Source organism: Citrobacter sp. L55 (assembly GCF_002850715.1).
Taxonomy (GTDB): Bacteria; Pseudomonadota; Gammaproteobacteria; order Enterobacterales; family Enterobacteriaceae; genus Citrobacter; species Citrobacter braakii.
Map to the genome: position 1 here is coordinate 1 of NZ_KZ559410.1, position 56,090 is coordinate 56,090.

At 51.7% G+C, this 56,090-nt stretch carries 62 protein-coding genes, 3 pseudogenes and 1 other annotated feature (1 of these 66 running past the window's edge); of the genes and pseudogenes, 49 read left to right on the forward strand and 16 right to left on the reverse strand.

The genetic code is table 11. From position 1 onward, the window contains the following. The 26 genes and pseudogenes from B9P82_RS28690 to B9P82_RS28300 form a co-directional block, all read left to right on the forward strand. Positions 1–192, forward strand: a pseudogene (locus B9P82_RS28690) (hypothetical protein); the annotation flags it as partial. A 448-nt stretch (positions 193–640) separates the two neighbouring features. After that, positions 641–961, forward strand: coding sequence for a phage holin, lambda family (locus B9P82_RS19955; RefSeq protein ID WP_048220920.1), 321 nt, complete (start codon positions 641–643; stop codon positions 959–961). Further along, positions 948–1,427, forward strand: a complete 480-nt coding sequence (locus B9P82_RS19960; RefSeq protein ID WP_101700855.1) for a glycoside hydrolase family 24 protein — start codon at positions 948–950, stop codon at positions 1,425–1,427. Before B9P82_RS19955 ends, B9P82_RS19960 begins: the two co-directional genes overlap by 14 nt. After that, positions 1,424–1,885 (forward strand): lysis protein, encoded by a 462-nt coding sequence (locus B9P82_RS19965; RefSeq protein WP_101700792.1) that lies wholly within the window; start codon positions 1,424–1,426, stop codon positions 1,883–1,885. Before B9P82_RS19960 ends, B9P82_RS19965 begins: the two co-directional genes overlap by 4 nt. A 456-nt stretch (positions 1,886–2,341) precedes the next feature. Further along, positions 2,342–2,560, forward strand: a complete 219-nt coding sequence (locus tag B9P82_RS19975) for a hypothetical protein (RefSeq protein WP_101700793.1) — start codon at positions 2,342–2,344, stop codon at positions 2,558–2,560. A gap of 165 nt (positions 2,561–2,725) precedes the next feature. After that, positions 2,726–3,241: a hypothetical protein gene (locus B9P82_RS19985; protein WP_101700794.1), complete on the forward strand. Its 516-nt coding sequence runs from the start codon at positions 2,726–2,728 to the stop codon at positions 3,239–3,241. Beyond that, on the forward strand, positions 3,241–4,713 hold the full coding sequence (locus B9P82_RS19990; RefSeq protein ID WP_101700795.1) for a terminase: 1,473 nt from the start codon (positions 3,241–3,243) through the stop codon (positions 4,711–4,713). The genes B9P82_RS19985 and B9P82_RS19990 overlap by 1 nt, the downstream gene beginning before the upstream one ends. Before the next feature lie 11 nt (positions 4,714–4,724). Further along, complete coding sequence (locus B9P82_RS19995) at positions 4,725–6,176, forward strand: DUF1073 domain-containing protein (protein WP_101700796.1); 1,452 nt, start codon at positions 4,725–4,727, stop codon at positions 6,174–6,176. Next, on the forward strand, positions 6,130–7,110 hold the full coding sequence (locus B9P82_RS20000) for a phage minor head protein (RefSeq protein WP_168188452.1): 981 nt from the start codon (positions 6,130–6,132) through the stop codon (positions 7,108–7,110). The genes B9P82_RS19995 and B9P82_RS20000 overlap by 47 nt, the downstream gene beginning before the upstream one ends. A 214-nt stretch (positions 7,111–7,324) precedes the next feature. Further along, complete coding sequence (locus B9P82_RS20010; protein ID WP_101700798.1) at positions 7,325–8,713, forward strand: DUF2213 domain-containing protein; 1,389 nt, start codon at positions 7,325–7,327, stop codon at positions 8,711–8,713. 3 nt (positions 8,714–8,716) lie between these two features. After that, positions 8,717–9,151, forward strand: coding sequence for a hypothetical protein (locus tag B9P82_RS20015; RefSeq protein WP_101700799.1), 435 nt, complete (start codon positions 8,717–8,719; stop codon positions 9,149–9,151). 10 nt (positions 9,152–9,161) lie between these two features. Next, entirely contained in the window at positions 9,162–10,259 is a 1,098-nt protein-coding gene (locus B9P82_RS20020) for a major capsid protein (RefSeq protein ID WP_101700800.1), read from the forward strand. A gap of 9 nt (positions 10,260–10,268) precedes the next feature. Beyond that, positions 10,269–10,634, forward strand: a complete 366-nt coding sequence (locus B9P82_RS20025; RefSeq protein ID WP_101700801.1) for a hypothetical protein — start codon at positions 10,269–10,271, stop codon at positions 10,632–10,634. Between the two features lie 2 nt (positions 10,635–10,636). Continuing rightward, entirely contained in the window at positions 10,637–11,017 is a 381-nt protein-coding gene (locus B9P82_RS20030; protein WP_045332637.1) for a DUF7370 family protein, read from the forward strand. Then, the gene (locus B9P82_RS20035) at positions 11,017–11,190 is read left to right on the forward strand and encodes a 50S ribosomal protein L13 (RefSeq protein ID WP_101700802.1); all 174 of its coding nucleotides are present in this window, start codon (positions 11,017–11,019) and stop codon (positions 11,188–11,190) included. Before B9P82_RS20030 ends, B9P82_RS20035 begins: the two co-directional genes overlap by 1 nt. Further along, a complete protein-coding gene (locus tag B9P82_RS20040; protein ID WP_101700803.1) occupies positions 11,183–11,416 on the forward strand; it encodes a hypothetical protein in 234 nt (77 codons plus the stop codon). The genes B9P82_RS20035 and B9P82_RS20040 overlap by 8 nt, the downstream gene beginning before the upstream one ends. Continuing rightward, positions 11,413–11,763, forward strand: a complete 351-nt coding sequence (locus B9P82_RS20045; RefSeq protein ID WP_101700804.1) for a hypothetical protein — start codon at positions 11,413–11,415, stop codon at positions 11,761–11,763. Before B9P82_RS20040 ends, B9P82_RS20045 begins: the two co-directional genes overlap by 4 nt. Positions 11,764–11,929: 166 nt before the next feature. After that, entirely contained in the window at positions 11,930–12,370 is a 441-nt protein-coding gene (locus tag B9P82_RS20050) for a hypothetical protein (RefSeq protein ID WP_048223806.1), read from the forward strand. Next, entirely contained in the window at positions 12,367–12,750 is a 384-nt protein-coding gene (locus B9P82_RS20055; RefSeq protein ID WP_101700805.1) for a phage tail termination protein, read from the forward strand. Before B9P82_RS20050 ends, B9P82_RS20055 begins: the two co-directional genes overlap by 4 nt. Positions 12,751–12,813: 63 nt before the next feature. After that, complete coding sequence (locus tag B9P82_RS20060) at positions 12,814–13,557, forward strand: phage tail tube protein (RefSeq protein WP_101700806.1); 744 nt, start codon at positions 12,814–12,816, stop codon at positions 13,555–13,557. Positions 13,558–13,614: 57 nt separating this feature from the next. Beyond that, complete coding sequence (locus tag B9P82_RS20065) at positions 13,615–14,286, forward strand: DUF6246 family protein (protein WP_101700807.1); 672 nt, start codon at positions 13,615–13,617, stop codon at positions 14,284–14,286. A gap of 64 nt (positions 14,287–14,350) precedes the next feature. Further along, entirely contained in the window at positions 14,351–14,992 is a 642-nt protein-coding gene (locus tag B9P82_RS20070) for a hypothetical protein (protein WP_101700808.1), read from the forward strand. Between the two features lie 57 nt (positions 14,993–15,049). Then, complete coding sequence (locus B9P82_RS20075) at positions 15,050–17,962, forward strand: coiled-coil domain-containing protein (RefSeq protein WP_101700809.1); 2,913 nt, start codon at positions 15,050–15,052, stop codon at positions 17,960–17,962. A gap of 43 nt (positions 17,963–18,005) precedes the next feature. Beyond that, a complete protein-coding gene (locus B9P82_RS20080; protein WP_101700810.1) occupies positions 18,006–18,218 on the forward strand; it encodes a hypothetical protein in 213 nt (70 codons plus the stop codon). Positions 18,219–18,274: 56 nt separating this feature from the next. Then, on the forward strand, positions 18,275–18,622 hold the full coding sequence (locus tag B9P82_RS20085; RefSeq protein WP_101700811.1) for a phage tail protein: 348 nt from the start codon (positions 18,275–18,277) through the stop codon (positions 18,620–18,622). Positions 18,623–18,631: 9 nt separating this feature from the next. Then, positions 18,632–18,922: a hypothetical protein gene (locus B9P82_RS28300; RefSeq protein WP_125363623.1), complete on the forward strand. Its 291-nt coding sequence runs from the start codon at positions 18,632–18,634 to the stop codon at positions 18,920–18,922. On the opposite strand, the gene B9P82_RS20090 is transcribed toward B9P82_RS28300, so the two are convergent. After that, positions 18,876–19,112: a hypothetical protein gene (locus B9P82_RS20090; protein ID WP_053530297.1), complete on the reverse strand. Its 237-nt coding sequence runs from the start codon at positions 19,110–19,112 to the stop codon at positions 18,876–18,878. The genes B9P82_RS28300 and B9P82_RS20090 overlap by 47 nt on opposite strands. Positions 19,113–19,279: 167 nt before the next feature. On the opposite strand from B9P82_RS20090, the gene B9P82_RS20095 reads away from it, so the two are divergent. The 8 genes from B9P82_RS20095 (at position 19,280) to B9P82_RS29040 (ending at position 26,964) form a co-directional block, all read left to right on the forward strand. Next, positions 19,280–19,984: a phage minor tail protein L gene (locus B9P82_RS20095; RefSeq protein ID WP_101700812.1), complete on the forward strand. Its 705-nt coding sequence runs from the start codon at positions 19,280–19,282 to the stop codon at positions 19,982–19,984. Beyond that, the gene (locus tag B9P82_RS20100; protein WP_101700813.1) at positions 19,984–20,703 is read left to right on the forward strand and encodes a C40 family peptidase; all 720 of its coding nucleotides are present in this window, start codon (positions 19,984–19,986) and stop codon (positions 20,701–20,703) included. Before B9P82_RS20095 ends, B9P82_RS20100 begins: the two co-directional genes overlap by 1 nt. Continuing rightward, positions 20,646–21,173 carry a tail assembly protein gene (locus tag B9P82_RS20105; protein WP_101700814.1) on the forward strand — a complete coding sequence of 176 codons (528 nt, stop codon included), beginning with the start codon at positions 20,646–20,648 and terminating at the stop codon, positions 21,171–21,173. Before B9P82_RS20100 ends, B9P82_RS20105 begins: the two co-directional genes overlap by 58 nt. A 9-nt stretch (positions 21,174–21,182) precedes the next feature. Beyond that, positions 21,183–24,338 (forward strand): TipJ family phage tail tip protein, encoded by a 3,156-nt coding sequence (locus B9P82_RS20110; RefSeq protein ID WP_101700815.1) that lies wholly within the window; start codon positions 21,183–21,185, stop codon positions 24,336–24,338. After that, positions 24,338–24,652 carry a hypothetical protein gene (locus B9P82_RS20115; RefSeq protein ID WP_044700331.1) on the forward strand — a complete coding sequence of 105 codons (315 nt, stop codon included), beginning with the start codon at positions 24,338–24,340 and terminating at the stop codon, positions 24,650–24,652. The genes B9P82_RS20110 and B9P82_RS20115 overlap by 1 nt, the downstream gene beginning before the upstream one ends. Then, positions 24,653–25,327, forward strand: a complete 675-nt coding sequence (locus tag B9P82_RS20120) for a hypothetical protein (protein ID WP_101700816.1) — start codon at positions 24,653–24,655, stop codon at positions 25,325–25,327. It abuts the gene before it with no gap. Positions 25,328–25,435: 108 nt separating this feature from the next. After that, positions 25,436–25,675: a phage exclusion lipoprotein Cor gene (locus B9P82_RS20125; RefSeq protein ID WP_101700817.1), complete on the forward strand. Its 240-nt coding sequence runs from the start codon at positions 25,436–25,438 to the stop codon at positions 25,673–25,675. A 59-nt stretch (positions 25,676–25,734) separates the two neighbouring features. Then, the gene (locus B9P82_RS29040; RefSeq protein ID WP_101700818.1) at positions 25,735–26,964 is read left to right on the forward strand and encodes a tail fiber domain-containing protein; all 1,230 of its coding nucleotides are present in this window, start codon (positions 25,735–25,737) and stop codon (positions 26,962–26,964) included. A gap of 84 nt (positions 26,965–27,048) precedes the next feature. Here the strand turns inward: B9P82_RS29040 and B9P82_RS29045 are convergent. Further along, positions 27,049–27,210: pseudogene (locus B9P82_RS29045) on the reverse strand (DinI-like family protein); the annotation flags it as partial. Positions 27,211–27,524: 314 nt separating this feature from the next. Here B9P82_RS29045 and thrS point away from each other — a divergent pair. From thrS to ihfA, 8 genes and pseudogenes are all read left to right on the forward strand, one after another. Then, the gene (thrS, locus tag B9P82_RS20140; RefSeq protein ID WP_016152864.1) at positions 27,525–29,453 is read left to right on the forward strand and encodes a threonine--tRNA ligase; all 1,929 of its coding nucleotides are present in this window, start codon (positions 27,525–27,527) and stop codon (positions 29,451–29,453) included. Positions 29,454–29,456: 3 nt separating this feature from the next. After that, entirely contained in the window at positions 29,457–29,999 is a 543-nt protein-coding gene (infC, locus tag B9P82_RS20145; RefSeq protein ID WP_048997935.1) for a translation initiation factor IF-3, read from the forward strand. Positions 30,000–30,095: 96 nt separating this feature from the next. Beyond that, positions 30,096–30,293, forward strand: a complete 198-nt coding sequence (gene rpmI / locus B9P82_RS20150) for a 50S ribosomal protein L35 (protein WP_003030583.1) — start codon at positions 30,096–30,098, stop codon at positions 30,291–30,293. 55 nt (positions 30,294–30,348) lie between these two features. Next, positions 30,349–30,705 carry a 50S ribosomal protein L20 gene (gene rplT / locus B9P82_RS20155; RefSeq protein ID WP_003030578.1) on the forward strand — a complete coding sequence of 119 codons (357 nt, stop codon included), beginning with the start codon at positions 30,349–30,351 and terminating at the stop codon, positions 30,703–30,705. Between the two features lie 120 nt (positions 30,706–30,825). After that, positions 30,826–30,950, forward strand: a sequence feature (Phe leader region). Next, entirely contained in the window at positions 30,831–30,875 is a 45-nt protein-coding gene (pheM, locus tag B9P82_RS28705; RefSeq protein ID WP_001386830.1) for a pheST operon leader peptide PheM, read from the forward strand. (Overlaps the previous feature by 45 nt.) A gap of 159 nt (positions 30,951–31,109) precedes the next feature. Next, positions 31,110–32,093, forward strand: a complete 984-nt coding sequence (pheS, locus tag B9P82_RS20165) for a phenylalanine--tRNA ligase subunit alpha (RefSeq protein WP_016152865.1) — start codon at positions 31,110–31,112, stop codon at positions 32,091–32,093. A gap of 15 nt (positions 32,094–32,108) precedes the next feature. Beyond that, positions 32,109–34,495: pseudogene (gene pheT / locus B9P82_RS20170) on the forward strand (phenylalanine--tRNA ligase subunit beta). Positions 34,496–34,499: 4 nt separating this feature from the next. Continuing rightward, positions 34,500–34,799, forward strand: coding sequence for an integration host factor subunit alpha (gene ihfA / locus B9P82_RS20175; RefSeq protein ID WP_003030571.1), 300 nt, complete (start codon positions 34,500–34,502; stop codon positions 34,797–34,799). A 40-nt stretch (positions 34,800–34,839) separates the two neighbouring features. Here ihfA and B9P82_RS20180 read toward each other — a convergent pair whose 3' ends face one another. From B9P82_RS20180 to B9P82_RS20200, 5 genes are all read right to left on the reverse strand, one after another. Beyond that, the gene (locus tag B9P82_RS20180; RefSeq protein WP_016156338.1) at positions 34,840–36,069 is read right to left on the reverse strand and encodes a NupC/NupG family nucleoside CNT transporter; all 1,230 of its coding nucleotides are present in this window, start codon (positions 36,067–36,069) and stop codon (positions 34,840–34,842) included. 3 nt (positions 36,070–36,072) lie between these two features. Next, complete coding sequence (locus B9P82_RS20185; protein ID WP_016152868.1) at positions 36,073–37,035, reverse strand: nucleoside hydrolase; 963 nt, start codon at positions 37,033–37,035, stop codon at positions 36,073–36,075. A 17-nt stretch (positions 37,036–37,052) separates the two neighbouring features. Beyond that, the gene (locus B9P82_RS20190) at positions 37,053–37,787 is read right to left on the reverse strand and encodes an outer membrane protein OmpK (RefSeq protein WP_016152869.1); all 735 of its coding nucleotides are present in this window, start codon (positions 37,785–37,787) and stop codon (positions 37,053–37,055) included. A 31-nt stretch (positions 37,788–37,818) separates the two neighbouring features. Then, positions 37,819–39,033: a PfkB family carbohydrate kinase gene (locus B9P82_RS20195; protein WP_101700820.1), complete on the reverse strand. Its 1,215-nt coding sequence runs from the start codon at positions 39,031–39,033 to the stop codon at positions 37,819–37,821. 84 nt (positions 39,034–39,117) lie between these two features. Beyond that, positions 39,118–39,276 (reverse strand): DUF1427 family protein, encoded by a 159-nt coding sequence (locus B9P82_RS20200; protein ID WP_049268801.1) that lies wholly within the window; start codon positions 39,274–39,276, stop codon positions 39,118–39,120. Between the two features lie 304 nt (positions 39,277–39,580). Here B9P82_RS20200 and btuC point away from each other — a divergent pair, with 304 nt between their 5' ends. The 6 genes from btuC to selO all read left to right on the forward strand — a co-directional run bounded on the left by btuC (position 39,581) and on the right by selO (position 45,001). After that, the gene (btuC, locus tag B9P82_RS20205; protein WP_032931198.1) at positions 39,581–40,561 is read left to right on the forward strand and encodes a vitamin B12 ABC transporter permease BtuC; all 981 of its coding nucleotides are present in this window, start codon (positions 39,581–39,583) and stop codon (positions 40,559–40,561) included. Between the two features lie 60 nt (positions 40,562–40,621). Continuing rightward, on the forward strand, positions 40,622–41,173 hold the full coding sequence (locus tag B9P82_RS20210; RefSeq protein ID WP_016156341.1) for a glutathione peroxidase: 552 nt from the start codon (positions 40,622–40,624) through the stop codon (positions 41,171–41,173). Further along, entirely contained in the window at positions 41,173–41,922 is a 750-nt protein-coding gene (gene btuD, locus B9P82_RS20215; protein WP_016152874.1) for a vitamin B12 ABC transporter ATP-binding protein BtuD, read from the forward strand. Before B9P82_RS20210 ends, btuD begins: the two co-directional genes overlap by 1 nt. A gap of 77 nt (positions 41,923–41,999) precedes the next feature. After that, positions 42,000–42,464: an NlpC/P60 family protein gene (locus B9P82_RS20220; protein WP_003832591.1), complete on the forward strand. Its 465-nt coding sequence runs from the start codon at positions 42,000–42,002 to the stop codon at positions 42,462–42,464. Positions 42,465–42,783: 319 nt separating this feature from the next. Next, positions 42,784–43,497: an EAL domain-containing protein gene (locus B9P82_RS20225; RefSeq protein ID WP_047417843.1), complete on the forward strand. Its 714-nt coding sequence runs from the start codon at positions 42,784–42,786 to the stop codon at positions 43,495–43,497. Positions 43,498–43,558: 61 nt separating this feature from the next. After that, the gene (gene selO, locus B9P82_RS20230; protein ID WP_101700821.1) at positions 43,559–45,001 is read left to right on the forward strand and encodes a protein adenylyltransferase SelO; all 1,443 of its coding nucleotides are present in this window, start codon (positions 43,559–43,561) and stop codon (positions 44,999–45,001) included. On the opposite strand, the gene B9P82_RS20235 is transcribed toward selO, so the two are convergent. The 8 genes from B9P82_RS20235 to ppsR form a co-directional block, all read right to left on the reverse strand. After that, on the reverse strand, positions 44,998–45,777 hold the full coding sequence (locus B9P82_RS20235) for a heme ABC transporter ATP-binding protein (RefSeq protein ID WP_080858718.1): 780 nt from the start codon (positions 45,775–45,777) through the stop codon (positions 44,998–45,000). The two genes, selO and B9P82_RS20235, sit on opposite strands and share 4 nt — an antisense overlap. Continuing rightward, a complete protein-coding gene (locus tag B9P82_RS20240; RefSeq protein ID WP_032947022.1) occupies positions 45,770–46,762 on the reverse strand; it encodes a FecCD family ABC transporter permease in 993 nt (330 codons plus the stop codon). The genes B9P82_RS20235 and B9P82_RS20240 overlap by 8 nt, the downstream gene beginning before the upstream one ends. Continuing rightward, positions 46,762–47,583 carry a heme/hemin ABC transporter substrate-binding protein gene (locus B9P82_RS20245; protein WP_101700822.1) on the reverse strand — a complete coding sequence of 274 codons (822 nt, stop codon included), beginning with the start codon at positions 47,581–47,583 and terminating at the stop codon, positions 46,762–46,764. The genes B9P82_RS20240 and B9P82_RS20245 overlap by 1 nt, the downstream gene beginning before the upstream one ends. Then, entirely contained in the window at positions 47,580–48,611 is a 1,032-nt protein-coding gene (gene chuS / locus B9P82_RS20250; RefSeq protein WP_101700823.1) for a hematinate-forming heme oxygenase ChuS, read from the reverse strand. Before chuS ends, B9P82_RS20245 begins: the two co-directional genes overlap by 4 nt. A 47-nt stretch (positions 48,612–48,658) precedes the next feature. Beyond that, complete coding sequence (locus B9P82_RS20255) at positions 48,659–50,644, reverse strand: TonB-dependent hemoglobin/transferrin/lactoferrin family receptor (protein ID WP_101700824.1); 1,986 nt, start codon at positions 50,642–50,644, stop codon at positions 48,659–48,661. Positions 50,645–50,718: 74 nt separating this feature from the next. After that, positions 50,719–50,949, reverse strand: a complete 231-nt coding sequence (gene hemP / locus B9P82_RS20260) for a hemin uptake protein HemP (protein WP_016156349.1) — start codon at positions 50,947–50,949, stop codon at positions 50,719–50,721. Positions 50,950–51,073: 124 nt separating this feature from the next. Beyond that, positions 51,074–52,120, reverse strand: coding sequence for a 3-deoxy-7-phosphoheptulonate synthase AroH (aroH, locus tag B9P82_RS20265; protein ID WP_101700825.1), 1,047 nt, complete (start codon positions 52,118–52,120; stop codon positions 51,074–51,076). Positions 52,121–52,246: 126 nt separating this feature from the next. Beyond that, complete coding sequence (ppsR, locus tag B9P82_RS20270) at positions 52,247–53,080, reverse strand: posphoenolpyruvate synthetase regulatory kinase/phosphorylase PpsR (RefSeq protein WP_016152884.1); 834 nt, start codon at positions 53,078–53,080, stop codon at positions 52,247–52,249. 328 nt (positions 53,081–53,408) lie between these two features. Here ppsR and ppsA point away from each other — a divergent pair, with 328 nt between their 5' ends. Next, positions 53,409–55,787 (forward strand): phosphoenolpyruvate synthase, encoded by a 2,379-nt coding sequence (gene ppsA, locus B9P82_RS20275; RefSeq protein ID WP_016152885.1) that lies wholly within the window; start codon positions 53,409–53,411, stop codon positions 55,785–55,787. 95 nt (positions 55,788–55,882) lie between these two features. On the opposite strand, the gene fadK is transcribed toward ppsA, so the two are convergent. Then, a protein-coding gene (gene fadK, locus B9P82_RS20280; protein WP_101700826.1) for a medium-chain fatty-acid--CoA ligase crosses the window boundary here: on the reverse strand, positions 55,883–56,090 show its 3' portion. It continues 1,439 nt past the right edge of the window; the window shows 208 of its 1,647 coding nt (coding positions 1,440–1,647); its start codon lies off the right edge, out of view; the stop codon is at positions 55,883–55,885.

The window sequence follows — 56,090 nt, forward strand, 5'->3', positions numbered from 1 at the left end:
GATGTAGCTATTAGACGATATTGTGATTGCAACAACACGCAAGACATCGCTCGACGAATTCAATACCACACTGGTGCTGATATTCAATATTGCCGTAAGCGCGTTGTGTGGTGCGAGAACGTCCTCGATGCGGAAATGTTTTACGCAATGAGGCGCGAAATGGAGAAGGAGATTCCAGAAATTGCAGCATAAGTAGAAATATTTTGTAAATATCTTGATTTCGGGAAATAGAAGTGTATATTTCCATGTATGCTCGGACGTCAAAGGCGAAAGAGCGAGGTGGTGAGATAAGCGAGGCGGCGCGCACCACTGAACCCCCTAGTTGGTATCTTCGACGCATCGTCTGGTACTCCAACCATCGCAAGCTGAGAGGNTTGCAAGAGTTCTAACGCAAAAGAGTTGCGGTTACCCACCCAACGAAAAAGGCCCTGGCAGAAATGTCGGGGCTTTTTTATTGCCCAAATTCCTACCAGGAACATAAGAGCGAAAGCTCAACGCACTACCCTCATCTTGCCAGCCGCGCCGCTGGCTTTTTTATTCGCGCCCATCCATACAGCTAACCACTTACTCCTTGAACGCAATGGGTGAGGCGCTTCTCTACAAACACACAGCTCCCGCTTCACTTGCGAGGAGAGAGACTATGAAGATGCCCTACAAACAAGACTTTATCGCTGCTTTGTTAGCTGCCAAAGAGCAGGGCATTGGCGCGATTCTGGCATTCATCATGGCGTATCTGCGTGGCCGCTATAACGGAGACACGCTATCAAAGACGCTTATTGATGGGTTGATGTGCGCGATGTTTGCCTGGTTCGTAAGAGACATTCTCGTATTCATTGGGCTGAGTACAAACCTTGCCTATATCGGCAGTGTGTTTATTGGTTATCTCGGCACCGCTTCAATTGGATCGCTTATCAAGAAATTCACCGCCAAGAAGGTAGGAGTGGATGATGCAAGCAATTAACCCTCAGCGGAAAGCATTCCTCGACATGCTGGCGTGGTCAGAAGGCACTGACAATGACCGACAACCGACAAAGAACCACGGCTACGATGTGATTGTTGGAGGTGCGCTATTCTCCGACTACTCAGACCATCCTCGCCAGTTAGTCGACCTACCACGTCTGAAGATTAAATCAACCGCCGCCGGTCGTTATCAGTTGCTGGCGCGTTACTGGGATGCATACCGGAAACAACTCGGTCTGAAAGATTTCTCTCCTGCCAGTCAGGATGCTGTTGCATTGCAGCAGATTAAAGAACGCCGAGCACTTGAGTTAATCGACTCTGGTGACATCCGTCAGGCCATCGATCGCTGCAGCAATATCTGGGCATCACTACCCGGGGCAGGATACGGTCAGTTTGAGCACAAAGCAGATAACCTTATCGCCAAATTCAAAGAAGCTGGCGGAACGGTAAACGAGCCAAAATCATGAGCAGGTTAACCGCAATCATCTTTGCCGTTGTCGTCTGCGTCATCGTATCTCTTGGCTGGGCTGTTAATCACTACCGCGACAACGCGATCACCTACAAAGAACAGCGCGATAAAGCCACTGAAAAGCTCAGCCTGGCGAATGCCACCATAAAAGACATGCAGACCCGTCAGCGTGATGTCGCTGCGCTTGATGCCAAATACACCGGAGAACTGGCTGATGCGAAAAAGCAGCTTGATGATTTGCAGCGTTGTGTTCGCGATGGCAAGTGTGGGCTGCACGTCAACGCCAGATGTCCCGCGAACGGAACGACCAGCACCGGCGGCCTGGGCGATGCTTCCGGCCCCCGACTTACTGACTCCGCTGAACGGGATTATTTCACCCTCAGAGAGCGAATCGCCACAGTGACGAAGCAGGTCGGATATCTGCATGACTACATCAAAGAACAGTGCCTCAAATAACAGGGTACTGATAACCAATAAACAGGAGTAATACATGGCTAATTACACGCGCATCTTCACTTTCCTAACTGGGTGCTGGGCGTTTGTCGCATCCATTTCATTCGATCATTTCAGTGTAAGCCGAGCGCTGTGCACTCTCCGCCGTGTGGTAGAACGCGTAGTCTTTTCCACCGCTAACCATGCCCTGCCTGAAAAGGCTGATTGGCGAATCGTAGAGCGAATGTGCAGCGAAAGCGTCCGAGAGAAGATTAACGTCTTTGGGTGCCACCCTCGCAATACCGGCGCGCTATGCAGTCCACTGCTGTAGGCATTACAGAAGCTCTTCACTGAGGGGCTTCGATAATGAACTGAGCACCTGAATAAGCGAGGTGATCAATCTTGCTGACGGGTAAGCCGTAAGTGGCTAAGCACTTCTGAGAAGCAGGGCAACAGCTGCGACAAGGCAAAGAGGTAATCATGTCCGACATCTACAACATCAAACTGACGACGAACGACGGCGGAGAGTACAAAGGCCAGATGTCACGCCGTCAGCCTGAGCTGGTTAACGGCTTTGTGCCGCTGGCGACCGAGACGGGCCAATGGCTGTATTTCGCTCCTGCCGATGTAAAGCGCGTGGAGTTCACGCCAGTAACGGAAGAGGAAGAAAGCAATGGCGATGTGCAGACTGTCAGTTGAAATCAAAAGCAGGTGGTGGGTTCCTGTCTACCTAAGGACGCTGACAGTTTTCTGCCTGATGATGCGTTGCGAGCCTGACTACCAAAAGGTGAGAAACTTCCTCGTTAAGCATGGCATTACCCAGAAGCTGAAGTATGAGCCTGTAAAGAAATAACGGAGTAACCAATGAGCAAACCAGATTGGGAGGCCATTGAATCGGCTTACCGGGCTGGTTCATTGTCAGTAAGGGCCATCGGTGAAAAGCATGGCGTTAACCACGCCACCATCCTGAAGAGAGCGAACAAAGAAGGATGGCAGCGCGACCTGACAGAAAAGGTCAGGGCGGCAACCAAAGCCAAGGTAACCAAGTCGGTAACCAAAGACGGTAACCAGTCACCAGTGGTTACTGATGAGCAGATTATTGACCAGGCCTCCGATGAGGCGGCTGCTGTAGTCATGGCTCATCGAGAAAGTCTGTCGGCATGGCGCGGCATCACCAATAAGCTCCGCGACTTCCTCGAAGATGCAGATATCACGGAAGAAAACCACGCCTCAATGTCTCGCTCGATCACTGCCGGTGTTGATGCTCAAATCAAAGTGATAAACGCTGAGCGCAAGGCGTATAACCTTGACACCGAAGAAGGCAATAAGACGGTTGATGACCTGTCTAACCTGATGGATTCACTGTCTCAGGGGGCGTAATGAAACCTGAGCACCTCAAGCTGCTGGCTGATAAAGACTGGCGGCTTAACAATCTTTACTGGATCACCGACAAAGAGGGAAAGCCAACGCGCTTCAGGATGACGCCTGAACAACGGGAATACTTCGAGGGGATCCACACCCGCAACATCATCCTTAAGGCTCGTCAGCTCGGTATCACAACTGAGGTGTGCATCATTCAGTTGGACGCGGCCCTGTTCGAGTCGGCTAAGTGCGCGCTGATTGCCCACACGCTGAATGATGCAAAGCGCCTGTTCCGCGAAAAGGTGAAGTACGCATACGACAAGCTGCCCGCAGAGATAAAGGCGGCCAACCCGGCCAGCAATGACTCTTCCGGAGAACTCGTCTTCAAGAAGGGCGGATCGCTCTACGTCAGCACGTCATTTCGTGGTGGTACGCTGCGTTACCTGCACGTTTCCGAGTTCGGGAAGATATGCGCCAAGTATCCGGATAAAGCCCGTGAAATCGTCACTGGTGCGTTTGAAGCGGTATCAACCGGATGCTTCGCCACTATCGAGAGCACGGCGGAGGGCCGGGCGGGGTATTTCTTCGATTACTGCCAGACTGCAGAGAAGGCGTTGCTACAGGGAAAACCGCTATCCGCGCTGGACTGGAAGTTTTTCTTCTTCTCCTGGTGGAAGAATCCGCTGTACGCAATCGACCCGGTTGAAACGCTGCCGGTGCGCCTGCTTGAGTACTTCGCTGAAATGGAGGCGAAGCACGGCGTTGTCGTAAACGACCGCCAGAAGGCCTGGTACTACGCCAAAGAGAAAACGCTCGGCGACGACATGAAGCGCGAATACCCGACCATTCCGGCCGAGGCGTTCCAGCAGTCGGTCGAGGGCGCCTACTACGCCAAGCAGTTCCGCTGGCTCTACACCAACAAGCGAATTGGCCAAATCCCGGATAACTCACACCTGCCGGTACACACGTTCTGGGATATCGGTGTGGGAGACTCCACGGCGATTTGGTTCGTTCGCGAGGTAGGTGAAGAGTTCCATATCATCGACTACTACGAAAACTCCGGCGAGGGGCTGAGGCACTACATGAAGGTGCTGAAAGACCGCGGCTATGAGTATGGCGAGCACTGGGGGCCGCACGACATTGAGAACCGCGAGTTCGGCGCTGATGCCAAATCGCGCAAAGAGCTCGCGCAGGAAGGTTATGAAATCGACGGCCAGGTTTACTCGATGACCTTCAATGTTGTCCCCAAAACTGGTGTCGATACCGGCATTGAGTCGGTGCGTGAAATCCTCCCGTCCTGCGTCTTCGATGAGGAGAAATGTGCCGAGGGCATATCTCACCTGGAAGGCTACCGCAAGGAGTGGGACGACAAGCGCGGGTGCTGGAAAGATAAACCGCTTCATGACTTCACATCACACGGTGCTGACAGCTTCCGTTACTTTTCAGTAGCGAAGAACAACCACAAGCAGGTCGGCGCAGTATTCTTCTAAGGAGCTCATCAGTGAGTGAATCAAGCACCGGGGAACAGTTCCTCGTTAATGCCCTTGCTGATGCTATCGGGCGACAGCGCATGATGTACGCGGGCCAGCCGGGAAACACCAAACGCACGAAGTTGTGGGATGAGTTCGGCTATCCAAACAGTCTCGAGTTCGACCGCTACTACCGGGCCTACGAGCGCAACGCGGTGGCATTTGCCGCAGTCCATAAGCTTCTCGATTCGTGCTGGGTTGATAACCCGACGATCATCGACGGCGACGACGGAAAGGAGTCAACCGAGACAACGGACTGGGAGAAGTCAGCCACTAAGCTGCTGAAGAAGCACTGGCCTAAAATTAAGGATGCGGATCGCCGCAATCTCGTTGGCCGGTACTCGGCATTGCTTATTCAGTTCCGCGACGGAAGGGAATGGAGTGAACCGGTAGACAGGTCGGTGGTTGCACGACTGAAAGATAAGGCCATTGTTAAGCTGATTCCCGCGTGGGAATCGCAGATCAAGCCGGGCAACTTCGATACCGACACGCTTTCAGAAACGTACGGCCAGCCAGTTTCGTACAATTTCAACGAGCAGCCAGTTGGTGATGATGGTACGTACGGCCCTGTGCGAGGCGTTACCGTGCACCCAGAGAGAATCATCATCCTCTGCGAAGGCTCGGAAGACGAAAATATGCTGTCTGGCGTACCTTTCCTGCGCGCGGGCTACAACAAACTGCTAGACCTTGAAAAGGTATCTGGCGGTAGTGCCGAGGGGTTCCTGAAGAATGCAAGTCGCCAGCTCGGGATTGCGTTCGACAAAGAAACCAACATTGCGAACCTGTCAAAGCAAGCCACGGAATCTGGCTACAAAGACCTGGGCGAGGCGCTTAACGACAAAGTCGCCAAGATGAACCGTGGCACGGATGCGGCCCTGGTTATGCAGGCCGGCACGCCGTCTGTTCTCTCCGTTGCGGCGGCAGACCCATCCCCGACTTGGACAGTGGCCGCCAACGAGTTTGCATCTTCGATTCAGTGCCCGTTCACCATACTGTTTGGTCAACAGACGGGGCGACTTGCTTCCGATGAGGATAAAACAGACTGGGCGAAGCGCTGTAACGGCCGCCGCTGGGGATTCCAGTCGACGGTGATCGAGAGCGTGCTTGAACGCTTCTGGACAGTAGGCGTCATAGATCCGCCATCATCCGGAGAGGTCACACTGGCATGGTCTGATCTGCTCGCGCCGAGCGAAAAAGAGAAGATTGCCAACATGCAGGCAATGGCCGTCGTGGCGAAAGATACACAGCAGGCATACGGCACACCGGCGGTGGATGAAAACGAAATCCGCGCAGTCGGTGAGTTGGAGCCTCGCAAGGTCGTGTCGCCACCTAACCCTGATGTAAAGCAAACCGATAAGGATCCGCTGACAGATGATGATGACAGCGCAAACCAGAATCGGGACTCCAATCGTACCGCGCAATAAAGCTGACCCTACGCAGTCCTCGCGGCAGGTCAGCCGGATGTTCAGCGATATCGAAGACCGGTATCTGAACATTAAGCGCAGGCTAAAGGCACTCTTTGACCAAAGGCTGACAGGACAGCAGCGAGAGGCGAACGCGCAGCGGTCATGGATGATGTGCAACAACGAAGGTGCAGAACCTTCTCTGTATCAGGTCAATGCCGGTAAGTTCATATATGACATGACCGCCGTTGAGCTAGCCGACCTGCTGCAGGTAGTTCAGTCGATTCTGGATGATGAGCTTCTCGATGGCGGCAGCCAGAACCTGTGGGCGATGGACTACGTCATTGCGGAGTATGACCGCGGCACGCTAAACGCCTTCACCAACCTGTCGGTTCAGTCGCAGGTGTACGCCAGCCAGACGACGCTACAGCAGCTTTTAAACAGCCCAGGTCACCTTAATCAGGTGGCGGCGGCCAGGCTGACAACGTTCAGTGACTGGAAGGTCATCAGCGATACAGCCCGCGGCGACCTGACCAACATCATCACCGACTCGGTAGCGCGCGGCGTGAATCCTCGCGAGACTGCAAGCGTAATCAGTGAGCGCCTCGATGTCAGCATGTCGAAGGCGAAGACCATCGCTCAGACTGAGCAGGTCGGCGCGCTGCGGCAAGCGCAATGGAACGAAACGGACTGGGCTGCTGACAGGCTGGGGCTGAACACTGGCCTGCTGTGGCTGTCAGCGCTCAAGCCCACAACGCGCACCTGGCACGCAAGCCGCCACGGCAAAGTCTACACCACCGAAGAGGTGCGGGACTTCTACGCCGAGAGCGGCAACAGGTACAACTGCTACTGCAGCCAGATTCCGGTGCTGCTTAATGACGACGGCAGCATCTTCAATGAGGGGCTGGCTGATAAATTGGCAGCCGAACGTAAACAATGGGCTAAAGCAGCCTAAACCAACCAATGAGGCCCATATGAGCGGAGTATATTTCGAATCGAAGCGACATGGCGATATCTCATGCACTCACGTTAAGATCGGCGGCGTCGAAGCGATGATGAAGCAGGTAGGTGATCGCAAAGTTATTAAGTCGCAAGGCCGCGGCAACGTGCGCCAAGTAAAAACTATCGTCAGAGCTCTACACAAAACTATCCAATAACGAGGATCCAGCATGAAACGCAACCGCGTTAACGTGCTGACCGTCGTCAACTCCGCTTCAAACATCACCACTGAAACCATCGACGGCAAGCCACATATCGTGGTTCGCGGCATCACGCCTGTCGTGGACGATATCGTGATGAACCGGAAGTTGTACCCGGCAGCCGAAATCGAAAAGGCCTACAACACGCTTGAGCGCAACCCGATGCCGCTGGGCCACCCCAAAGTGGACGGTAAGCACGTGTCGGCGCGCGATGTCCGGGCGGTGAACGAATACCACGTTGGCGCCTGGCTGCAGAACGTCAGCCACGAAGGTGGGAAGGTGACTGGCGACATGTACGTTAACCGGCAGTACGCCGAATCCAGCGAGAAGGGCAAGCGCCTGATTAACCGTCTGGATGAGATGCTGGCCGGAACCAATTCCGACCCGATCCACATCTCCACCGGCCTGCTGTATTCCGGTATCGCCGCCAACGGCGAGTCGAAGGGCAAAAAGTACAACGAGATCGCCACCAACATGATGTTTGACCATGTTGCGGTGCTGCTTGATGAGCCTGGCGCTGGAACGCCAGAAGAGGGCGTAGGCATCTTCGTTAACTCAGAAGGTGATGAGCAGCAGATCGAAGTTGCCCGCCTGGCTGATGGTATCGACTGCACCCGCGACGGCCTGCTCAACAAGACAAAATTCTTCTTCACCAATGCCTCCAACTTCTCTTTCGACGACATCTCCCGCGCTATCAGCGACAAGCTGCGCGAGGGTGACGCCGAAGATAAGTGGCTTTGGCCTGAAACGGTGTGGCCGGACAGCTTCATCTACCGCAATGACACCAAATACCTGAAGCAGAAGTACCTCATCGATGATGACGGCAAGGCCGTGTTCGTCGGCGAACCTGTAGAAGTCGTGCGCAAACCCACTGAGTACGAGATTAAAACCAACGGAGAGAACGATCCGATGAAAGAACTGATTATCAATGCGCTGCAAGCCGCTGGTAAGCCGACTGAAGGCAAGTCCGACGCCGAGCTGATGGACGCATACAACCAGATGAAGGCCGAAGAAGCCACCGCCAAGAAAAAAGGCGATGAAGAAATCGACCCGGAAACCGGCAAGCCCAAGAAAAAAGAGCAGGTCACCAATAACGAAGAGATGCCAGCGTGGGCGAAAACACTCGCCGATCGCGTGGACGTCGTTTTCAACAGCCTGAACGAGAACGCCGACAAAGAGAAAGGCGAAAAGCGCGCAGCTGTGAAGCTGGCGATGAACATGAGCGATGAAGAAGTCGCGGATCTGGACGGTAAGGCGCTCGACGCTATGTATGCCAAGTGCCATACCTCCTTCGGCCTGAACGGTGCATTCCGCCACCAGGCAACCAACACCCAATCAGTCAGCGAAATGCCGGAGTAAAAAATGGCTAAAGACGGAAAGCATATCATCCACGCCGGTGGCGTATTCCCCAACCCACTACTCAACCGAGAAGGCGGCGCTGCTGCATCTACTCTGCCTGGTACCGTTGGGTTCTTCAGCACTACAGATAAGTTCACTGCATCGGTAGCAGGGGCAGAAACTGCGATTAAGTACGTGGCAAACAAAGACTACCTGCGCTGCCTGAGTGTTGATGATGCGATCGCAACCAACGAAATGGTTGTAGGCATTCATCCACTTCCTGGCATGTTCCTGAACGTGCGCGCTGCTGCTGGCACTTACACAAAGGGGCAGCCGGTGGCTGTTGCAAATGGTCGCGTCACGGCTGTAGTGGCTGATGCGGTTGTATTCGCTTACGTTGAAGAAGATAAAGCTGTCACAGCGGCGGCCGGTGATCTGATTCGCGTTGTGTTCAAGTAAGGAGCATTGAATGTTTGTATTCTCCAAGTCTATCGGCGAAAAGACCGGTAACCTCGCAGTTAACCAGGCGCAATGGCGCGCTCTCGAAGCTGAGCGAAACGCCAGCGCGCAAGCTGCTGCTGATTTTCTGGCGCGCACTCAGTTCCGTGGCGATGCAGAAAACGCCCCTTATCTCGATGCTGTGAACGCAGTTGACGATATCCGCCGCCTCTATCGCGCTTTCGATACAACCGTGTTGCAGCAGTTCGAGCCGAATACAGAGTTCACCCTGCTGAACGATCTGATGCCGCTGGCCCGCTCAGTTCGCATCGAACAATCCCGTTACGATTACGCTCGTACCGGCGGTCGCGGCTGGGCTCACACTTCCATGTCCGGACAGGTCGGTGCGGCACTCGATGCCCGCAGCTATTCCTTCGACGGCACCATGGTGCCTATTCACGACTCTGGCTTTAAGTTCGAATGGCGTGATCCGATCTTCAACAGCCCGCAGGCATTGCAGTCGCAGTCGGATGCTCAGCGTGGTTCTGTAGAAGATGTACAGCGTCGTTACGTTGACTACATTTTCAACGGCTTCCGCGATAAGGCTGGCAACTTTGCAGTATTCGACGGCCTGACCTGGAAAGGGCTGCGTGACGATGAGCGTGTAGCACAGATCGACCTTGGGGCTTCCGGCCTTAACATCGATTTCACCTCTGGCACAGCAACGTCGCAGGCTATCCGCGCCGGGGCAATCGCGCTTCGTGATCAGATGCGTCGCATAAACAACCAGTATGCAGAGCAGACCTGGTATGTATCCGGCGAAATCATCTCCAACCTGGAGCGCTACTTCTCCGACAACTTCCAGTCCGGAACGATCATGGATGAAACCCTGAAGCTGACCGGCGTTGCGGCGATTAAAGAAGACAGCCAACTGTCAGGTAACGAAATCGTCATCGTTCCGCTGTCTGCTGGCGTCATTGCTCCAATCGTCGGCCAGGCTATCGGTACCGTTGCATCTCCGCGTCCGGAGTACAACAGCGACTACATCTGGCGCACCTGGGGTGCAATGGGGTTGATGGTCAAGCAGGACATCAACAACAAATACTCCGTAATTCACGCATCAAGCTAAGGATAAATCATGGCACTGGTAGAAATCGTGGCAAGCAACCTGCACGCCGGTGCCAGCCTCCGCAAGCTGGAGGTTGGTTCAGTGGTGGATGTGGACGATGCAACAGCTGAGCGCTGGATCAGCGCTGGCAAGGCGAAGGAAACCGACAAGAAGAAAGGCGAGAAGCTTTCCTTCGAAGTGGCAACTCCGTCCGCGCAGGCGGCAGACCTTTCTGGCCTGCAAAAGCAACTCGCCGACGCGCTGGAGCAGAACCAAAAGCTAATCGCCGATGGTGAAGCAAAAGACAAGGCTCACGCCGACGCGCTGGCAGCAGAAACAAAACGTGCCGACGAAGCCGAAGCCGCCCTGGCGGAAGCAACCAAGAAGGCGAAATAACCATGGCTGACCCAATCACAGCGGCAGACGTGCAGGCGTTCCTCGGTGAATTGGGTTACTCCATCCCGGGCGCGCTGCTGGATCCGATCCTCTGCGTGGTGAACAAGATTATCCCGTGCCTCGATGGCGCTGGATATGACGAGTGCACCGCGAAGCTGATCCTGATGTACGCCGCCGCGCTCATGGCTACGTCGTCCGGCGCGCGCCGCATCAAATCGCAGGGTGCGCCGTCTGGCGCGTCCCGTTCGTTTGAATATGGCGACGACAGCATTACCTGGTTGCGCGACTCGCTGGCCCGTCTCGATACCAGCGGATGCACCGGAGATCTGCCTATCAGCGCCGGTAACAGCGTCGGACTGTTCATGGTGGTCGGTGGCTGCTGATGATATACAAATCAGTTAAGCACGGACTGCCGCGCTCGTTCACCCGCGTCTGGGTGATTACCGATACCGGGCGGGAAACTACCGGCTACGTGAAATCGGATGGCGAGTGGTTCATCAACTGCCCGCGCATCCGGGCGACTGGCGCGAAGGTGCTGAGGTGGAAAGATGGCTGAACGATACGAAGTGCATGCGTTTAAATGCGAAGACAACTGGTCGATGTTCATCTGGATAAACGACTCCGGCGTTAAGTTTATTGGCCGCCATGCTGAAACTCACGAGAAAGCCAAAGTTGACTTTCTGGAGCAGGCTGATGCTAAGCGCCTCGCCAGTCAATCAGGCTCGATGCGGCCTCTTGATGATTTCAAAATCGTTGAGAAGGTGGAGGTATTCACTCTATGAGCAGCGTTGCCAACTGGTCTTACACCGCCACTGCGACCATCTGGCGCAAACTGGAAGGTAATGACGAATATGGCGACCCGCTGGGCTACGCCGAACCTGAGCAAATCCTCTGTGATTACGAAGGCGGACTCAGCAAGAAGTTAGCTAGTCTGGGCGCTGAAATCGTCGTGAAGAATACCGTCTGGACGGAGTTCGCGCTGGCGGCCGCCGGTGATTACCTGATGATTGGCGTTTCGACCGAAGCGGACCCGGTTGTCGCCGGTGCCGACGAGGTGCGGCAGGTTATCCGCTATGCCGATACGTTCGAACGGCTGACTGATGATTACGCGATACTAACTGGCGTATGATTTCAACGGAGGTGCTCTGATGTGGATCAGCTTGACAGTTATAATTCTCGGTGTTGCAACTATCGCGATTTCCTCCAGAAGCATTTACGAGATGTGGCGATGGCTACGCGAGAATCAGAAAAAATAAGGTCGCTTCGGCGGCCTTTTTTATTGCCTGGAGAAAACCATGGGCATCAAAGTGAAGGGCATCAGCCAGGCGAAGAAGCACCTTAACGATGTCATCAACGACGTTAAGGGGCGCAAGGTAATCCGCGCCCTCCAGTCAGCGATGATTCTCATCGGTGCCCGGGCAGCCTATTACACTCCGATCGACACCTCCACGCTTATTAACAGCCAGTTCCGGGAAATCGACGCTGGCGGCGTGTTCATCACCGGGCGCATTGGCTATTCAGCCAACTATGCCGCGTACGTCCATGAGGCGTCAGGTAAGCTGAAAGGCCAGCCGCGCGCGCACTTCGGTACGACCCGTGCCGGGCAGCAGTTCGGCGGCGGGACCGGAACGGGCAACTACTGGGATCCGCATGGCGAGCCGCAATTCCTGACAAAAGGCGCGAATGATGAGCGCGATAACGTTGACGCGGTGATGCGCAAGGAGCTTTCGCTATGACGCCTATGATGCACGAGCGGGTGCGTAACATGTTCGTCGACGCCGGGCTAACGACCGGCTTCACGGTCCAGCAGTTGATGTACGACGACCCGAAGGACTTGGCTAAATCCATAATCGTCTTCAGACCAAACGGTGGCTCGAATATCCGTGCTGACCTCGGCTCTGAGTATCACGTCCTGGTTGATGTCGTAGGCGCGAAGGACAAGCGCAAAGACGCGCTCAATGCCGTGCAGCGCATCGTCGATTATGTCAAGGCCAACCCCATGGCTGACGAGTGCGTCGGCTACATCCAGAACATGGGCGCAATCCCAGCGCCGGTGCTCACAGAAGAAGGGCGAATAGTCTTCCGACTCCAGTTCGCCTGCACGTTTGGCGACTAGCCATTCCCAACCAAATAACCCGCTCCGGCGGGTTTTCTTTTATACGTCAAAGAGGAGTTTCAAATGGCTGACTGCCCTAACTCGAACGAGCGCCTTTTCGGCGGTGCGATCGTGCTGGAGGTCGCTGACGGCTGCCCTGATGTAAAACCTGAAGAATCAGAGTGGAAATCTCTGGCTGCGGGTACATCAAAGGGCTTCGACTTCAACCCTAACTCGGTTACATCTGATGCAGATGACGGCGGCGGCTATGTCGAAACCATCATCACCAACAGCGATTTCACTATCAGCTTTGAAGGTGAAGTGCGTAAAAAGGACAAACTGGACCAGTACGGTATCGGCAAGTTCATTACGTACTTTGCTGCGCAGCTGAAGGCTAAAAAACAGCCCGGCATTTGGGTGCGTATGGATTACGGCCCGGTGGAGTTTGTCGGCTACATGACCGTTAATGCCCTGAGTTCTGACGGCGGCACCAACGACATCGTCACATTATCTACCGAGTTCAAAGTCGGTGATGCTAGCACCATCGAAGTAAACGAGCTGACTGCTGTAGCGGTTAATGGCGTGACGGTAACTCCGACAACCAGCACCGGCACGGCGGGCGGTACCAGTACCTTCACGGTGAACATCGCACCAACCGGCGCTACCAACAAAGAATTCACTGTAGCGACTACCGATGCGACCAAAGCAACGGCCACTGCCTCCGGCAACACCGTTACCGTGACACGTGTCGCCACCGGCAGCGCGCAGATCATCGTCAACACCGAAGACGGCAACTTTGTGGCTGTGCATACGGTCACCGTTACCTAACGGACATTCCAAAGGGCGGCGTGCTGCCCTTGATAATGACTGTTTAATGGAAGGCATATGACTGCTTTAACCGATATTGGCGAACTATCTATTAGCGACAGCCGCGCAGGCGGTAAAGATTACCTGCTCAGGCCATCATTCGAGGCTATGACGCGGATCGGTGCTCCAGAGGAGATTGTGCAGGCGTATGCCACCATACACGGCAATGACGTTGCTCAGTTGATTGAGGTGTGCGCTGGCACGCTGGGGCGATTTCCTGAATGGCTGGCCCCATCATTCAATCGCGCTGCTGAGAAGCTGCTATCAACGAGCATGCTGGTGCTGCAGGCGTGCTGCGAGGAAGACCTTACGCCCATGATCGGCGAGTGGAAGGGTTGGAGGTACTGCGTGGTATACCGCCCGGGCCAGATGCCGAAAAACGACATCATCGTGCTGGCGCAGCATCTCATGCAGCACGGTGTCGTCGGAAAGGCAAAGGTTCGCCAGCTGCAGCGCCACGAAACAGGCGCCAGAACGAACGAATTTAAAGCCTTCGACTACATCAGCGCGGCACGCAGCCACTTCGGCATGAACCGCGACGAAGCCTCTCAGTTAACGATGACCGAATTCCAGATGCTGCTGGCGGCGAAATACCCTGACCAGAAAGGCTTCACTCGCGAAGAATACGACAGTATCGCCGATGAGTACCTGGCTAAACAGGCCGCACGACGGAAAAAGGCTTTGGCATAAGCTGGTTTTGTCGTTGCCGGATCCCTGCTACTCTTTTGTCACATTTATCAAAGGGGATAGGGATATGAAGAGATTTTTGGCGATAATAGCAATGCTATGTTCCATAGTGAGCACTTCAAGTTTTGCTAGCGAGATTGGTACAGCCCAAAGTGCAATAAAAAATCAGATGAAAGATCCAGATAGCACGAACTTTAAGAGTGTCAGGGAGATTACAAACTCTCAAGGTGGGAAGTTTGTTTGCGGTGAAGTTAATTCAAAAAACTCTTACGGCGGTTACGTCGGGTTTAAGATTTTTGCTTATCAAGGGGGGAGAACTGTGATTGATGGTTCGTTCTCCACTCCTGATGATTATGAATTTCTCGCGTTATCAGGATGTGCGGGGCCTGGTGTTGAAAAGGTAGCGCTTGCAAACAAGCAAGCAAAGATAGGCTGCCAGATTTCATGGGAGCAAATTACAGATGTTGTTCTCTTTAACAAATCAGCTGAGGCATCTGCAGATAACGCCATCGCTAAGATAAAGTTAAAAAACCCCAACTTAGATCCGACTGTTGTTTTAAATATGAAATCTCAATTCATAACCTCAGTAAATGCCATGAAGGCAGATGGCCCATTTGTGGAAAGTGTTAAAAACAACACAAATGCAACTCGGGCAACATTTATGAAAGAGTGCATAAATAACACATCTAAAACGCTTTCTGGAATGTAAAGAACAGATGAATGTAAACCTCGCTCCGGCGGGGTTTTTTTATGTCCGGAGAAAATTATGGCAGGTGAAAAAGACGCTGGTAGCATCGTTTACACGGTGAGCGCTGATATTGAGCCACTACTGATTGGTGGCAAGTTAGCAGAGGACGCCCTTGATAAGCTTGATAATGCGGCAAAGTCATCCAGTAAAGGAATGGACAACCTTGATCAGAGCACATCGCAAACCGGATCCGCATTCACCGAGCTTGCTGGTTATGCCAACTCTATGGACAACCAATTACGCAAGTTGAACACCAATGTGAGCGGGATCGCTCGAGCAATGGAAGAGGCTCGTAGTGGGACGGGTGGTGCTAACAGCGAATTTAACCGTGCTGAATCAATAATTGAAGCGCTAGGGAACCAACTGGCTGTACTTGACGAGGCTCAAGAGAATGGCGCGCGCAGTGCTGCTGTGTTGGCTTCGCAGCTGCGTGCCGGTTCCAAGGCAAGCGATGAAGAGAAACAAAAAATTGGCGAATTAACCGGCCGCCTTTTTGATTTAAAAACTGGGGTGGATGTCGGTTCTAAAAGCACTGGCAAGTGGAAATCTGGCATGCAGCAGGCAGGTTATCAGGTGCAAGACTTTATCATCCAGGTCCAGGGAGGGCAGTCTGCTCTTGTTGCATTCAGTCAGCAAGGATCTCAATTAGCTGGTGCATTTGGTCCGGGGGGGGCGGTTATTGGCGCCGTAATTGCCCTTGGGTCCATTATTACAGGGGTGCTGGTCACATCTCTAAACGGTGGTAAAAACGCTATTGAATCCTTGAAAGATGCAGCAGAGACCATGGATAAGGTTATTACCGTTTCACAGAATGGTGTTGCTGCGTTATCTGATAAGTATGCTGCTTTAGCAAGATCAAACATTGCCGTTGCTGGGTTAATGAAAAAGCAGGCGGAGATTGAGTTGCAGTCGGCGCTTTCCAAAGTGTCGAAAGAAGTGCAAAAAGCATCGACTGATTTTATTGGTTTTGGTGATTCGCTAATGTCCTCTCTAGGGGGAGGTTATGCAAGTGTAAAGCTATTTAATGATTACTTATCAACATTAAATATCACAACTAACGACTTCAGTGAGGCGTGGAAACAAGCAGCATCTAGTGGTCAAGCCGGTCAGTCAACAATGAATTCAATGGTTGCCACCGTTGCGGCGCTAGCCTCTAAATTTGATATCAGCGATCAGAAAGCTTTTGAATTTGCCAAACAACTATCTGACATTGCGAAAAGCCCTACAGATGACAAACTAAAATCGTTGATCTCAACCTTGCAGAATGTGGGGGCCGGACACTCGTCTGGTGCAGCAAAAGCAAGGGAGTACGCAAAGAGTCTTCTGACAATAATGGAATCAAGTGCTGATGCAACATCACGACTAAAAGCACTTAAGGAAATGACGGATAATCTGGCATCCAGCCAGGATAAAGCGCTCAGAATTGCCCAACAGGAGCTTTATATTGCGCGGCAAACTGGGGAAGTTCAGATGAAGGCTAAGGCGTGGCGGGATGCCGAAACACAGGGGTATAAACAGGGAACAAAGGCCTTTAGGGATTATTACAAGGTTAAACTCGCTTCCTATAAGCAAGACCAAGCGAATGCTAATAGCAAGAAAGAAGCGAAAGACTCAACATCAGAAGCAAATAAATTAGCGACACAGCAAGAAAATGTTGCTCAAAAACTAGCAAACCTGAAGCAGCAATCCGAATTGGCTGCAGGCTCAACTTCGAAATTAAGTCGAGAGCAGGCGATACTCAATGCACAACAATCTCTCGGCAAGGGCGCAACCACCGAGCAGATTGCTTTAGCGGGTAAATATGCTGCAGATAAATGGGATACAGCGAATGCTATAAAAGCGCAAGCTGCAGCAGAGAAACTACTGCCAGAAGCTCGTGAGAATGTCAGCTATAAGCAGGATGTTGAAGACTTGAATGCTGCGCTGTCGGCCAAGACAATCAGTCAGGAGCAGTTCGCCAAAGCATCAGAGCGTCTTGAGGCAACCCATCAGGCCAATCTCGCTAAAATTCGCTCCCAGCAAGCTGTGACACCTCAGCAAGAAGCCGCTGGTACAGTAGACCCTGTTCAGCAGCTTGCTAACCAGCACATTCAGCAGCTTGCTCTAATTCAGCAGTTTGAGCAGCAAGGAGTTCTGACGCACCAGAATGCGCTTGCTCTTAAAAATGCGGCTGACACGGAATACGAGCAGGCGCGTATAGCCGCACAGTGGGAAATATACCGCAACCAAAGTGAAGCAAATGCATTGCTTGCCTCCTCGATTGATGGCTTCCAGAGTGGCGCTACAAACGCCATTACCGGTTTGATTAACGGCACTCAAAATCTCCAGGAAGCATTCGCCAATATAGGGACGACAATCCTTGGCAGTGTTGTTGGCGCGCTGGTTGAGATGGGAATGCAATGGGCCAAGAGCCAGCTGATGGGGCAGGCAGCCGCTGCGGCATCACTCGCTTCAACAATGGCTCAGGCTACTGCTGCTGCTTCAGCGTGGGCTCCGGCGGCAGTTAGTGCTTCGATAGCGACGTATGGCACAGCTGCTGCTGTTGGTCAGGCATCATATGCGGAGTCATTACTTGCGGCTAAAGGGATGGCAGTTGCCGGCGCTCGTTACAACGGAGGTCCGGTTGATGCCAGTTCCATGTATCGCGTGGGGGAGAGGGGTAAGCCTGAAATCTTCAAGGCCAGCAATGGCAGTCAGTACATGATACCGGGTGATAACGGTCGGGTGATTAGCAATCGGGATATGCAGGGAAGTGGCAGTGGCGGCGGCAGTGTGGTTCAGCACATCACTTTTGAAATCAACACCACCGGCGGCATTGATGATGCCACTATGGCGAAGATGTCAAAGATGATGAAGCAGGTTACTTTGTTCCATATAAGCGATCAGGCTAATCGGCCTGGTGGATTAATCCAACCAAGGACAAAAAGGTAAGGCATGCTAAAATCGTGCATTCTTATAACAAAGGAGAGTTTAGATGGAATATCAAATTGAAGACATCACGGCCTACGACAATGATAGTGGAAAAGGTCTCCTTGCTAGCGTGTTTGTTAATTATGAAGACCACTGTAAAGGCGTGAAAATTCGCGTTCATTTGCCTTTGGAGCGCGATAAAAGCCTGGCAGAGATTGAAGCAGACATTTTGAGCGAAGCCAAAAAGCAGTTGAAAGAGCTTGTAGATAGCTTCTGAAAGTTGCCTTAATTAACACAAGCCCGCTCCGGCGGGTTTTTTATTGGGAGTAATCCATGCCAGAAACTTTCACATGGACACCGCAGAAAGCCTACTCCGTTGAGCGAACGCCGAACGTAGCCGTTATTAAACTCGGTGACGGTTACGAACAGAGACAGGTGAAGGGTATCAATCCGTTAATGGATAAATACTCGCTCACCTTTCGCGGCGTCAGCGGGGCGTGCCGTGGCAATCCAGCGAAGGATGCTGAGGCATTTCTCAAAGCGCGAATGGCAGTAGAGGCGTTCTACTGGACGCCATCCGATACGGGAGTACAGAAGCTTTTTGTCTGCCGCTCCTGGAATATGACAAAGACCGGGCCGCTGTTTGAACTAACGGCCACGTTTGAACAAGTGCCACGATAGGAGATTATTATGAAGTTTACCGAACTGCCTGATCACGTAATTGAAGCAGCAGCAAAAACGCTTTCTCGCGAACTTGAAGGGGTATCGACGTGGGAAGATGATAAACGAACGGAAAAGGCCAAAGATGTTGCCGAATCCGTTCGTGATAGTTTTATCCAATTGTGTTCAGAGGAAAAAAATGGCACTCCCTCTTTTAATTGCCAAATCCGACTTGGCATTCAGAAGCGGGAAGGGAAAGATACTAATCTTGAATCTATTTTGCAGAACGCACTTGCAGCTCATGCTCAATCATTCCAATAGCCATTTCTCTTGAAGCTTTAAACTGCGATGCTGCGGCAGGTTTTGGATTGTTTTTCTCAAGATAATCCCAGGTTCTTTCAAGCTCCTTTTTAATGCCATTCAATTGATCATCACCAACTACGTGCAAAATAGCGCGAAGCATAGTATCGAAAGCGCCTAACTGAACAGCTAAACTGTTTGGTTGTTCCATTTTATTTCCTTTATCAGAGGTAATCAGCCATTCCTCTGGTTGCTGAGTGCGCCAGTGTCCCACCACTGACGGGCTGAACCTCAACCATATCCAGGAATGCAAATCGTTTACATCCTGACAAATGATCAGTAGCCACCTCCGGGTGGCTTTTTTTATGGGAGTTTGCCGTGCGCGACATACCAGCAAATCTAATTATCGACAGCGTAGACGCCGGAGTAGGCGCATTCATCGATTTGTTCGAAGCTGACCTGCAACCCTTTGGTGGCGACCTTATCCGGTTTCATTCCGGCACAAATGGCTATTACGGTAACGTTATCTGGAAAGGTAACCAGTATCAGGCGTACCCAATAGCAGTGGAAGGATTCGAGTCAAAGAACGAAGGCACTTATGCCCGCCCGTCAATGGCGGTGGCGAACGTTACCGGCTTATTGACGGGTATCAACCATGACTTTGATGACATGCTTGGCGTGGTAATCACCCGACGTCAGGTACCGGTTAAGTACCTGGACGCGGTGAATTTCCCTAACGGTAACCCTGATGCCGATCCGACGCAGGAAGCAGTTTCCCGCTACGTTGTTGAAGAGATGACGGAAGAGACGTTCGAGCAGGTGACCTACACGCTGGCGACACCGATTGACTGCGATAACGCCATTGTCCCGGCTCGCACTATTCTGGCAGACGTGTGCCAGTGGCAGTATCGCGGCGTCGGGTGTGGATATGACGGGCCTCCCGTTGCAGATGATCGCGACAATCCAACCACGGACCCGGCGAAAGACAAGTGCTCTCACCGCCGTAGCGGCTGCCGCTTCCGTTATCCGCGACCGGAACCAATGCCAATCAGTAGCTTCCCCGGCTCTCAGAAGGTTTCCTGATGCAAGAGTTACTCGAATATGCGGCATCGTCGCAGGATGAAGTGTGCGGCTTAATCCTTGATGGCGATCGGCTGTTCCGCTGTCGGAACGTGCACCCCGATCCGGGCAAGCATTTCCGCATCAGTGATGATGACTGGCTGGCAGCCGAGGAAGCAGGAGAGGTGACGGCGGTCTTTCACTCGCACCCTGAGAATGTACCGTTCCTGTCTGGTTCTGATCGCCAGATGCAAGGGGTTACAGGGCTTCCGTGGTGGCTTGCGTGCGCTGGAAGAATTATGAAGTTCAGGCCATTGCCATTCCTGCTGGGGCGCAGGTTCGAGCATGGTGTTATGGACTGCTACACCCTGTTCAGAGACGCATATCATTTGTGCGGTATTAACCTGCCGAACTTTGAGCGTGCGAATGGTTGGTGGTTACGTGGTGAAAACCTATACCTGAAAAACATGCCGCTCAATGGCTTCCACCAGGTTTCGCCGGGCGAAGCGCAACCAGGTGATGTGATTATCAGGCAGCCATTCCCCGGCGCTGACCCCTGCCACGCAATGATTCTCCTCGATGACAACATGGTGCTTCACCATGACCACGCTGGGCACCTGAGCCGGAGAGAGGCTATGCGTCCGGCATACGTTAAGCAGATGCATTCCATATGGAGACACGAACAGTGCTCATCTTTAAATTTGCAGGCAATTTACGCCGATTTTACCGCCAGGTCCCTCTGAACGTTGATACGCCAGCGCAGGGATTACGGTTACTCCTTTCCCAGAATCACGAATTTAAAAAAGCATTTCTTAGTTCCCGGATCAGGATGCGTGTTGCAGGTGATGAGGTGACAGAAGATTCCGTCCAGTGGCATATGGACAGAAACCTTAAAGACGGTTCCACAGTGTTGTTTGTTCCGGTAATTGAGGGGGCTATTTCGGGAACTGTTGCCCTTGTTGCCACCCTGGTCATCGCCGCTGCGTCTGTTGCGTACTCTATTTATATGGCCCGTAATATGAAAACGAAAACGTCTGCAGAAGCGGCGGAAACAAATACATTAACGAACAATTCATTTACCAGTGCAGAAAACAGGGTAGGACAGGGGCGATCGGTTCCAATTCTTCTCGGGGAAATGGAGGTCGGATCGAATGTCATTTCTCTTGGCATTGACACAAGTAACAATCAGGACTGGACAGAATCAATCAGCTAAGGTGGCGATATGTCTTCAGGTGGTGGCAAGTCTTCAACCCCAACTCTCCTTGACGATAACCTCAAATCAAAACAATTTTACCGGGTGCTGGACCTTATATCGGAAGGACCAATCTACGGCCCGATTGATCAGTCACATTTGTCTTCATTCAGGCTGAATAAAACGCCGGTTACTGACGCCAACGGAAACGTTAGTGTTAACGGTATCAGCGTTGCATGGCGACCGGGCTCTGAAAATCAATTACCAATCAATGGTTTCTCTGCAATCGAAGCGACAACCATCGTCAATACTGAAGTTACCTACGATACACCGCTGGTGCGCACCATTACAGACCAGGATGTAACCCGGGTGCGTTGTAATATTGGGACAACCGGGTTGGTCGAGCAGGACACCAAAGGTAACCAAAAGAACACCTCAGTAACTATGGTCATCGAGTCCCGAACTGGTTCAACCGGATGGGTTATCGAAAAAAACGTTACTATCGGCCCAGGTAAAATTTCCGGCGAGTATCTTGAGGCGCACCTGATTGATGCCCCTGACACAAAACCGTTCGATATCCGTGTGCGTCGAATTACGCCGGACAGCACCAGTGATTTGCTGTCAAACGGCACTATCTGGAACAGCTACAGCGAGATCACCGACGATAACCTGAACTATCCGTTCTCCGCTATCGCTGGTGCGGTTATTGACCGAGACCAGTACACCGACACCCCTAGTCGCACATACCATCTTCGCGGACTGATTGTGGATGTTCCTGACAACTACGATCCGATTGCCAGAACTTACTCGGGGTTGTGGACTGGCGGATTCAAAAAAGCGTGGACTAACAACCCGGCGTGGCTGTTCCGTGAACTGGCGAAGAATACCCGTTTCGGGCTGGCGAAACGAGCTGGGTATATCGATGTCGATGACGGGGCGCTGTATGTTCTGTCTCAGTATTGCGATCAACTTGTTAATGACGGCTACGGCGGTCAGGAACCAAGAATGACGCTGAATGCTTATATTACCGATCAGGCGAGTGCGCGTGACATTCTTGACAAGATAGCGAGCATGTTTCGAGGCATAGCGCTATGGGACGGGATGCGCCTGTCCGTCATGATTGACGCGCCACAGGACCCGATTGCGACAATAACAAATGCTAACGTGGTTGATGGTGAGTTCAAGCGTAGCTCCGTGAAGCGTTCAGAGAAATACAATGCCGTTGTTGTGTCCTGGACTGACCCTGATAACGGCTGGGAGCAGGTGAAAGAGTATGTTTCCGACGATGAGATGATCGCACGTGGAAACTATAACGAAACGACCATTGAGGCATTTGGGTGTACGTCCCGAGGCCAGGCATGGCGAGCAGGGAAATGGCTGCTGGAAACAGCGAAGCGCGAGAGCAGCAGACTGTCATTCCAGATGGCGCGCGATGCAATCCACTTCACGCCGGGTGACATCGTTGAAATCATGGATAACAACTATGCTGGTGCACGTCTTGGTGGCCGCATTATGTCGCATGCAGGTAACAAAATTACCGTTGATGCGGTTGATTCGTCTCTGATATCAGAAGGCGACACCATGTCGATCATAGGCAGTGACGGGAAGTTCGTTAAGTTTGAAATTGGCAGTATTGCTGACAATATAGTGACGTTGAAAACAACGCCAGCATGGATTCGTGACGGTACTGTATTTGCCATTTCTACCAGCAACCTTTCTACCAGACTCTTCCGCATCCTGAGCGTTGCAGAGACGGATAACAATTCAGTCTACAGCATCACTGCATCGCAACATGATCCGAACAAACAGGCCATTGTTGATGAAGGCGCTGTGTTTGAGGTCCCCAACGATACGCTGAACGGTTACCGCGTACCTAACGTGGAGAACCTGCGCATCATCAACACCAACTCTGAGACTGTACAGGTTACTGCAACATGGGAGACGGCAACCACTACCAAAAAGCTGGTGTTTGAAGTGTATGTGTACACCGATGACGGGAAAGTGGTTGCGCAGTACGAAACAGACCAGTTCCGTTATGAGTTTTTTGGTCTGAATGCCGGCAGCTACACGCTGGGTGTTCGTGGTCGTAATGAAAACGGGATGAAAGGCGCAGAGACACAAATCAGCATGGTTATCGGAGCACCACCTGCGCCATCCAGTGTTATCTGGACGCCCGGCTTGTTCTCTGCTGACCTGGTTCCTGTTATGCGCATTACGGCAACGACCGACACCTCGTTTGAATTCTGGTATTCCGGGTTGAATCAGATAGAAAATCCCGCAGACATTGAAGATCAGACTCAGTTCCTTGGGCGCTCTAACCAGTGGACCCTTCATGGTCTACAGGCTGATAAAACATATTACGTTTATGTTCGTACCAGGAATGCTTTCGGTGTGTCTGAATTTGTTGAAGCATCCGGGCAGGCGTCATCTGATATTCCAGGAATGATAGAGCTTATTGATGAGCAAATACGAGAGTCAGATGCGTTTAAAAATGTTCAGGAGGGTGTTGATACTAATCTGGAAGGTATCATGTCAAATGCGCTGGCAAACCACGGAACCGTGGAACACCAGTGGGCTCAATATGGGGAGGTCCGGGCTGATATATTGGTAGTAAAAACTACGGTAGCTACTGCTGTAAAGGGATTAGCTGATTTATCTACCTATGTGCAAGCGCAAATTGGCCCGAACGGAGAGTTAACGGCGGCGGTAAATGAAAAGCTTACTGCTCAGGTTGAAGATAATGGTAATGCTAAGGCTTCATATACTCTTAATCTTGGCATTAAAAGAAATGATGTTCTCTATAACGCTGGTTTTGGTATATCCATTGAGCCCTCAGGAAGCACCTATAAATCGACTGTGGTTTTTGCTGCTGATCAGTTTGGTATTTATTCAGGAAGTGACCCTGGTAATTATAAGGCTGCATTCCTGACCTCTAATGGTCAGGTATTTATTAACGAAGCATTTATTGACTATGCGTCATTCACTTTGGCGAAAGTTGGCTCATGGTATTCAGCTAATTACGTTGAGGGACAGACAGGGACGATCATGAAATCAGATGGCACGTTTGAGGTGAATGGTGCAGTTGCCGGGGAGGGCGCAACGAAAATGACCAATCTGAATTACAGCGTTAAAGATGGCAATGGTGTTCTCCGCGTGCAGATTGGCAAATTAACAGGGGTATTCTGATGACATGGGGAATTCAGACATGGGACGCTAATGGCGTCCCGAATAACTATGGCATTAAACCTGTAACCGTAGTGGGCATCATCGATCTTGCTTTAGGTCAGAAAACGGGAAGCTACCAGTTCAACCTTGAGCCTGGCTTAAAGGTTGGGTTTGCAGTTGGTACTCTGGAGGATAAAGGGACAATAAGTTACACAGATAAAAGAAATATTATTGCATCTGGAAACACCATAACAATACAGCCTTCAGGTAGTGATGGGATTAATGATTACCCGGCAGTCAAAGTGCAGTTAATCGTTTTTGCGGAGACTGCGTAGATGGCTAAATATGGCGCATTGATTTCATTACCTAACGGGAACCCTTTTATCACACCTGATTCCACACCAATGACGCTTTACCGAAAAGTCACTGTAAACTCAACTTTTGGGGGGAATTTTAACAGCGCTTCGGCGTCTGTTACTATCGACGGTCAGAAGGGAGGGATTGCCTTTGCAAGAACCAGCGCCCCGGCGAAGATATCAGCTTCAAAAAGTGGCAATACGTTCAGTGTTGATGCGTCTAATTACAGGGGATCGGCTTTTGTCCTTGAGGCCTATTTTTTTGCCATATATCCGCTTACCCTTCCGGCCTGGGGTGTGGCTATATGGGATGCCGAAGGGACACTGGTACTTACGAATGAGTCCAGGGTATTAAGCGACCTTACAACTATTGGTTCACCAGGTGCTGTAAGTGGTGGGCTTAACATTGATACATACATGGCAGGAAAATGGGCCGTAAATCCGATGGGGCTGGGATCTGTCATCCTCCAGGCGGGTTCTGCACCAGGTGGGCAGCCAATATTTCAGTCTGTTGATGTGGGGACGGGTTGCCATGACGACACTGGTGGTACAAGAATTAGGGGGCAAAGTTCAACCACAGCAAGTGGGGCCTCGATCGGATCAACGAATAGCGGAATTGTGATAACGGCGATAAATACAGCGGCATATGATTAAATTGATCGTTTAAAACGATCAATTTATAAGTATCGATCTGTTTAATCTATTTATAATATTTATCCACCTCGGTTATTTTAATGTAAATAACTTACACTGGTGGCGTAAATGAGAAATATAATTATTATGTTTATTATCAGTTTTGTGCTTTCAGCGTGTTCCGGACCATTGCTGGAAAAGCAGATTCCTGTTTGTCAGGCTCAGGCCTTGCTGGGTGGGCAGTCACAAACGGTGGATATTTATGGTGTACGTAAAGTCTCAAATCAGACTGAATACAGAGCCGGTTATCCATTTAACTGGCGATGGGTGAATAAGAATAATTTCACCAGTTCGAACTGTTCGAATTAAACCTACAAAAAATAACCCGCTCCGGCGGGTTTTTTATTATCTGAATTAAGGAGATATCCATGTCAGCAGGAACTTTAACCCTGACGAATAACTCTGCTGCGGTCGCTGGCAGCGGGACCGCGTTTACTACCGATGTGGCGGCCGGAGATTTTATTGTTGTCACTGTCGGCGGTGTTCCCTATACGCTCCCGGTTAAGTCCGTGGAAAGTGGTACAGCGTTGACGCTCGTCAGTAATTATACCGGACCCACACAATCAGGCGCCGCCTGGTCAGCCGTTCCCCGCGTGGCAATGAATATGGTCACTGCGGCACTGGTGGCTCAGAGTGCAGAAGCGCTGCGCGGGCTGAACTATGACAAACAGAACTGGCAGCAGGTATTCAGCGGAACCGGAACGATTACCGTCAGATTACCTGATGGTTCCACATTTACTGGCCCTGCATGGAACAGCTTTAACGACAGTTTGAGTAAAAAATTAGATAAAAGTAAAAATCTTGAAGACATTGAAGATGCTCAAGAAGCCAGAGCGAACCTTTCACTTAAAGGGGCTGCATTACTGGATGTTGGCACAACCAATGGTACTGTCGCAGCTGGAGATGACGCAAGGCTGAGAACTGTTAACGGGAAAACGGGTGGGACGGTATCTGGTCAGGTGCGGGTTTCAGACGCATCAAGAGGTGCTGCGTACATATCAGACGGGACTAACACCTGGGAAGAAACGCAAGGAGTTTTTAGAAATATCATCGCGCAAGGGCAGCATTCTGACGCACAATGGGGCCTTGTTGATTATGTTACGGACAACAATGCAGGGAAGGCCTATGTGCGCCTGATTCCCTTTGCCAGCCCTGGCGAATTTTCTATTTTCCAGATTGACCACACAGGTGAAGCAACCGCCCGTATCTTCTCGCCTACTTGTGATGAACGCATTAAATATGGCATCAGGCGAATTGAAGACCCGTTAGCAGTAATGCTAAAAATTAAAGGGGTGACGTTCAGATATATCGATACCGATATTTTTGGAATAGGGTTTACAGCTCAGGATGTTGAGTCAGCATTTCCGGAGGCGGTAAGCCGCGGCTGTGATGTTACGCTGAAAAATGGAGATGTGGTCAAATGGGTTAAACGTCCGGATACTTACGGCGTCGCTGCTGCACTGCATCATGAGAGTATTCTGCAATTGATGGGGATATTAAAAGAGACCATTACCACAATTGCAGGTACGACTTCTGATACGTCAGCCAGAGAGGCTCTGGAAGTTCTCGCCAATAAAATACCTGCACAGATGAAATAAACTGGCAGGTCAGCGGTGTACAGGCCTGTCCAGGGTCTGTAGGTTATATGATCATGCCAGTAAAGTGGGTAGATGGGAGCCAACCTATTCGGCAACCAGCCACATATCAGCCTCTTCAAACATTTCCTGCACCGCTCGGCTTATCTGTTCCTTCTCATGCTTGCTGGCGTTAGTGTTGATCGCCGGCAGTGTCATCATCGGTTTAACCGGAAGATCATCATGGAGGGCTACTGGTGTTATGAAATGAGACAAAAGCGGGATGCACAAAACTATGCATCGGTTTGCAAAGCTTTGTGCCGTTCTCATTTAGTCGATCGCATCCATTGTTGCAAGACAATTTGAATCAATGTGAAACAGAGTGGTGCAATCACCACTTTTTTAGTGTTACCATCATTTTACCGGGTGAGGGACTGAGGATGTCAGTTTTTCATTTGTGTACCAGATTGTGTACCAATTTAGCGATTGTTGGTTAGATGGTTGCACAACTTACTGTAAACAAATAAATTTTCTCTTTGTATGTGATCTTACGTGTGGGTCACCACTGCAAATAAGGATATAACATGCCTGTTATTACTCTTCCTGATGGCAGCCAACGCCATTACGACCACGCTGTAAGCCCCATGGATGTTGCGCTGGACATCGGTCCAGGTCTGGCGAAAGCCACTATTGCTGGCCGTGTTGACGGTGAGCTGGTAGATGCTTCCGATCTGATTGAGCATGATGCGAAGCTCTCCATCATCACCGCGAAGGATGAAGAAGGTCTGGAGATCATTCGTCACTCCTGTGCGCACCTGTTAGGGCACGCGATCAAACAACTCTGGCCGCACACCAAAATGGCGATCGGACCGGTTGTTGATAACGGTTTTTACTACGATATCGATCTTGACCGTACGCTAACCCAGGAAGATGTCGACGCGCTCGAGAAGCGGATGCACGAGCTCGCTGAGAAAAACTACGATGTCATTAAGAAGAAAGTCAGCTGGTACGAAGCGCGTGAAACCTTCGTGAAGCGTGGCGAGACCTATAAAGTCTCCATTCTTGATGAAAACATTGCCCATGATGACAAGCCTGGCTTGTACCATCATGAAGAATATGTCGATATGTGCCGTGGCCCGCACGTGCCGAACATGCGTTTCTGTCATCACTTCAAACTGATGAAGACCGCAGGGGCATACTGGCGTGGCGACAGCAATAACAAGATGCTGCAGCGTATTTATGGTACTGCATGGGCCGATAAAAAAGCCCTGAGTGCCTACCTGCAACGTCTGGAAGAAGCGGCCAAACGCGACCACCGTAAAATCGGTAAGCAGCTTGACCTGTATCATATGCAGGAAGAAGCGCCGGGTATGGTGTTCTGGCACAATGATGGCTGGACAATCTTCCGTGAACTGGAAGTCTTTGTTCGCTCAAAACTGAAAGAATACCAGTATCAGGAAGTTAAAGGTCCGTTCATGATGGACCGCGTGCTGTGGGAAAAAACAGGTCACTGGGATAACTACAAAGATGCGATGTTCACGACCTCCTCTGAGAACCGTGAATACTGCATTAAGCCCATGAACTGCCCGGGCCACGTGCAGATCTTCAATCAGGGTCTGAAATCCTATCGTGATCTGCCGTTGCGTATGGCCGAGTTTGGTAGCTGCCACCGTAATGAGCCGTCAGGCGCGCTGCATGGCCTGATGCGTGTTCGTGGCTTCACTCAGGATGATGCACATATCTTCTGTACAGAAGAGCAGATCCGTGATGAAGTTAACGCTTGCATTCGTATGGTCTACGATATGTATAGCACCTTTGGCTTCGAGAAAATCGTCGTCAAACTGTCCACTCGCCCCGAAAAACGTATCGGTAGCGATGAAATGTGGGACCGTGCTGAAGCTGACCTGGCCGTTGCGCTGGAAGAAAACAACATCCCGTTTGAGTACCAACTGGGTGAGGGCGCATTCTACGGTCCGAAAATTGAATTTACCCTGTATGACTGCCTCGATCGTGCATGGCAGTGCGGTACTGTACAGCTGGACTTCTCTCTGCCGTCCCGTTTAAGCGCCTCTTATGTTGGCGAAAACAACGAGCGTCAGGTGCCGGTTATGATTCACCGCGCAATTCTTGGGTCGATGGAACGTTTCATCGGTATCCTGACCGAAGAGTTCGCTGGCTTCTTCCCGACCTGGCTTGCGCCAGTTCAGGTTGTCGTCATGAACATCACCGATTCACAGTCTGAATACGTCAACGAATTAACGCAGAAACTACAAAATGCGGGTATTCGTGTAAAAGCAGACTTGAGAAATGAGAAGATTGGCTTTAAAATCCGCGAGCACACTTTACGTCGTGTCCCTTACATGTTGGTCTGTGGCGACAAAGAGGTAGAAGCAGGCAAAGTTGCCGTGCGCACCCGTCGTGGCAAAGACTTGGGCAGCCTGGACGTAAATGAAGTGATTGAGAAGCTGCAACAAGAGATTCGCAGCCGCAGTCTTCAACAACTGGAGGAATAAGGTATTAAAGGCGGAAAACGAGTTCAAACGGCACGTCCGAATCGTATCAATGGCGAGATTCGCGCCCTGGAAGTTCGCTTAACAGGTCTGGAAGGCGAAGCTTTGGGTATTGTGAGTCTGAGAGAAGCGATCGAAAAAGCTGAAGAAGCTGGAGTAGATTTAGTTGAAATCAGCCCTAACGCCGAACCGCCAGTTTGTCGTATTATGGACTACGGCAAGTTCCTTTATGAAAAGAGTAAGTCTTCTAAGGAACAGAAGAAAAAGCAAAAAGTTATCCAGGTTAAGGAAATTAAATTCCGTCCTGGCACCGACGATGGCGATTACCAGGTAAAACTCCGCAGCCTGGTACGCTTTCTGGAAGATGGCGATAAGGCTAAGATCACGCTGCGTTTTCGCGGTCGTGAGATGGCCCACCAACAGATCGGTATGGAAGTGCTCAACCGCGTCCGTGACGATCTGAGTGAACTGGCAGTAGTCGAATCCTTCCCTACGAAGATCGAAGGCCGCCAGATGATCATGGTGCTCGCTCCTAAGAAGAAACAGTAAGGCCTTCAAGTAGCAATGTCTGTGGAGCCTGCGGGTTCCACAGCCGTTGTTCGCCTACGTTTCGTTTATTAACAATGCGAAGTGGAAGTTATTAAAATGCCAAAAATTAAGACCGTACGCGGTGCTGCTAAGCGCTTCAAAAAAACCGGTGGTGGTGGATTTAAGCGTAAGCACGCAAACCTGCGTCATATTCTGACCAAAAAATCTACTAAGCGTAAACGTCACCTGCGTCCAAAAGGCCTTGTTTCTAAAGGCGATCTGGGTCTGGTTATCGCGTGCCTGCCGTACGCATAAGCCGTTAACGTTTAATTAATTTTTTTACTAAGAATATAGATACAGGAGAGCACATATGGCTCGCGTAAAACGTGGTGTAGTTGCCCGTGCACGTCACAAGAAAATTTTGAAACAAGCTAAAGGCTACTATGGTGCGCGTTCTCGCGTATACCGCGTTGCCTTCCAGGCTGTTATCAAAGCTGGTCAGTACGCTTATCGTGACCGTCGTCAGAAAAAGCGTCAGTTCCGTCAACTGTGGATTGCGCGTATCAACGCAGCAGCACGTCAGAACGGTATTTCTTACAGCAAATTCATCAACGGCCTGAAAAAAGCCTCTGTTGAAATCGACCGTAAGATCCTGGCTGACATCGCAGTATTCGACAAAGTAGCGTTCACCGCTCTGGTCGAAAAAGCGAAAGCAGCTCTGGCATAAGCCGGTGAAAAGAGGGAGCCTGGCTCCCTCTCTTTTATTTGTAGTGCAATCAATTGGTTGACAATTTATCCGTAAGCCTTTTCAATAAAGGTTGTCCGGTTTTTACCACACAAGGTAACGCAAGCATGAATGCTGCTATTTTCCGCTTCTTCTTTTACTTTAGCACCTGAACTCAGGAGGCTTGCGCGTGAAAGAAGAAACGGAAAACAGCGCCTAAAAGCCTCCCTGGTGGAGGCTTTTTTTATACACGTTATCCTTCAGGCTGCCTCTGCGTTGGCTGCAGTCGCTTACCCCAGTCACATATTTGTCTGAGGATTAGCGCTCTACTGCTGTCTTGACTCAGCCAGAATGATTTTGTGTATATACGAGCGACTAGTGAATATCGCAACATAACGAGGAAAACCATGTCACATCTCGCAGAGCTGGTTGCCAGTGCAACGGCCGCCATTAACCAGGCTTCAGATGTTGCCGCGTTAGACAATGTCCGCGTCGAATATTTGGGCAAGAAAGGGCACCTGACCCTTCAGATGACTACCCTGCGTGAACTGCCGGCAGAAGAGCGCCCGGCAGCAGGTGCGGTGATAAACGAAGCCAAAGAGCAGGTTCAGCAAGCGCTGAACGCGCGTAAAGCCGAATTAGAAAATGCCGCGCTGAATGCTCGTCTGGCTGAAGAAACGATCGATATCTCCTTGCCTGGGCGTCGTATCGAAAACGGCGGTTTGCATCCGGTAACGCGGACTATCGATCGCATTGAAAGTTTCTTTGGTGAGCTGGGCTTTACCGTGGCAACCGGTCCGGAAATCGAAGATGACTATCATAACTTCGATGCGCTGAACATTCCTGGCCATCACCCGGCGCGCGCTGACCACGACACTTTCTGGTTTGATGCGACGCGTCTGCTGCGTACGCAGACTTCCGGCGTGCAGATCCGCACTATGAAAGAAAAACAGCCGCCGATCCGTATTATCGCTCCGGGCCGCGTATATCGTAACGACTACGATCAGACGCACACCCCAATGTTCCATCAGATGGAAGGGCTGATTGTTGATACCAACATCAACTTCACCAACCTGAAAGGCACGCTGCATGATTTCCTGCGCAACTTCTTTGAAGAAGACCTGCAGGTTCGTTTCCGTCCTTCCTACTTCCCGTTCACCGAACCTTCTGCGGAAGTTGATGTGATGGGTAAAAATGGCAAATGGCTGGAAGTATTGGGTTGCGGAATGGTTCACCCGAACGTGCTGCGTAACGTCGGTATCGATCCGGAAATCTACTCTGGCTTTGCATTCGGTATGGGTATGGAGCGTCTGACCATGCTGCGTTACGGCGTAACCGATCTGCGTTCTTTCTTCGAAAACGATCTGCGTTTCCTCAAACAGTTTAAATAAAGGCAGGATAAAACAATGAAATTCAGTGAACTGTGGTTACGCGAATGGGTAAACCCGGCGATTGATAGCGATGCGTTGTCAAACCAAATCACGATGGCGGGTCTGGAAGTTGACGGTGTGGATCCTGTTTCTGGCGCGTTCAATGGCGTTGTGGTGGGCGAAGTGGTTGAGTGTGCTCAGCATCCGAACGCTGACAAACTGCGCGTCACCAAGGTGAATGTCGGGGGCGACCGCCTGCTGGATATCGTCTGCGGTGCGCCAAACTGCCGTCAAGGGCTGAAGGTGGCTGTAGCAACCGTTGGTGCCGTTCTGCCGGGCGATTTCAAAATCAAAGCCGCGAAACTGCGCGGTGAACCGTCTGAAGGCATGCTGTGCTCGTTCTCCGAGCTGGGTATTTCTGACGATCACAACGGTATTATCGAACTGCCTGTCGATGCACCAATTGGTACCGATATCCGTGAATACCTGAAACTTGACGATAATACTATCGAAATCAGCGTCACTCCGAACCGCGCCGACTGCTTAGGCATTATCGGTGTGGCACGTGACGTTGCTGTACTGAACAAAGCCCCTCTGGTTGAGCCGGAAATAGCGCCAGTAGCCGCAACTATTAGCGACGTCCTGCCGATTCAGGTCGACGCGGTGGAAGCCTGCCCACGCTATCTGGCCGCGTGGTGAAAGGCATTAACGTTAAAGCGCCAACCCCGCTGTGGATGAAAGAAAAACTGCGTCGTTGCGGCATCCGCTCGATCGATGCCGTGGTTGACGTGACTAACTATGTGCTGCTCGAATTGGGCCAGCCGATGCACGCATTCGACAAAGACCGCATTGAAGGCGGGATTGTTGTCCGCATGGCAAAAGAAGGTGAAACCCTGGTATTGCTGGACGGCAGTGAAGCGAAGCTGAATGCGGATACGTTGGTGATTGCGGACCATAACAAAGCGCTGGCAATGGGCGGCATCTTTGGTGGCGAGCACTCCGGTGTGAATGATGAAACGCAAAACGTCCTGCTGGAATGCGCGTTCTTCAGCCCGCTGTCTATTACCGGTCGCGCACGTCGTCACGGTCTGCACACCGATGCCTCTCACCGCTATGAGCGTGGTGTCGATCCGGCGCTGCAACATAAAGCCATGGAGCGTGCTACGCGCCTGCTGATTGATATCTGCGGCGGCGAAGCGGGTCCAATCATTGACGTGACGAACGAAGCCTCGCTGCCAAAACGCGCAACCATTACGCTTCGCCGTAGCAAACTTGATCGTCTGATCGGACACCATATTGCGGATGAGCAGGTGAGCGATATTCTGCGCCGTCTGGGTTGTGATGTTACGGAAGGGCAAGATGAGTGGAAAGCGGTAGCGCCGAGCTGGCGTTTCGATATGGAGATCGAAGAAGACCTGGTCGAAGAAGTCGCCCGTGTATACGGTTATGACAATATCCCGAATACGCCAATTCAGGCGGGTCTTATCATGGGTACGCATCGTGAAGCGGATTTGTCGCTGAAACGCGTAAAAACCATGCTGAATGACAAAGGCTACCAGGAAGTTATTACCTACAGCTTTGTCGACCCGAAAGTCCAGGCGCTGCTGCACCCGGGTGAAGAAGCGCTGCTGCTGCCAAGCCCAATCTCGATTGATATGTCGGCAATGCGTTTATCCCTGTGGACCGGCTTGCTGTCTACGGTAGTGTACAACCAGAATCGTCAGCAAAACCGCGTGCGTATTTTCGAAACGGGTTTACGTTTCGTACCGGACACGCAGGCCAATCTCGGGATCCGTCAGGATCTGATGCTGGCGGGCGCGATCTGCGGTAACCGTCATGATGAACACTGGAATCTGGCAAAAGAGACCGTTGATTTCTATGATCTGAAAGGCGATCTGGAAGCGGTTCTCGACCTGACCGGCAAGCTGGCGGATATTCAGTTCAAAGCTGAAGCGAATCCAGCACTGCATCCGGGGCAGTCTGCGGCGATTTATCTGAAAGGTGAACGCATTGGTTTCATTGGGGTTGTTCATCCTGAACTGGAACGTAAACTGGATCTGAACGGTCGCACTCTGGTGTTTGAACTGGAGTGGAACAAGCTCGCAGACCGCGTGGTGCCTCAGGCGCGTGAAGTTTCTCGCTTCCCGGCGAACCGTCGCGACATCGCAGTTGTTGTGGCAGAAAACGTTCCCGCTGCGGATATTTTATCCGAATGTAAGAAAGTTGGCGTAAATCAGGTAGTTGGCGTAAACTTGTTTGACGTGTACCGCGGTAAGGGTGTTGCGGAGGGTTATAAGAGCCTCGCTATCAGCCTGATCCTTCAGGATACCAGCCGTACACTTGAAGAAGAGGAGATTGCCGCTACCGTCGCCAAATGTGTAGAGGCATTAAAAGAGCGATTCCAGGCATCATTGAGGGATTGAACCTATGGCGCTTACAAAAGCTGAAATGTCAGAATATCTGTTTGATAAGCTTGGGCTTAGCAAGCGGGATGCCAAAGAACTGGTCGAGCTGTTTTTCGAAGAGATCCGTCGTGCTCTGGAAAATGGTGAGCAGGTAAAACTCTCTGGTTTTGGTAACTTCGATCTGCGTGATAAGAATCAACGTCCGGGCCGTAATCCGAAAACGGGCGAAGATATTCCCATTACAGCACGGCGCGTGGTGACCTTCAGACCCGGACAGAAGTTAAAAAGCCGGGTTGAAAACGCAACGCCGAAAGAAGAGTAATCTGAACTAACTAAAAAGGCCGCGAATGCGGCCTTTTTTCTTAGTGGGCCAGAAGGAAAAACAGCCCGGTCAGTGCTGCGCTCAGCAGGTTAGACAACGTGCCCGCCAGGATCACTTTAAGCCCCATTTTAGCAATGAAACTTTTTTTCCCCGGCACAATCCCCCCCAGTACGCCAATCAATGCGGCAGGAGAGGACAAATTGGCAAACCCAGCCAGCGCCATGATCGTTATTATCTGCGAATATTCCGACAGTTGGTCTTTCATTGGAATAAAGCTGGTATACGCGACGAACTCATTCAGCACCAATTTTTGACCTAACAGGCTGCCAATTTGCAAGACTTCGTTAGTGGGAATGCCCAACAGCCAGGCAACCGGAGCAAAAAGGTAACTGAAGATAAATTGTAGCGTGACGTTACCATAGCCGAAAAAGCCACAAAACCAGCCCAACAAGCCGTTCACCATAGCAATTAATGCAATCAGTGCCAGAAGCATTGCCCCCACGTTAGCGGCGAGCTTCAGCCCGATAGTCGCGCCATTTGTCGCCGCTTCAACGATGTTGATAGGCTTTTCATCTTGACCAAGCATATCGCCTGACACGTCGGCAGTGTTTTCGGGTTCCGTTTCTGGAAACAGCATTTTCGCCATTAACAGACCGCCTGGTGCTGACATAAAAGAGGCGGCTACCAGATAGCGAATTTCGATCCCCATACTGGCATAGCCAACCAGCACTGAGCCTGCGATAGAGGCCACACCACCTGTCATGAGGGCAAACAGTTCTGAGCGCGTCATGCGTGGCGCATAAGGTTTCATCAGGACGAAGACGTCAGTATTGCCCGCAAAAATATTGGCCGTTGCAGCCATGGATTCTGCCGGGCTGGTGCGCAGCAGTTTATGGATACCCGTACCGATGAGACGGATAATCCACTGCATGATGCCCAGGTAGTACAGCACGGAGAACAATGCTGACATAAAAATGATAATCGGCAGAACATGCACGGCAAATACAAACCCCATTTTGAACTGTCCGAGATTACCGAAGAGAAAGTTAATCCCTTCAGACGAATAGTTCAGCATGCCTGACAGACTGTTTGATATGGCGAGTAAGATTTTTTCCCCTAAGGGGACATACAGGATAAATGCAGCAAAAAGAGCCTGGATTGCAAAGGCGCCGCCAACGGTGCGAAACCGGATAGCTTTGCGATTTTCTGAACATAGCCAGGCAACGAGTAACAGGACAACAATGCCAAGTATGACGATGAGTATCTGCATGGTTTATCCCTCATCGGCATCAATGATGCTACGGAAAAGATCTTTAAAGAGAGCATCCCGCTCAATAAATTTTGCGACCTGAATGACGTGACGGCGGTTATCAAAACTCCAGCTCAGATTGTCATTGATCAAAGGGGATGTACGGTATTCACAGGTGAACCAGTCAGGATTCAGGACATAGCCAACCGTAGTGATATCCCAAATGACTTTGCGGGATGCAAAACCAATCCAGGGGCATCGCGGGGCAATTTCAGCAAAGTAGCTACCAATGCGGCTGGTCTCTGCAAAATAGTGCTGCATCTCTGGGACCGATGAGGCCATAGTGTTAGCCACGCCAAAGCAGGGGATTTGGGTGAGCGCTACGCCGCTATCAAAAAGTACCCGACTCGCCGCAATGTCCTGCATCAGGTTGAATTCATGATTATCTTTCCAGGCATAACTGTTACCCCCAAGCCAGATGACATGAATCTTTGTGACGATGTCCGGCGCGAGGAGCAGTGCGTTAGCGATATTGGTCGGCGCGGCGATTGCGAGTACATGTAATGTTTGCTCAGCCGTTCTTGCCCGGTTAATCAAATCCTGTACTGCTGCTGACATCTCCGGCTGATTGCTATCTTTCAGATAGCGTGTTGAACCCTGGAATATTTGCGGTATGTTTTCGCGGCGGGGGAGTTTGTTAAATACGCGATAGATCTCATCGACGCTCAGTTGCATGCCTACTGCGGGATCGTCAACATATGTGTGCGAGCCCTCTTTACCAAAATAGTGGTTGGTAAACGGAGCGGCGTAAACAGCTTGCAGATCGAGGCGCTCCGGGTGTAAGAATGCCCAGGCAATGGCCATCTGATCGTCAATTTCATTGTAGGTATCGCTGTCAATAACGATAGGCACTTTGCCATAATTAGGTGGCGTAATTAAGGCAATACGCTGCGCTGAAGTTAATTCAGGCCAGTGGATACTTAACATCGTTAATGTTCCTTAAGTTAGAAGTCGTAGGCCAGTCGATAAATGAGAATATCGCCATATCCATCCGCACCAAGTTTGTTATAAAAGTATCGATACATTAATGTGGTGGATATATGAGGCATGATTTTCCAGGTAATATTCAGGCCGCCGTTTAAACCATTGCTACCATGATTGTTAGCGGTATAGTCATCATTACGGTCAAGTTCTATTTCATTCCAATTGGACAGTAAGAAGTCCTGGTTGAGAAGATTGAAAGCATAGCCAGCGTTCCATCCGATTGAGAAACCATTGAGTCCATTAATATCATAAGCTGGGCCAAAATTACTGTGCGCGGTAATGTACTGACGAGCAATCCAGGGTTTAAACCACCATCCATCGCCTTTCAGGTCGGTATAGCCAAGCCCAATAAATTGATTCGTCTCTTTAAAATTAGGGCTTTGCGAATTATAGACTTTTGTAAATAGGCTGGCACCCGTTTTCCAGAGGTAGGTATGAATTTCACCATTCGCAGTCTGCCCCTGATTTCCTTCGTCATCTAGAATGTTTTCAAAATCATAAAAACCGTACATTTCACCCCAATCAAAACCAATACCTCCCTCAATACCAATTAAGGCTTGTTCATATTCGAGGTCTTTAACACCGGCATCCCAGGATTGATAGTCAAAATGTATATTTCCCCAACCGTATTGTTGTTCAGCTAATGAGGAAAAAGCTACGCACGATAATAAAGCCCCGAAGGCGATTTTTTTCATTTTATATCCCTATTTTTGTGGTGGGTTAATATCAGTATTTAGTACAAGCTAATCGTTTTAATACGAGTTCATGGGATGGCATATTGGCTGCGCCTTCACGCTCTACGGCCAGTGCGGCAAATACACAGGCGTAATGAATTGCGTTGGCAATATTTTCTCCACAGGCAAGTCGTGCAGCGAGTGCACCATTAAATGCATCACCGGCGCCGGATGTATCAATATTAACGGCGGGATATGCCGGGAACTGTTGGTGAGTAGAACCATCAAATAACCAGCACCCATCTTTGCCTAACGTAATTAGAATATATTGTGGTCCCATTTGGTGCATGGTTTCGGCGGCCTGACGAATATCGTCTGGCGTACGAATAGCCTTGCCAATTATCGCCTCTGCTTCTGTGAGGTTTGGGGTCAGGATGTGTGTCCAGCGGAGAAGATCTGTCACTTCCTTGCGCCATGGTGCTGGATTCAGGATTGTCATCACCCCGGCGGCATGTGCGAACTTAATAGCTTGAGCTGTAGCATCAGGATTGTTTTCCATCTGCGTCAAAAAAACATTGGCGGTGCCTATCTCGTCATAACAGGATATAATTTCTTCACTCGTTATTTCCTGATTAGCCCCTGGATTAATAACGATTACATTATCGCCAGCCTCTTCGGATATCATCACTACGGCACTGCCGGTTGGTGCATCATTTTTGGTAAAGATTGTTAGTTTTTCTAATCCTACGCCATTTAAAAAATGCTGGGCTTTGGTTGAAAACTCATCTTCACCTAATTTGACTGTAAAATAAGTGCGAGCATTGGCTTGTGCGGATGCTATCGCCTGGTTGCTGCCTTTCCCTCCGGGTAAACAACAGGATAAAAGCGCGCGCGTAGTTTCCCCTGAAATAGGAAAACGGTGAAGCCGATATACTAAGTCAGTATTAAATGAACCCAGAATGTAAACTTTCCCATTGTTTTCGTTCATTGATATTTCTCGTTCGATCTTTGATTGGTTAATGATGATGTTTTGGTGCAAATAAAGAGAGTTATTCTCATATAATGGGAATGCATTGTCGTGATTATATACAGCACCTCCATAGCATGAGCGGACATGTCCTGTTTTTACGAGGTCATTGATGTCGCGGCGGAGTGTTCTTTCCGTAACATCAAGTACCTTAACAAGAGATGATATTTTTACACTTCCTTGTTTTTTGAGTAGTGTTAAAATATAGCGAAGACGCTGTTTTTTGTAACGACAGGGCATCTAATCCTCACTTTTCATGAATGTGATGAGAGGTCCATGTAATAAGTTTATTTTGTCTATGCGTTAATTTTTTGGTGAATGAATTTATTTGTTGAATAAATAGTTAAAGATCTGATTACCACTAAGTACACCGATGATACCAAATACACCAGGCCAGACAGTAGGGGCTGGGATGGGGAGTTTTATTAATGTAAATATGAAGCCAATAATTGCACCAGCAATAAGCGAAAGAATTATATCCATAAGATAATTCCTGAGGGTGTTATGATGATACGAAGACTACACAATATATTTACGTATTGATGAGAAGACAATCACACAAAACTTCTGCAACCGGACATCCTGTCCGGTTGTGGTTATTTATTTAATCTCAGGAACGATATTAATAATGACAGGTACTACCTGGTATTGCTGCCAGCATTGCATTATGCAAAAGTCTAAGGTTCATGCTGTTTTGGGCCATTGCCTCATTTGCGGTAGAGCTTCCTTCCATGTTTTTTGCTTTCATCGTAAAATTAATGAGATAACCCATAAAAAAAGTATAAACATGCAACCTTTTGCACAATTACAACGTCGGCGAGACCGATACTGGTTAGGCACTTTATCGCTGTTGCTATTGGTCATGCTCGTGATTAGCTTATGCGCAGGAGAACAGTGGATCGCCCCCGGCGACTGGTTCAGCGCCCGCGGCGATCTGTTCGTCTGGCAAATCCGATTTCCCCGTACCCTCGCCGTTTTGCTGGTAGGCGCTGCGTTGGCCTTATCTGGCGCAGTGATGCAAGCTCTCTTTGAAAACCCGCTCGCAGAGCCTGGATTACTGGGCGTGTCTAATGGCGCGGGGGTCGGGCTCATCGCGGCGGTGCTGCTGGGGCAGGGGCAGCTCCCCGGCTGGGCGCTGGGTTTATGCGCCATCGCTGGGGCGCTGATTATCACGCTTATTCTGCTCCGTTTTGCCCGCCGTCATTTGTCTACCAGCCGTCTGCTGTTGGCGGGGGTGGCGCTGGGGATTATCTGTAGCGCGCTAATGACATGGGCCATCTACTTCTCCACTTCATTTGATTTGCGACAGCTAATGTACTGGATGATGGGGGGCTTTGGTGGCGTTGACTGGCATCAGGCCTGGCTCATGGTGGCGTTGATTCCGGTGCTGGTGTGGATCTGCTGTCAGTCGCAGCCGATGAATATGCTGGCGCTGGGGGAGACTTCTGCACGTCAGTTGGGATTGCCATTATGGTTCTGGCGCAACCTGCTGGTGGTCGCCACGGGCTGGATGGTTGGCGTAAGCGTGGCTCTGGCAGGAGCGATTGGCTTTATTGGGCTTGTGATCCCACATATTCTGCGGCTGTGCGGCTTAACCGATCATCGCGTGTTACTGCCGGGCTGCGCGTTGGCTGGCGCTATCGTATTACTGTTGGCTGATGTTGTCGCGCGTCTGGTGCTGGCCTCGGCTGAGCTGCCAATTGGCGTGGTGACGGCCACCATGGGCGCACCGGTATTTATCTGGCTATTGTTAAAAGCCGCGCGCTAGAACGCGTTGATTCGGTCTATGATTAAAAACTGAAAATCCACCTGTTGTTCTGGAGATGCTATGCAAAACACTATCCTCGATACAGACGTGACGACCATCGACGGCGAGGTGACCTCACTGCAGCCGTATGCCGGAAATGTGCTGTTAATCGTCAACGTTGCTTCAAAATGTGGGCTAACGCCGCAATATGAGCAACTGGAGAATCTGCAGAAAGCCTGGCATCAGCAGGGCTTTACCGTTCTTGGGTTCCCCTGCAACCAGTTTCTGGGCCAGGAGCCGGGCAGTGAAGAGGAAATAAAAACGTACTGCAGTACCACCTGGGGCGTTACCTTCCCGATGTTCAGCAAAATTGAGGTCAACGGCGAGGGACGCCATCCGCTGTATCAGAAACTGATTGATGCCGCGCCAACCGCCGTTGCGCCTGCGGATAGTGGATTCTATGAGCGTATGGCGAGTAAAGGTCGGGCGCCGCTCTACCCGGACGATATTCTGTGGAATTTCGAGAAGTTTTTAGTGGGTCGGGATGGTCAGGTACTGCAACGATTTTCACCTGATATGACGCCTGAGGATCCTGTTTTGGTGCAATCCATCAAGACGGCGCTGGCAAACTAATGTCTCGATTGATGCAGCTACAGGACGTAGCAGAATCGACCCGACTCGGCCCGCTTTCTGGTGAGATAAAAGCAGGGGAGATCCTGCATTTAGTGGGACCTAACGGCGCAGGAAAGAGCACACTGTTGGCGCGAATGGCGGGTCTGACGACCGGCAAGGGCAGCATCACCTTTGGTGATGTGTCATTGGATGAATGGCCGGCAGCAAAGCTGGCGCAATATCGCGCTTATCTTGCGCAACAGCAAAACCCGCCGTTTGCGATGCCGGTCTGGCATTTTCTGACGCTGCATCAACCCGATAAAGCGCGCACCGATCTGTTACAGGAAGTCGCCGATGCGCTTGGGCTTGGGGATAAGCTGGGACGCAGCGTGAATCAGCTCTCCGGCGGTGAGTGGCAGCGCGTGCGCCTGGCTGCGGTTATCCTGCAGATTTGCCCACAAGCGAATCCATTCGGCCAGCTTTTGCTGCTGGATGAGCCGATGAACAGCCTGGACGTGGCGCAACAAAATGCGCTGGACCGGATGCTGGGTCAGCTGTGTTTGCAGGGCATCGCGATTGTAATGAGCAGCCATGACCTTAATCATACCTTACGTCATGCGCACAAGGCCTGGCTCCTCAAACGCGGGAAGCTGCTTGCCAGTGGTGCTCGTGATACGGTACTAACGCCGGCCAATCTGTCTGCGGCTTATGGCGTGAACTTCCGTCGTTTGGATATTGAAGGCCACAGAATGCTCATATCAACCACTTAAGTTAAATGGGTTCTTGAAAATCATATAATTTCCACGCTAAATTGACATAAAAATATAATTCAGAGGATTCGTCCTGAATGCGCTTTTGGCTTCTTTTCATCACAGCATTGTTTTTGGCGGGCTGCAGCAGCCATCGTGCTCCTGCGCCAAATGCCCGCTTGTCGGATTCTATCGCCGTTATCGCCGGGCTTAATGACCAGCTACAAACCTGGCATGGCACACCCTATCGTTATGGCGGCATGAGCCGTAGCGGAGTGGATTGTTCTGGATTTGTATTGATGACAATGCGCGATAAATTCGATCTGCAACTCCCGCGTGATACGCGCACGCAATCAAAGATTGGTACCGAAATTGATAAAGATGATTTGCTGCCCGGCGATCTGGTGTTCTTTAAAACCGGGTCTGGGGAAAGCGGTCTGCATGTCGGAATTTACGATACCAATAATCAATTTATTCATGCCTCAACCAGCCGTGGTGTGATGCGCTCGTCACTGGACAACGTTTACTGGCGCAAAAACTTTTGGCAGGCGCGACGTATTTAATCCTCATCAGTCACGAGGCTGCCTACGGCTGAGCAGCCTCGACATTTCCATTTGTTAGTAACTTCTTATTTCTGCCGCCAGCCGGACAATACCCCTGAACATTAAGAGCGTATCTTGCTAAAAATATGATTTATTCCGAGATATTAAAAAGTGCAAAGCTGGATATTCGCTTATAATCAGGATAAGCTAAAAAAAAGGGATTCGATTTACTGGCTATAAAGGGAAAAATGAAAGGGCCTCTACTTGCATCAGCAATAACGTATTTCTCCATCCTTTGCTACAGGATGCCGGATAACACCTATGCAGAGGGGCTGGCACGATGATTGTTTCAATGGATACTCTTTACCATTCAGAGTTCTCTTTTCTCCCTGCGAGAAACGAAAAAGGCGATCTTGAATACGTAGATATCATTACCAGTTTTGCCAGTGCGCAGGGGGATGTGCGTATACCCACCGAGCTGGTCCTACCTCGGATGTCGGACGAAGAGCAATGTCGCTTATTTACCGAAAAGCTTGAATTAATCGAAACGTGCCAACATTTTTTTATTCAACGAAAGGTTTCTGCCTGGATTAATTTAACGCCGGCAATTGCTAATACTTTATTATCAGATGCTAAATTTGCTTCACAAGTTGAACGATTGTCATTTCTGGAACTGGCTATTAATGAAAACTATCCAGAGTTAAATAATGGAAAAGCGAATCCAACGCTGGCAGCACTGGCGGCGCGATTTCCATTAGTACTGACAAACTATGGTGCTGGCGGCATATCAAACCGGGCAATTTTTGATGGGCTGTTCAAACGCGTCGTGCTCGATAAAAACTTTGTTCAACAAAGGATTACACATATTTCGTTTGAGCCATTTATGCGAGCTATCCTGGCACAGCTATTTCCCTGCAGTGAGTCAATCATCATTAGCGGTATTGATACCCCCGAGATGTTAGCGCGCGTACTGCCACTGGGATTCAGCGCCATGCAGGGCGCGCTGTGGCCTGCTGTGCCCCCCGCGCAGATAATTTCGCTCGCGAAGATATAACCCTCATATTTGCTGGTGTTTAACAGGCTTTTAACAGTCTACACTAGAGACAGGAGGCCCTATGACCCTGTCTTTTACCACCCGCTGGCGTGATGAATTACCAGCAACCTATACAGCACTTTCACCCACTCCCCTGAAAAACGCGCGCCTGATCTGGCATAACGATGCGCTGGCGGAGCAATTAGCTATTCCAGAGACACTATTTGATATTCCAACCGGAGCCGGTGTTTGGGGCGGTGAATCGTTGCTTCCCGGGATGTCGCCATTAGCGCAAGTTTATAGCGGACATCAGTTTGGCGTCTGGGCGGGCCAGCTTGGCGATGGACGCGGGATCCTGTTGGGCGAACAACAGCTCGCTGACGGCTCAACGTGTGACTGGCACCTGAAAGGCGCCGGACTTACGCCTTATTCCCGTATGGGGGATGGTCGCGCCGTATTGCGCTCGACAATTCGCGAAAGCCTGGCCAGTGAAGCGATGCATTACCTGGGAATACCGACCACGCGGGCATTGTCGATTGTTACCAGCGACACGCCGGTGTATCGCGAAACGGTAGAATCAGGGGCGATGCTCATGCGCGTGGCGCAAAGCCATCTGCGCTTTGGCCATTTTGAGCATTTTTACTATCGCCGCGAGCCGGAAAAAGTGCGCCAGTTGGCTGACTTTGCGATTCGCTATTATTGGCCGCAATGGCAGGAAGAAGCCGATAAGTATCAGCTGTGGTTTAACGATGTTGTCACGCGTACTGCGACGTTAATCGCGGACTGGCAGGCGGTAGGATTTGCGCATGGTGTCATGAACACCGACAACATGTCGATTCTGGGACTGACGATGGATTACGGTCCATTCGGTTTCCTTGATGACTACGTGCCCGATTTTATCTGCAACCACTCAGACAACCAGGGTCGATACAGTTTCGATAATCAACCGGCCGCGGCGCTTTGGAACCTGCGACGTCTGGCGCAAACTCTGTCGCCATTTATCCCGGTCGAGGCGCTTAATGATGCGCTGGACAGTTATCAACTGGCGCTGTTAACACGCTACGGTCAGCGGATGCGACAAAAGCTTGGCTTCTTTAGCGAGCAAAAAAACGATAACGAACTGCTTAGTGAACTGTTTAACCTGATGGCGCGGGAAAGAAGCGACTATACCCGAACGTTTCGCATGCTCAGTCAGACGGAACAACACAGCGCGCAATCCCCGCTGCGCGATGAGTTTATCGACCGCGCAGCGTTTGACGACTGGTTCACGCGGTATCGCTCACGCCTGCAGCAAGACAACATTGCCGACGCAGACAGACAAACGCAGATGAAGGCGGCTAATCCGGCGATGGTATTGCGTAACTGGTTGGCGCAACGGGCGATTAATCAGGCAGAGCAGGGGGATTACGCCGAGCTGCATCGGTTACACGAGGCGTTGCGTACCCCATTTGTCGATCGTGATGATGACTATGTCAGCCGTCCACCTGACTGGGGCAAACGGCTGGAAGTGAGCTGTTCAAGCTAAGGGGCCAGAAACACCTGTGGGGATCCGTTGGCCGGATGCTGGCCAACGTGTACCTGCGCGCCATACCAGCGCTTCAGGTCATCGGCCTGTAACACGGCCTCAGGCGTTCCCTGCGACACCAGCCTGCCGTTGTGCAGCAACACTATTCTGTCTGCCCACAGTGCGGCGAGATTCAGATCGTGAAGCACAATGCACACATGCAGCTCTTGTGAAGCGGTAAGCGTCTTCAGCAAGCGCAACAGATGCTGCTGGTGGTAAAGATCCAGCGCAGAGGTCGGTTCATCAAGGAATAACCAGCCGCGAGGCGCGCCGTCGCACCAAAGTTGCGCCAGTGCACGGGCTAACTGTACTCGCTGTTGTTCGCCGCCGGAAAGCGCGGCGTATTGCCGGCCCGCCAGCGGTGTACATCCGGTCATTTCCATCACCTGAGCGATAAGTCGAGGTTCCGACCGCTGGGTCCAGGGCGCACGCCCCATCGCGATGACGGCCTCTACCGGCCAGTCAAATCCCAGTTGCGTTTGCTGGCGCATCACCGCCCGATGCCGCGACAGTGTTTGGCTATGCCATTCATCCAGCGGTTTACCCGCCAGCACGCAGCGCCCTGTAGCCGGTTTCAGAAAACCGGTCAGCAGGCGCAGCAGGGTGGATTTCCCCGCACCGTTTGGGCCGATGAGCGCCACCAGTTCACCTTTTTCGAGAGCAAGAGTGACGTCGTCAATCACCGCTCTGCCCGCGACGCGATAGTGAAGCCCTTCAGCGATGAAATGTTCAGCCATGAGGTCCTCGCTGACGAAAAATAAGCCATAAAAACCACGGTGCGCCCAGAAGACTGGTTAGCAAACCGACCGGCATTTCCGCAGGCGCAACCGCCGTACGGGCCAGCGTGTCGGCTATCAGCAATAAAAATGCGCCCGCCAGCACGGAACCTGGGATAACGGCCCGATGGTCTGAGCCGAGCCACATGCGCATCAGATGCGGGATAACCAGCCCGATGAAGCCTATTACGCCGCTTACCGCCACGGCTGCGGCAACCAGCAATGCGCTACAAAGTAGCAAAACACGCTGAACGGTACGCACATCTACGCCGAGGTAATGCGCCTCTTCCTCACCTAACTGCAGCAGGTTCAGCGCCGGTGCCAGACGCCAGATGATCAGCACCGTCGGGACAGTCAATGAAGTGACAGCCAGCAGCGTGGACCATTGCGCGGCCCCCAGACTGCCCATCCCCCATAGCGACAGCTGGCGCAGTTGCGCGTCATTACTGACCCACGACAGAACGCCAACCGCCGCCCCGCACAGCGCGTTGATGGCAATACCGACCAACAGCAGACGTGAGAGTGAAGCGTCGCGCTGTTGGCTAAGGATAAAAATAACCACCGTTGCCGCCAGCGCACCGAGAAAAGCGGCCAGCATGGGGGCGTACAGCATCAACAGCGCGGGCAAAGAGACCGGCAGCACTACCCACAGGGCGACGGCGCAGGCGGCTCCGCTGCTTATCCCCAGTAATCCCGGATCGGCAAGAGGGTTGCGAAACAGGCCCTGCATCACGCAGCCCGCGAGCGCCAGAGAACCACCAATCACCAGCGCCAGCAGGACGCGGGGCAGGCGAATGGTGAGCCAGATTTGACGCAGTGCCTCATCGCCATCACGCCAAAGCAGACTTACCGGCAGGCGCAACGCGCCAAAACCGGTAGCCATGATTGTCATCACGACCAACATGAGTGCGAGTGTCCACAAAGAACAACGGATACGTCGCGACATCAGGGCAATTGCTCAGCTTTAGCGCGAAGCTGCAAAATGGCCTGCGGGGTGCGTACGCTAAAGCCGAGCAGCGCCATATCGTCAACCTGCAATACCTGTTTATTCCGTCCGGCAGGCGTCTGCGCCAGGCCCGGCAGCGCCCACAGGTTATCTTCGCCCCCCATCGCCTTAACGCCGTCCTGTGAAATCACCACCAGATCGGGCTGGCTGGCAATGACACCTTCCTGCGACAGCGGCTGATAGCGGTTAACACCCTGCATTGCGTTGCGCAAACCGGCGGCACGAATAGCCGCATCGGCTGCGGTTTGCTGGCCCGCTGCCATCGCGGTCATCCCGCCATGATTGAGAATAAACAGCACGCGTTTGTTAAGTTCAGATGACGGCAACGCCGCCAGTTCCTGACGTAAGCGGGTGCGCAGCGTTTCGCCATCGGCCTCCCTATGGGTGGCTTCGGCGATGACGCGAATTTTTTCATCAATCACATTAAGCGCGTTGCTTGCCGGGATCGTCACAACCCTGACGTTGCTCTGTTCGAGCTGTTTTAGCGCCAGAGAGGGCTGCGCCTGCGCGCTGGCAAGGACCAGCGTAGGGCGGGTGGCAAGGATCCCTTCGGCGTTGAGTTGGCGCAAATAACCGACATCAGGTAGGGCGTTTGCTGCTTCAGGCCACTGGCTGGTGCTGTCTCGCGCCACAAGGGAAGACTGTGCTCCCAGTGCGTATACAATCTCGGTGACATCGCCACCGAGAGCAACAACCCGTTCCCTGGACGCAGCCATCGCGACGATGGGCAGTAGCGCAATCAGGACCAGCAGTTTTTTCATGCGGCCAGCCCCTTCGGCGTCAGTGCGTCAATTTGCGCGCGCCATTGCGTCTGCTCCGGTTCGCCTTCCGTTCGTTGACCATACAACTGGGCGATTTGCGTGCCGTCGGCAGCAAACAGTTCCAGGCTGGTGACGTGGCCATCGGCGGTCGGTTTGCGCGTTACCCATGTTTCTGCCACGCTCTCTTCCAGCAGGTGTAAGGTAAATGTCGGGTTGAATATGTTCAGCCAGCCTTTCATCGGCACGAGTTTTTCTATCACACCGGTAAAAATCTGTACGCAGCCACGATTACCCACAAAGACCATAATTTCATTGCCATCCTGGCGCGCGGTGTCGAGTAACTGCGCCAGAGCGCTATTTGCGACTTTACAGGCCAGATCGTCGCCCACCAGGTTAAACGCCTGTTGGCGGGTGAGGTCGTGGCGTTTCAGCAGACCGAAGAACTGGTGTACATCGGTCATGGCTCGCCACTCTTGATCAACGGTCTGCGCATCGACCGTGACGGTGGCTGGAGCAGAAGGGGGGGCGGGTTGCAGCGCCAGAGGCGGGGTTTCAGCGAAGATGAAACGGGTCAGCAACGCAGCCCATTCCTCAATGAGGGTATTCTGTGTGGCATAGACCTTCAGCAGCGCATCCCCCTGATGGTCAAAGAACTGAATGCTCTGACGCTCGCCGTGGGCGGTTGTTTCGCTGATATGGAACACGCTTGCCCACTGATTGAGGAACAGGCGCAGGTCGAGAGCGCGCGGATTGAGTACCAGTCCGGCATGACCGTTCAGGTGCTGATTGGTAAACGCACCAACCTGCTCATGCACCGCATATTCGTTGCGGCATATACATTTGGTTTCGCCGACGGCTTCCAGTGCGCCGAGGATTTCACGCACTTCTCCACGTAAGCGCCAGGCGTCATGACCGACGCGCGCGAAGGTCAGTTCGGCTTCGCTAATATTCATCAATCCCGCAATATCACGTGCGTATTTGCCAGGATTTTCTTTCTTCAGTTCCAGCCAGCGTGTGTAATGATTCATTGTCTCTTCCTTCCAGATTGCTGCCCCGGCGAACCGGGGAAAAGTGATTACCACTGATAACTCACGAAAATTTTGCCATTACGACCATCCTGCGGAATGCCCTGCGGCGACCAGTACTCTTTGTCGAAGGCGTTGCCCAGTACCAGCGTGGTGGTCATGCCTTTCAGCGCTTGTTGGCCCTGATAGCTCACGTAGAAATCGTTTACCGCATAACCGGGCTGTTTCGTGTAGCTGCTGCTGATATGCGTTGAACGGTCAGCAAATGTACCTATCCAGCCAACGGAAAAACCGCTGTGCGCAACCGGTACGTTCAGTTTGCTGGTGACGGTATCCGGGTTAATGCTGGAAATGTATTCGCCGGTGTCTGTATCTTTGCCGCGCGTACGGTTATAGGCCATGTCGAGGCTGAACAGATCGGCGGAATATTTCGCCATCACGTCCCAGCCCCAGATTTTGGCGTTGGGTACGTTATAGGACATGGTTGTCGCGGCGGCAAAGTCGACGCTGGTGGAGATGTAATCTTTCGCTTTGGTGTCGAAATAGCTGGCTTTAAATTCGAGCGCATCGCTCGCCATCAACAGATCGTCAAAGCGCAGGCCAAATCCGTATTCCTGCGTTTCGTTGGTTTCCGGGCGTAGGTTAGGGTTCGGTACCCAGTAGTTGGTGTAAAAACGGCCAATCGAGAAGTGTTTCGCATCGTTATACATCTCGCCCATGGTCGGCGCACGGAAGGCCTGAGCGTATGATCCGAACAGCATCAGCCAGTCGGTTGGCGCAACGGTGAGCCCGGCGCGGGACGACCATTTATCGGCATCGACATCTTCATAGCCGTCGCTGCTGCCGCGATAAGAGTCATAACGGGTACCGCCCAGCAGCGTAACCGGTAGGTCGCGCAGGGTGATTTCATCTTGTAGCCAACCGGAGCTGAAATCGATTTTTGCCTCCGGGAAACCGGTGGTTGCGCCGCCTGGCTGTTGTTCCTGACGATAGTATTCCCCGCCGTAAGTCAGCAGGTGAGATGCAAAAGAGTCGGTAAACAGACGGCTGCGGTTGTCGATTTTGCCGCCTTTGGTGGTTTGTTTGCGAAACTCGCCGGTGTTATCCGTGTTTTGCGCATTAATGCGTGCTTCGGACCAGTAGACGCGGGCATCCGCGTTCAACCAGTCATTGTCGGCTGGAGCAATCGAGTAGGTCAGTTGCGCGTCGCGCTGGATGGTTGAGCGATCGGTCATCGGGTTGCTGGTGGCATCCGCCGCGCTGGTTTGCGGGTTTTTAGGTTCACGGGCGTCATTGTTGTAGTAACGCAGCGAGCCGGCCAGCGTCTGGGCGCTGTCAATTTTCCAGCTGCCTTTCGCCAGCATATTGTTAATCGCTTCGTCGTTTGGTGCCGTAGTACCGTTGCTCTGGCGCAAATCACCGCGATCGCGACTGGACCAGGCAAGCAGTCCGTCCAGCGTATCGGTGCGACCAAACGCGCTGGCGCCCATACCGAGGCTGTGATCGCCGGTTGCCGCGGTACCGAACACGCGATAACCGCTGTTTTGTCCGGCTTCCAGCAGATCTTTGGCATTCGCAGTGTCATAGGCGATCACACCACCTAACGCGCCGCTACCGTACAGCAGTGCAGAAGGACCACGGACGACCTCGATGCGTTTGATCAGCGCCGGATCGAGGAAGGTACTGTTCAGGTGTCCGGTGTCGGTTCCCTGACGAACGCCATCAACCAGCACCAGAACGCCACGTCGATCGTAGCCGCGCAGATTCACGTCCTGGCCGTTAGTGCGACCGGTGCCGTCAAGGGTCAGGCCCGGAACCGTACGCAACAGGTCGGCTGCTGAGCTGGCGGTCTGGTTTTCCGGCGCGGTGGCATCAATCACGCTGACCATCATCGGTGCTTCAAAAGCACTTCGGGCATTGCCGGTAGCGGTGACGGTCATATCTTCTACCGCCGCATACGCGACGGCGGGCAGGTTACTGATAATCGCCAGCGCCAAGAGCGAAGGGCGCAGGGATGCAGTGTGCAGGTGTGGCATAGCAACTCTCCATTAGGAAATCGAAAAGCGCTGGCTGCCTGGGTATTACCTGGGTGGCTGGCGAAAAGTGGTGTTTATTTGGTCAGAATGAGTTTTCCGGCTTGTGTCTGGCGCAGCAAATAGAGCTGGCCATCGTGTTCTATGATCACGCGCCCCTCTTTGCCCAGCAGACTTTTACTGTCAATTCGGCGCTCGTTTGGCGCGACGGCAGGCGGTGTTTTTTCTTTTGCGGGCGTTGTTGTGTTATCCATACGTGAATAGTTTTTAAAAATAACAATCAATTTAACAATGATAATCATTATCATCAAACCGCAAAATTGCGGCAAGCCTTTTTGTGAAATAATTGTGACGAGAATAGATTTTGTACAATAAGGAGGGGGAAAACAAAGGATTAGCACCGGGCAACGTGATGTTACCCGGCGAACAGCATTAAAAACGGCTATCAACCGCAGAGGCGAGTTTTTCAACCAGCAGTTCAGTATCTTCCCAGTTCAGGCACGGGTCGGTAATGGACTGGCCGTAAACCTGCGGCTGGCCGCTAACGATTTTTTGCGTACCTTCACGCAGGAAACTCTCCGCCATAATCCCGGCAATCGCCGTCGAACCATTGCGAATTTGCTGGCACACATCATCACAAACGTCTAACTGACGACGATGCTGCTTCTGGCAATTGCCATGGCTAAAATCGACCACCAGATGTTCAGGCAGGGAAAATTCGTGCAGGGTATCGCAGGCGGCGGCAATATCTTCAGCATAATAATTCGGCTTTTTACCGCCGCGCATGATGATATGCCCGTAAGGATTGCCGCTGGTCTGATAAATGGTCATCTGGCCGGTTTTATCCGGAGAGAGGAACATATGGCTGGCACGGGAGGCGCGAATCGCATCGACGGCAATACGCGTATTGCCATCCGTACCGTTTTTAAAGCCGACCGGGCAGGAAAGCGCAGAGGCCATTTCACGGTGGATCTGGCTTTCGGTGGTGCGTGCGCCAATGGCTCCCCAACTGATTAAATCGGCAATAAACTGACCGGTCACCATGTCGAGGAATTCTGTTGCCGTGGGTACGCCCAGTTCATTGACCTGCAACAGCAGTTTGCGCGCCAGTTCAATGCCGTGGTTCACGCGGTAGCTGCCGTTTAAATCCGGGTCGGAAATTAAGCCTTTCCAGCCCACTACGGTGCGCGGTTTTTCAAAATAAGTGCGCATCACGATTTCCAGACGCGCCTGATGTTTTTCGCGCAGCGCCTGCAAACGCGTCGCGTATTCCATGGCGGCATCAAGATCGTGAATCGAGCAGGGACCTACGATCACCAGTAAACGAGCGTCTTCACCATTTAATATTTTTTCTATCCGGCGTCGGGAGTCCGTAACATGACGGGCGACGGAGGACGAAACAGGATGCCGTTGCGCAAGCTCTGCTGGAGTGACCAGGTTGTCAATACGCGCAGTACGGAGTTCATCGGTTCTGTTCATTACTTGTCTCAGAAATTTGTTGCTTCAACGGCAGGACTACCGGGAAGTGATGTATATCACAATATCATACTCATCCTGCCTGGTGGCGAGCATAATAACAAAAAATCGAACCAATGCACTAGCATTCTAGTACATGCGGCGATTCAGCCCCATGATGTCGAGGATCTTGGTAGCAATCTCTTCTACCGAATAATTGGTACTGTTCAGCCATGGGATCTGGTTTTTCCGGTATAGCGCCTCCACCTCAGCAACCTCCATCCGGCACTGGCGCATCGAGGCGTAACGGCTGTTTTCCCGGCGCTCTTCGCGGATGGCCGCCAGGCGCTCAGGGTCAATGGTCAGGCCGAACAATTTATGCTGTAACGGCTTCAGGGACGCTGGCAGCACCAGATTATCCATATCATCGGCAATAAAGGGGTAGTTGGCCGCGCGAATGCCAAACTGCATGGCCAGATACAAACTGGTCGGGGTTTTACCGCAACGGGAAACGCCAAGCAGGATCACCTGCGCCTGATCGAGGTTGCGCAACGAAATGCCGTCGTCATGGGCGAGGGTATAATCAATGGCGGCAATGCGCGCGTCGTACTTGTTAAGGTTGCCGGGGTTCAGGCCGTGGGTACGATGGGCGATCGGCGTAGGGTCGAGCTTCATCTCTTGCTGCAGTGGGGCAACCAACGCCTGCACGATATCCTGACAAAATCCTTCGCTTTGCAAAATGATCGAGCGAATTTCCGGCAAAACGATAGAGTAAAACACCAGAGGGCGCACGCCAGTTTGTTGATAGATCGCGTCAATCTGGTCTTTAACCGCTCGCGCACGACTCTCATTTTCCACAAACGGCAGCGTAATGCTGCTGATCGTAACCGGAAATTGTGACATTACCGCGTGGCCCAATACCTCGGCGGTGATGGCCGTACCATCAGAAATATAAAATACGTGACGATCAACAGCATTATCCATTTTGCTCATCCTGGGGCTGACATAATTCTCTGAAAGCATAAATTAAAATTCGCCAGAAGCGAATATTGCTGCATCTATTTTGTAAAATGAAACGGTATTTTTATATTTACTGAAAAGTACATTTCATTTTTCGGAACAAATGTTTATACCGGTAGTTTTTGTGGTGATCCCCTGTGGCTCGCGGGTTTGCGCAAATGCGGAAACAATCTGAAAAAATAAAAAATAAAGTTGCTTGAACGATTCACCGTTTTTTTCGCTGAAGTAAATATGCAAAGATAATTACGCAAAATTGAGTTTCCTAACCTCGTTCATATATAAGGATTGTTCGATGTCCAACAATGGCTCGTCACCGCTGGTGCTTTGGTATAACCAACTCGGCATGAATGATGTAGACAGAGTTGGGGGCAAAAATGCCTCCCTGGGTGAAATGATTACTAACCTTTCCGGTATGGGTGTTTCCGTACCGAATGGTTTTGCAACGACCGCCGATGCGTTTAACCAGTTTCTGGACCAGAGCGGTGTAAACCAGCGCATTTATGAGCTGCTGGATAAAACGGATATTGACGATGTCACCGAGCTTGCGAAAGCCGGCGCACAGATCCGCCAGTGGATTATCGACACTCCTTTCCAGCCGGAGCTGGAAAATGCCGTCCGCGATGCCTACGCGCAGCTGTCAGCAGACGATGCCCATGCCTCTTTTGCCGTGCGCTCTTCCGCCACCGCAGAAGATATGCCAGATGCGTCATTTGCCGGTCAGCAGGAAACCTTCCTCAACGTCCAGGGATTTGATGCCGTACTGGTTGCTATCAAACACGTCTTTGCCTCGCTGTTTAACGACCGTGCAATCTCTTATCGCGTTCACCAGGGTTATGACCATCGTGGCGTGGCGCTCTCTGCTGGCGTTCAGCGGATGGTGCGCTCAGACCTCGCGTCTTCCGGCGTAATGTTCTCCATCGATACCGAATCCGGTTTCGATCAGGTGGTGTTCATCACTTCCGCATGGGGCCTCGGCGAGATGGTTGTGCAGGGTGCCGTTAACCCGGATGAATTCTACGTGCACAAACCGACTCTGGCGGCAAACCGTCCGGCGATCGTCCGTCGCACAATGGGTTCGAAAAAAATCCGTATGGTCTACGCGCCAACCCAGGAACACGGCAAGCAGGTGACGATTGAAGATGTACCGCAGGAGCAGCGCGACATTTTCTCCCTGACCAACGCAGAAGTGCAGGAACTGGCGAAGCAGGCGGTACAGATCGAGAAGCACTACGGTCGTCCGATGGACATCGAATGGGCGAAAGACGGTCATACCGGCAAGCTGTTCATTGTGCAGGCGCGTCCGGAAACCGTGCGCTCGCGCGGCCAGGTGATGGAGCGTTATACGCTGCATGCTCAGGGTAAAATTATTGCTGAAGGTCGTGCTATCGGTCACCGCATTGGCGCGGGTCCGGTCAAAGTCATTCAGGACATCAGCGAAATGAACCGTATCGAACCTGGCGACGTCCTGGTTACCGACATGACCGACCCGGACTGGGAACCGATCATGAAGAAAGCGGCGGCGATTGTCACCAACCGTGGCGGTCGTACCTGCCACGCGGCGATCATTGCCCGTGAACTGGGGATCCCGGCCGTGGTTGGCTGTGGTGATGCCACCGAGCGTATGAAGGACGGTGAGAAAGTCACTGTCTCCTGCGCCGAGGGTGATACCGGTTATGTTTATGCTGAGATGCTCGACTTCAGCGTGAAGAGTTCCAGCGTGGAGACCATGCCGGATCTGCCGTTGAAGGTGATGATGAACGTGGGTAACCCGGACCGGGCTTTCGACTTCGCCTGTCTGCCAAACGAAGGTGTCGGCCTGGCGCGTCTGGAATTTATCATCAACCGCATGATTGGCGTACACCCGCGTGCGTTGCTGGAGTTCGATGACCAGACGCCTGAGCTGCAAAACGAAATCCGCGGCATGATGAAAGGTTTTGATTCCCCGCGTGAATTCTACGTTGGTCGTCTGACGGAAGGGATCGCTACGCTGGGTGCAGCGTTCTATCCAAAACGCGTTATCGTGCGTATGTCAGACTTTAAGTCCAACGAATATGCCAACCTCGTCGGCGGTGAGCGTTATGAGCCGCATGAAGAGAACCCGATGCTGGGCTTCCGCGGGGCGGGCCGTTACATTGCTGATAGCTTCCGCGACTGTTTCGCGCTGGAATGTGACGCAGTGAAACGTGTCCGTAACGATATGGGCCTGACTAACGTAGAAGTGATGGTACCGTTTGTACGTACCGTTGCCCAGGCGAAAGCGGTAGTGGAAGAGCTGGCGCGTCAGGGGCTGAAACGCGGTGAGAACGGACTGAAGATCATCATGATGTGCGAGATCCCATCCAACGCCTTGCTGGCCGAGCAGTTCCTTGAGTACTTTGACGGCTTCTCCATCGGTTCAAACGACATGACGCAGCTGGCGTTGGGACTGGACCGTGACTCTGGTGTGGTTTCTGAACTGTTTGACGAACGTAACGACGCGGTGAAAGCGCTGCTGTCGATGGCGATTCGTGCAGCCAAGAAACAGGGCAAATACGTTGGTATTTGCGGTCAGGGTCCATCCGATCACGAAGACTTCGCCGCCTGGCTGATGGAAGAGGGGATCGACAGTCTGTCGCTGAACCCGGACACCGTCGTGCAGACCTGGCTGAGCCTGGCTGAACTGAAGAAGTAACATCATGCCGGATGGTGGCGTAAATGCCTTACCCGGCCTACGGTTAGTATGCAACGTAGGCCGGATTAGAGGTGTTAGCATCGCCATCCGGTATTTTACCCTTCAACGCTTTCCACACTCTCCACGCTTAAACGCTGAATGATATCCTGACGCAGCTGGTATTTTTGTACCTTGCCTGACGCCGTGCGCGGTAACGTTTCGACAATGACGATGTGTTCCGGATATTTATACTTTGCCACCCGTTTGCGGCTAAAAAAGGCCACCACTGATTCCAGCGACAGCGAATGATGCGGCGGTTTCAGT

What these genes read in the sequence shown, in the direction of transcription:
- btuC (WP_032931198.1), top strand. Translation starts at nt 39,581, where the DNA reads ATGCAACCTTTTGCACAATTACAACGTCGGCGAGACCGATACTGGTTA.
- pheS (WP_016152865.1), top strand. Translation starts at nt 31,110, where the DNA reads ATGTCACATCTCGCAGAGCTGGTTGCCAGTGCAACGGCCGCCATTAAC.
- chuS (WP_101700823.1), bottom strand. Translation starts at nt 48,611, where the DNA reads ATGAATCATTACACACGCTGGCTGGAACTGAAGAAAGAAAATCCTGGC.
- B9P82_RS20190 (WP_016152869.1), bottom strand. Translation starts at nt 37,787, where the DNA reads ATGAAAAAAATCGCCTTCGGGGCTTTATTATCGTGCGTAGCTTTTTCC.
- B9P82_RS20010 (WP_101700798.1), top strand. Translation starts at nt 7,325, where the DNA reads ATGAAACGCAACCGCGTTAACGTGCTGACCGTCGTCAACTCCGCTTCA.
- B9P82_RS20090 (WP_053530297.1), bottom strand. Translation starts at nt 19,112, where the DNA reads ATGGAACAACCAAACAGTTTAGCTGTTCAGTTAGGCGCTTTCGATACT.
- B9P82_RS20055 (WP_101700805.1), top strand. Translation starts at nt 12,367, where the DNA reads ATGACGCCTATGATGCACGAGCGGGTGCGTAACATGTTCGTCGACGCC.
- ppsA (WP_016152885.1), top strand. Translation starts at nt 53,409, where the DNA reads ATGTCCAACAATGGCTCGTCACCGCTGGTGCTTTGGTATAACCAACTC.
- btuD (WP_016152874.1), top strand. Translation starts at nt 41,173, where the DNA reads ATGTCTCGATTGATGCAGCTACAGGACGTAGCAGAATCGACCCGACTC.
- B9P82_RS29040 (WP_101700818.1), top strand. Translation starts at nt 25,735, where the DNA reads ATGTCAGCAGGAACTTTAACCCTGACGAATAACTCTGCTGCGGTCGCT.
- B9P82_RS20045 (WP_101700804.1), top strand. Translation starts at nt 11,413, where the DNA reads ATGAGCAGCGTTGCCAACTGGTCTTACACCGCCACTGCGACCATCTGG.
- rplT (WP_003030578.1), top strand. Translation starts at nt 30,349, where the DNA reads ATGGCTCGCGTAAAACGTGGTGTAGTTGCCCGTGCACGTCACAAGAAA.
- B9P82_RS20115 (WP_044700331.1), top strand. Translation starts at nt 24,338, where the DNA reads ATGACATGGGGAATTCAGACATGGGACGCTAATGGCGTCCCGAATAAC.
- B9P82_RS20245 (WP_101700822.1), bottom strand. Translation starts at nt 47,583, where the DNA reads ATGAAAAAACTGCTGGTCCTGATTGCGCTACTGCCCATCGTCGCGATG.
- B9P82_RS20210 (WP_016156341.1), top strand. Translation starts at nt 40,622, where the DNA reads ATGCAAAACACTATCCTCGATACAGACGTGACGACCATCGACGGCGAG.
- B9P82_RS19975 (WP_101700793.1), top strand. Translation starts at nt 2,342, where the DNA reads ATGTCCGACATCTACAACATCAAACTGACGACGAACGACGGCGGAGAG.
- B9P82_RS19965 (WP_101700792.1), top strand. Translation starts at nt 1,424, where the DNA reads ATGAGCAGGTTAACCGCAATCATCTTTGCCGTTGTCGTCTGCGTCATC.
- B9P82_RS20185 (WP_016152868.1), bottom strand. Translation starts at nt 37,035, where the DNA reads ATGTTAAGTATCCACTGGCCTGAATTAACTTCAGCGCAGCGTATTGCC.
- B9P82_RS20060 (WP_101700806.1), top strand. Translation starts at nt 12,814, where the DNA reads ATGGCTGACTGCCCTAACTCGAACGAGCGCCTTTTCGGCGGTGCGATC.
- B9P82_RS19990 (WP_101700795.1), top strand. Translation starts at nt 3,241, where the DNA reads ATGAAACCTGAGCACCTCAAGCTGCTGGCTGATAAAGACTGGCGGCTT.
- rpmI (WP_003030583.1), top strand. Translation starts at nt 30,096, where the DNA reads ATGCCAAAAATTAAGACCGTACGCGGTGCTGCTAAGCGCTTCAAAAAA.
- thrS (WP_016152864.1), top strand. Translation starts at nt 27,525, where the DNA reads ATGCCTGTTATTACTCTTCCTGATGGCAGCCAACGCCATTACGACCAC.
- B9P82_RS20025 (WP_101700801.1), top strand. Translation starts at nt 10,269, where the DNA reads ATGGCACTGGTAGAAATCGTGGCAAGCAACCTGCACGCCGGTGCCAGC.
- B9P82_RS20255 (WP_101700824.1), bottom strand. Translation starts at nt 50,644, where the DNA reads ATGCCACACCTGCACACTGCATCCCTGCGCCCTTCGCTCTTGGCGCTG.
- aroH (WP_101700825.1), bottom strand. Translation starts at nt 52,120, where the DNA reads ATGAACAGAACCGATGAACTCCGTACTGCGCGTATTGACAACCTGGTC.
- B9P82_RS20050 (WP_048223806.1), top strand. Translation starts at nt 11,930, where the DNA reads ATGGGCATCAAAGTGAAGGGCATCAGCCAGGCGAAGAAGCACCTTAAC.
- B9P82_RS20110 (WP_101700815.1), top strand. Translation starts at nt 21,183, where the DNA reads ATGTCTTCAGGTGGTGGCAAGTCTTCAACCCCAACTCTCCTTGACGAT.
- B9P82_RS20020 (WP_101700800.1), top strand. Translation starts at nt 9,162, where the DNA reads ATGTTTGTATTCTCCAAGTCTATCGGCGAAAAGACCGGTAACCTCGCA.
- hemP (WP_016156349.1), bottom strand. Translation starts at nt 50,949, where the DNA reads ATGATAATGATTATCATTGTTAAATTGATTGTTATTTTTAAAAACTAT.
- B9P82_RS20100 (WP_101700813.1), top strand. Translation starts at nt 19,984, where the DNA reads ATGCAAGAGTTACTCGAATATGCGGCATCGTCGCAGGATGAAGTGTGC.
- B9P82_RS20125 (WP_101700817.1), top strand. Translation starts at nt 25,436, where the DNA reads ATGAGAAATATAATTATTATGTTTATTATCAGTTTTGTGCTTTCAGCG.
- B9P82_RS20080 (WP_101700810.1), top strand. Translation starts at nt 18,006, where the DNA reads ATGGAATATCAAATTGAAGACATCACGGCCTACGACAATGATAGTGGA.
- ihfA (WP_003030571.1), top strand. Translation starts at nt 34,500, where the DNA reads ATGGCGCTTACAAAAGCTGAAATGTCAGAATATCTGTTTGATAAGCTT.
- B9P82_RS20030 (WP_045332637.1), top strand. Translation starts at nt 10,637, where the DNA reads ATGGCTGACCCAATCACAGCGGCAGACGTGCAGGCGTTCCTCGGTGAA.
- B9P82_RS20015 (WP_101700799.1), top strand. Translation starts at nt 8,717, where the DNA reads ATGGCTAAAGACGGAAAGCATATCATCCACGCCGGTGGCGTATTCCCC.
- B9P82_RS20180 (WP_016156338.1), bottom strand. Translation starts at nt 36,069, where the DNA reads ATGCAGATACTCATCGTCATACTTGGCATTGTTGTCCTGTTACTCGTT.
- B9P82_RS20035 (WP_101700802.1), top strand. Translation starts at nt 11,017, where the DNA reads ATGATATACAAATCAGTTAAGCACGGACTGCCGCGCTCGTTCACCCGC.
- B9P82_RS19955 (WP_048220920.1), top strand. Translation starts at nt 641, where the DNA reads ATGAAGATGCCCTACAAACAAGACTTTATCGCTGCTTTGTTAGCTGCC.
- B9P82_RS19985 (WP_101700794.1), top strand. Translation starts at nt 2,726, where the DNA reads ATGAGCAAACCAGATTGGGAGGCCATTGAATCGGCTTACCGGGCTGGT.
- ppsR (WP_016152884.1), bottom strand. Translation starts at nt 53,080, where the DNA reads ATGGATAATGCTGTTGATCGTCACGTATTTTATATTTCTGATGGTACG.
- B9P82_RS20195 (WP_101700820.1), bottom strand. Translation starts at nt 39,033, where the DNA reads ATGCCCTGTCGTTACAAAAAACAGCGTCTTCGCTATATTTTAACACTA.
- B9P82_RS20240 (WP_032947022.1), bottom strand. Translation starts at nt 46,762, where the DNA reads ATGTCGCGACGTATCCGTTGTTCTTTGTGGACACTCGCACTCATGTTG.
- B9P82_RS20075 (WP_101700809.1), top strand. Translation starts at nt 15,050, where the DNA reads ATGGCAGGTGAAAAAGACGCTGGTAGCATCGTTTACACGGTGAGCGCT.
- B9P82_RS20225 (WP_047417843.1), top strand. Translation starts at nt 42,784, where the DNA reads ATGATTGTTTCAATGGATACTCTTTACCATTCAGAGTTCTCTTTTCTC.
- B9P82_RS19960 (WP_101700855.1), top strand. Translation starts at nt 948, where the DNA reads ATGCAAGCAATTAACCCTCAGCGGAAAGCATTCCTCGACATGCTGGCG.
- B9P82_RS20120 (WP_101700816.1), top strand. Translation starts at nt 24,653, where the DNA reads ATGGCTAAATATGGCGCATTGATTTCATTACCTAACGGGAACCCTTTT.
- B9P82_RS20235 (WP_080858718.1), bottom strand. Translation starts at nt 45,777, where the DNA reads ATGGCTGAACATTTCATCGCTGAAGGGCTTCACTATCGCGTCGCGGGC.
- B9P82_RS20070 (WP_101700808.1), top strand. Translation starts at nt 14,351, where the DNA reads ATGAAGAGATTTTTGGCGATAATAGCAATGCTATGTTCCATAGTGAGC.
- B9P82_RS20220 (WP_003832591.1), top strand. Translation starts at nt 42,000, where the DNA reads ATGCGCTTTTGGCTTCTTTTCATCACAGCATTGTTTTTGGCGGGCTGC.
- B9P82_RS28300 (WP_125363623.1), top strand. Translation starts at nt 18,632, where the DNA reads ATGAAGTTTACCGAACTGCCTGATCACGTAATTGAAGCAGCAGCAAAA.
- B9P82_RS20040 (WP_101700803.1), top strand. Translation starts at nt 11,183, where the DNA reads ATGGCTGAACGATACGAAGTGCATGCGTTTAAATGCGAAGACAACTGG.
- B9P82_RS20000 (WP_168188452.1), top strand. Translation starts at nt 6,130, where the DNA reads ATGACAGCGCAAACCAGAATCGGGACTCCAATCGTACCGCGCAATAAA.
- B9P82_RS20065 (WP_101700807.1), top strand. Translation starts at nt 13,615, where the DNA reads ATGACTGCTTTAACCGATATTGGCGAACTATCTATTAGCGACAGCCGC.
- B9P82_RS20200 (WP_049268801.1), bottom strand. Translation starts at nt 39,276, where the DNA reads ATGGATATAATTCTTTCGCTTATTGCTGGTGCAATTATTGGCTTCATA.
- selO (WP_101700821.1), top strand. Translation starts at nt 43,559, where the DNA reads ATGACCCTGTCTTTTACCACCCGCTGGCGTGATGAATTACCAGCAACC.
- B9P82_RS20085 (WP_101700811.1), top strand. Translation starts at nt 18,275, where the DNA reads ATGCCAGAAACTTTCACATGGACACCGCAGAAAGCCTACTCCGTTGAG.